57 protein-coding genes (2 of these 57 running past the window's edge) are annotated in these 56,548 nt (G+C 54.0%); 34 read left to right on the top strand and 23 right to left on the bottom strand.

Annotated elements, in window-relative coordinates; translation table 11 throughout:
• From Q0W94_RS01420 to cruF, 7 genes are all read left to right on the top strand, one after another.
• Window positions 1-715 carry the 3' portion of an aspartate aminotransferase family protein gene (locus Q0W94_RS01420; protein ID WP_297760112.1) on the top strand. Its footprint begins 611 nt before the window's first position, so 715 of the gene's 1,326 nt are visible here — the last part of the coding sequence; its start codon lies off the left edge, out of view; the stop codon is at window positions 713-715.
• 48 nt (window positions 716-763) lie between these two features.
• On the top strand, window positions 764-1,078 hold the full coding sequence (locus Q0W94_RS01425; protein WP_297760114.1) for a hypothetical protein: 315 nt from the start codon (window positions 764-766) through the stop codon (window positions 1,076-1,078).
• Between the two features lie 108 nt (window positions 1,079-1,186).
• The gene (locus Q0W94_RS01430; protein WP_297762459.1) at window positions 1,187-1,654 is read left to right on the top strand and encodes a VOC family protein; all 468 of its coding nucleotides are present in this window, start codon (window positions 1,187-1,189) and stop codon (window positions 1,652-1,654) included.
• Entirely contained in the window at window positions 1,651-1,929 is a 279-nt protein-coding gene (locus Q0W94_RS01435; protein ID WP_297760115.1) for a glutaredoxin family protein, read from the top strand. The genes Q0W94_RS01430 and Q0W94_RS01435 overlap by 4 nt, the downstream gene beginning before the upstream one ends.
• A 41-nt stretch (window positions 1,930-1,970) precedes the next feature.
• Window positions 1,971-2,684 (top strand): TrkA family potassium uptake protein, encoded by a 714-nt coding sequence (locus Q0W94_RS01440; RefSeq protein ID WP_297760117.1) that lies wholly within the window; start codon window positions 1,971-1,973, stop codon window positions 2,682-2,684.
• A 93-nt stretch (window positions 2,685-2,777) separates the two neighbouring features.
• A complete protein-coding gene (locus Q0W94_RS01445) occupies window positions 2,778-3,398 on the top strand; it encodes an energy-coupling factor transporter transmembrane protein EcfT (protein WP_297760119.1) in 621 nt (206 codons plus the stop codon).
• 73 nt (window positions 3,399-3,471) lie between these two features.
• Window positions 3,472-4,386, top strand: a complete 915-nt coding sequence (gene cruF / locus Q0W94_RS01450; RefSeq protein WP_297760120.1) for a gamma-carotene 1'-hydroxylase CruF — start codon at window positions 3,472-3,474, stop codon at window positions 4,384-4,386.
• Here cruF and priA read toward each other — a convergent pair.
• Entirely contained in the window at window positions 4,342-6,783 is a 2,442-nt protein-coding gene (gene priA, locus Q0W94_RS01455; protein ID WP_297760123.1) for a primosomal protein N', read from the bottom strand. The genes cruF and priA overlap by 45 nt on opposite strands.
• A 464-nt stretch (window positions 6,784-7,247) precedes the next feature.
• On the opposite strand from priA, the gene pruA reads away from it, so the two are divergent.
• Window positions 7,248-10,190 (top strand): L-glutamate gamma-semialdehyde dehydrogenase, encoded by a 2,943-nt coding sequence (pruA, locus tag Q0W94_RS01460; protein WP_297760125.1) that lies wholly within the window; start codon window positions 7,248-7,250, stop codon window positions 10,188-10,190.
• Window positions 10,190-11,344: a class I SAM-dependent methyltransferase gene (locus Q0W94_RS01465; RefSeq protein WP_297760127.1), complete on the top strand. Its 1,155-nt coding sequence runs from the start codon at window positions 10,190-10,192 to the stop codon at window positions 11,342-11,344. Before pruA ends, Q0W94_RS01465 begins: the two co-directional genes overlap by 1 nt.
• Here the strand turns inward: Q0W94_RS01465 and Q0W94_RS01470 are convergent.
• Complete coding sequence (locus tag Q0W94_RS01470) at window positions 11,341-12,480, bottom strand: glycosyltransferase family 1 protein (RefSeq protein WP_297760129.1); 1,140 nt, start codon at window positions 12,478-12,480, stop codon at window positions 11,341-11,343. The two genes, Q0W94_RS01465 and Q0W94_RS01470, sit on opposite strands and share 4 nt — an antisense overlap.
• 107 nt (window positions 12,481-12,587) lie before the next feature.
• Here Q0W94_RS01470 and Q0W94_RS01475 point away from each other — a divergent pair, with 107 nt between their 5' ends.
• The 3 genes from Q0W94_RS01475 (at window position 12,588) to Q0W94_RS01485 (ending at window position 14,888) form a co-directional block, all read left to right on the top strand.
• Window positions 12,588-13,169 (top strand): PAP/fibrillin family protein, encoded by a 582-nt coding sequence (locus tag Q0W94_RS01475; RefSeq protein ID WP_297760131.1) that lies wholly within the window; start codon window positions 12,588-12,590, stop codon window positions 13,167-13,169.
• A gap of 74 nt (window positions 13,170-13,243) precedes the next feature.
• Window positions 13,244-14,278: a hypothetical protein gene (locus tag Q0W94_RS01480; RefSeq protein ID WP_297760133.1), complete on the top strand. Its 1,035-nt coding sequence runs from the start codon at window positions 13,244-13,246 to the stop codon at window positions 14,276-14,278.
• A gap of 61 nt (window positions 14,279-14,339) precedes the next feature.
• Complete coding sequence (locus Q0W94_RS01485; protein WP_297760135.1) at window positions 14,340-14,888, top strand: NADPH-dependent FMN reductase; 549 nt, start codon at window positions 14,340-14,342, stop codon at window positions 14,886-14,888.
• Here the strand turns inward: Q0W94_RS01485 and hemB are convergent.
• The 5 genes from hemB to Q0W94_RS01510 form a co-directional block, all read right to left on the bottom strand.
• Window positions 14,885-15,871, bottom strand: a complete 987-nt coding sequence (gene hemB, locus Q0W94_RS01490) for a porphobilinogen synthase (RefSeq protein WP_297760137.1) — start codon at window positions 15,869-15,871, stop codon at window positions 14,885-14,887. The two genes, Q0W94_RS01485 and hemB, sit on opposite strands and share 4 nt — an antisense overlap.
• A gap of 153 nt (window positions 15,872-16,024) precedes the next feature.
• A complete protein-coding gene (locus Q0W94_RS01495) occupies window positions 16,025-16,573 on the bottom strand; it encodes an NUDIX hydrolase (RefSeq protein ID WP_297760139.1) in 549 nt (182 codons plus the stop codon).
• A 5-nt stretch (window positions 16,574-16,578) separates the two neighbouring features.
• On the bottom strand, window positions 16,579-17,403 hold the full coding sequence (map, locus tag Q0W94_RS01500; RefSeq protein WP_297760141.1) for a type I methionyl aminopeptidase: 825 nt from the start codon (window positions 17,401-17,403) through the stop codon (window positions 16,579-16,581).
• 82 nt (window positions 17,404-17,485) lie between these two features.
• On the bottom strand, window positions 17,486-18,928 hold the full coding sequence (locus Q0W94_RS01505; protein WP_297760143.1) for a deoxyribodipyrimidine photo-lyase, 8-HDF type: 1,443 nt from the start codon (window positions 18,926-18,928) through the stop codon (window positions 17,486-17,488).
• A 42-nt stretch (window positions 18,929-18,970) separates the two neighbouring features.
• A complete protein-coding gene (locus Q0W94_RS01510; RefSeq protein ID WP_297760145.1) occupies window positions 18,971-19,288 on the bottom strand; it encodes a hypothetical protein in 318 nt (105 codons plus the stop codon).
• A gap of 141 nt (window positions 19,289-19,429) precedes the next feature.
• On the opposite strand from Q0W94_RS01510, the gene Q0W94_RS01515 reads away from it, so the two are divergent.
• The 12 genes from Q0W94_RS01515 to Q0W94_RS01570 all read left to right on the top strand — a co-directional run bounded on the left by Q0W94_RS01515 (window position 19,430) and on the right by Q0W94_RS01570 (window position 31,795).
• A complete protein-coding gene (locus Q0W94_RS01515; RefSeq protein WP_297760147.1) occupies window positions 19,430-19,843 on the top strand; it encodes an STAS domain-containing protein in 414 nt (137 codons plus the stop codon).
• Between the two features lie 51 nt (window positions 19,844-19,894).
• Window positions 19,895-20,350 (top strand): Mini-ribonuclease 3, encoded by a 456-nt coding sequence (locus Q0W94_RS01520; RefSeq protein WP_297760149.1) that lies wholly within the window; start codon window positions 19,895-19,897, stop codon window positions 20,348-20,350.
• Window positions 20,351-20,488: 138 nt separating this feature from the next.
• Entirely contained in the window at window positions 20,489-20,836 is a 348-nt protein-coding gene (locus Q0W94_RS01525) for an ATP synthase subunit I (protein ID WP_297760151.1), read from the top strand.
• A 44-nt stretch (window positions 20,837-20,880) separates the two neighbouring features.
• The gene (gene atpB, locus Q0W94_RS01530; protein ID WP_297760154.1) at window positions 20,881-21,636 is read left to right on the top strand and encodes a F0F1 ATP synthase subunit A; all 756 of its coding nucleotides are present in this window, start codon (window positions 20,881-20,883) and stop codon (window positions 21,634-21,636) included.
• An 83-nt stretch (window positions 21,637-21,719) separates the two neighbouring features.
• Window positions 21,720-21,968: an ATP synthase F0 subunit C gene (gene atpE, locus Q0W94_RS01535; protein ID WP_009767951.1), complete on the top strand. Its 249-nt coding sequence runs from the start codon at window positions 21,720-21,722 to the stop codon at window positions 21,966-21,968.
• Between the two features lie 60 nt (window positions 21,969-22,028).
• Window positions 22,029-22,445 carry a F0F1 ATP synthase subunit B' gene (locus Q0W94_RS01540; RefSeq protein WP_297760161.1) on the top strand — a complete coding sequence of 139 codons (417 nt, stop codon included), beginning with the start codon at window positions 22,029-22,031 and terminating at the stop codon, window positions 22,443-22,445.
• An 11-nt stretch (window positions 22,446-22,456) separates the two neighbouring features.
• Window positions 22,457-22,987, top strand: coding sequence for a F0F1 ATP synthase subunit B (locus tag Q0W94_RS01545; RefSeq protein WP_297760164.1), 531 nt, complete (start codon window positions 22,457-22,459; stop codon window positions 22,985-22,987).
• The gene (atpH, locus tag Q0W94_RS01550; protein ID WP_297760167.1) at window positions 22,984-23,541 is read left to right on the top strand and encodes an ATP synthase F1 subunit delta; all 558 of its coding nucleotides are present in this window, start codon (window positions 22,984-22,986) and stop codon (window positions 23,539-23,541) included. The genes Q0W94_RS01545 and atpH overlap by 4 nt, the downstream gene beginning before the upstream one ends.
• Window positions 23,542-23,582: 41 nt before the next feature.
• The gene (atpA, locus tag Q0W94_RS01555) at window positions 23,583-25,094 is read left to right on the top strand and encodes a F0F1 ATP synthase subunit alpha (protein WP_297760170.1); all 1,512 of its coding nucleotides are present in this window, start codon (window positions 23,583-23,585) and stop codon (window positions 25,092-25,094) included.
• Between the two features lie 239 nt (window positions 25,095-25,333).
• Window positions 25,334-27,865 (top strand): mannose-1-phosphate guanyltransferase, encoded by a 2,532-nt coding sequence (locus Q0W94_RS01560; RefSeq protein ID WP_297760173.1) that lies wholly within the window; start codon window positions 25,334-25,336, stop codon window positions 27,863-27,865.
• A gap of 46 nt (window positions 27,866-27,911) precedes the next feature.
• Window positions 27,912-29,870, top strand: a complete 1,959-nt coding sequence (nblS, locus tag Q0W94_RS01565) for a two-component system sensor histidine kinase NblS (protein WP_315863145.1) — start codon at window positions 27,912-27,914, stop codon at window positions 29,868-29,870.
• Between the two features lie 257 nt (window positions 29,871-30,127).
• Window positions 30,128-31,795: a ShlB/FhaC/HecB family hemolysin secretion/activation protein gene (locus tag Q0W94_RS01570; RefSeq protein WP_297760176.1), complete on the top strand. Its 1,668-nt coding sequence runs from the start codon at window positions 30,128-30,130 to the stop codon at window positions 31,793-31,795.
• Here the strand turns inward: Q0W94_RS01570 and trpA are convergent.
• Window positions 31,792-32,586 (bottom strand): tryptophan synthase subunit alpha, encoded by a 795-nt coding sequence (trpA, locus tag Q0W94_RS01575; RefSeq protein WP_315863146.1) that lies wholly within the window; start codon window positions 32,584-32,586, stop codon window positions 31,792-31,794. The two genes, Q0W94_RS01570 and trpA, sit on opposite strands and share 4 nt — an antisense overlap.
• Window positions 32,587-32,699: 113 nt before the next feature.
• On the opposite strand from trpA, the gene Q0W94_RS01580 reads away from it, so the two are divergent.
• The gene (locus Q0W94_RS01580) at window positions 32,700-33,965 is read left to right on the top strand and encodes a putative peptidoglycan glycosyltransferase FtsW (RefSeq protein WP_297760182.1); all 1,266 of its coding nucleotides are present in this window, start codon (window positions 32,700-32,702) and stop codon (window positions 33,963-33,965) included.
• Here the strand turns inward: Q0W94_RS01580 and Q0W94_RS01585 are convergent.
• From Q0W94_RS01585 to Q0W94_RS01595, 3 genes are all read right to left on the bottom strand, one after another.
• On the bottom strand, window positions 33,962-35,842 hold the full coding sequence (locus tag Q0W94_RS01585; RefSeq protein WP_297760185.1) for a PhoX family phosphatase: 1,881 nt from the start codon (window positions 35,840-35,842) through the stop codon (window positions 33,962-33,964). The two genes, Q0W94_RS01580 and Q0W94_RS01585, sit on opposite strands and share 4 nt — an antisense overlap.
• A gap of 100 nt (window positions 35,843-35,942) precedes the next feature.
• Window positions 35,943-37,538 carry an ABC transporter ATP-binding protein gene (locus Q0W94_RS01590; protein ID WP_297760188.1) on the bottom strand — a complete coding sequence of 532 codons (1,596 nt, stop codon included), beginning with the start codon at window positions 37,536-37,538 and terminating at the stop codon, window positions 35,943-35,945.
• A 13-nt stretch (window positions 37,539-37,551) separates the two neighbouring features.
• Window positions 37,552-38,370 (bottom strand): photosystem II manganese-stabilizing polypeptide, encoded by an 819-nt coding sequence (locus Q0W94_RS01595; RefSeq protein ID WP_024125094.1) that lies wholly within the window; start codon window positions 38,368-38,370, stop codon window positions 37,552-37,554.
• 247 nt (window positions 38,371-38,617) lie between these two features.
• Between Q0W94_RS01595 and Q0W94_RS01600 the strand changes: the two genes are divergently transcribed.
• The 3 genes from Q0W94_RS01600 (at window position 38,618) to Q0W94_RS01610 (ending at window position 41,028) form a co-directional block, all read left to right on the top strand.
• A complete protein-coding gene (locus Q0W94_RS01600; RefSeq protein WP_297760191.1) occupies window positions 38,618-39,115 on the top strand; it encodes a hypothetical protein in 498 nt (165 codons plus the stop codon).
• A gap of 79 nt (window positions 39,116-39,194) precedes the next feature.
• Entirely contained in the window at window positions 39,195-40,742 is a 1,548-nt protein-coding gene (locus Q0W94_RS01605) for a serine/threonine-protein kinase (protein WP_297760194.1), read from the top strand.
• A gap of 115 nt (window positions 40,743-40,857) precedes the next feature.
• On the top strand, window positions 40,858-41,028 hold the full coding sequence (locus tag Q0W94_RS01610) for a chlorophyll a/b-binding protein (protein ID WP_011056299.1): 171 nt from the start codon (window positions 40,858-40,860) through the stop codon (window positions 41,026-41,028).
• A gap of 227 nt (window positions 41,029-41,255) precedes the next feature.
• Here the strand turns inward: Q0W94_RS01610 and ndhM are convergent, their stop codons facing one another.
• From ndhM to Q0W94_RS12250, 3 genes are all read right to left on the bottom strand, one after another.
• Complete coding sequence (gene ndhM / locus Q0W94_RS01615) at window positions 41,256-41,591, bottom strand: photosynthetic/respiratory NAD(P)H-quinone oxidoreductase subunit M (protein ID WP_297760197.1); 336 nt, start codon at window positions 41,589-41,591, stop codon at window positions 41,256-41,258.
• A gap of 373 nt (window positions 41,592-41,964) precedes the next feature.
• Window positions 41,965-42,132, bottom strand: a complete 168-nt coding sequence (locus tag Q0W94_RS01620) for a hypothetical protein (protein ID WP_297760200.1) — start codon at window positions 42,130-42,132, stop codon at window positions 41,965-41,967.
• Window positions 42,133-42,324: 192 nt separating this feature from the next.
• Window positions 42,325-42,519 carry an ATP-binding protein gene (locus tag Q0W94_RS12250; RefSeq protein WP_315863148.1) on the bottom strand — a complete coding sequence of 65 codons (195 nt, stop codon included), beginning with the start codon at window positions 42,517-42,519 and terminating at the stop codon, window positions 42,325-42,327.
• 409 nt (window positions 42,520-42,928) lie between these two features.
• Here Q0W94_RS12250 and Q0W94_RS01625 point away from each other — a divergent pair, with 409 nt between their 5' ends.
• Window positions 42,929-44,326 (top strand): cation:proton antiporter, encoded by a 1,398-nt coding sequence (locus Q0W94_RS01625; RefSeq protein ID WP_297760203.1) that lies wholly within the window; start codon window positions 42,929-42,931, stop codon window positions 44,324-44,326.
• Window positions 44,327-44,328: 2 nt separating this feature from the next.
• Window positions 44,329-45,702 carry an FADH(2)-oxidizing methylenetetrahydrofolate--tRNA-(uracil(54)-C(5))-methyltransferase TrmFO gene (gene trmFO / locus Q0W94_RS01630; RefSeq protein ID WP_297760206.1) on the top strand — a complete coding sequence of 458 codons (1,374 nt, stop codon included), beginning with the start codon at window positions 44,329-44,331 and terminating at the stop codon, window positions 45,700-45,702.
• Here trmFO and tsaE read toward each other — a convergent pair.
• From tsaE to Q0W94_RS01655, 5 genes are read right to left on the bottom strand one after another with little or no spacing between them, the layout of a single operon-like run.
• Entirely contained in the window at window positions 45,605-46,063 is a 459-nt protein-coding gene (gene tsaE, locus Q0W94_RS01635; protein WP_297760209.1) for a tRNA (adenosine(37)-N6)-threonylcarbamoyltransferase complex ATPase subunit type 1 TsaE, read from the bottom strand. The two genes, trmFO and tsaE, sit on opposite strands and share 98 nt — an antisense overlap.
• Window positions 46,064-46,756, bottom strand: a complete 693-nt coding sequence (bchM, locus tag Q0W94_RS01640; RefSeq protein WP_297760213.1) for a magnesium protoporphyrin IX methyltransferase — start codon at window positions 46,754-46,756, stop codon at window positions 46,064-46,066. It abuts the gene before it with no gap.
• Between the two features lie 29 nt (window positions 46,757-46,785).
• Complete coding sequence (locus tag Q0W94_RS01645; RefSeq protein ID WP_297760216.1) at window positions 46,786-47,700, bottom strand: ABC transporter permease; 915 nt, start codon at window positions 47,698-47,700, stop codon at window positions 46,786-46,788.
• Entirely contained in the window at window positions 47,669-48,391 is a 723-nt protein-coding gene (ftsE, locus tag Q0W94_RS01650) for a cell division ATP-binding protein FtsE (RefSeq protein ID WP_297760219.1), read from the bottom strand. Before ftsE ends, Q0W94_RS01645 begins: the two co-directional genes overlap by 32 nt.
• The gene (locus Q0W94_RS01655; RefSeq protein ID WP_297760222.1) at window positions 48,388-49,164 is read right to left on the bottom strand and encodes a WecB/TagA/CpsF family glycosyltransferase; all 777 of its coding nucleotides are present in this window, start codon (window positions 49,162-49,164) and stop codon (window positions 48,388-48,390) included. The genes ftsE and Q0W94_RS01655 overlap by 4 nt, the downstream gene beginning before the upstream one ends.
• Window positions 49,165-49,459: 295 nt before the next feature.
• Here Q0W94_RS01655 and psbD point away from each other — a divergent pair, with 295 nt between their 5' ends.
• A complete protein-coding gene (psbD, locus tag Q0W94_RS01660; protein WP_024124638.1) occupies window positions 49,460-50,518 on the top strand; it encodes a photosystem II D2 protein (photosystem q(a) protein) in 1,059 nt (352 codons plus the stop codon).
• Between the two features lie 61 nt (window positions 50,519-50,579).
• Here the strand turns inward: psbD and rfbC are convergent, their stop codons facing one another.
• Genes rfbC through rfbB form a run of 3 tightly spaced genes read right to left on the bottom strand, consistent with a single transcriptional unit; the run spans window position 50,580 to window position 53,084 of the window.
• A complete protein-coding gene (gene rfbC, locus Q0W94_RS01665) occupies window positions 50,580-51,128 on the bottom strand; it encodes a dTDP-4-dehydrorhamnose 3,5-epimerase (RefSeq protein WP_297760225.1) in 549 nt (182 codons plus the stop codon).
• Window positions 51,097-52,008, bottom strand: a complete 912-nt coding sequence (rfbA, locus tag Q0W94_RS01670; RefSeq protein ID WP_297760228.1) for a glucose-1-phosphate thymidylyltransferase RfbA — start codon at window positions 52,006-52,008, stop codon at window positions 51,097-51,099. The genes rfbC and rfbA overlap by 32 nt, the downstream gene beginning before the upstream one ends.
• Window positions 52,005-53,084, bottom strand: a complete 1,080-nt coding sequence (gene rfbB, locus Q0W94_RS01675) for a dTDP-glucose 4,6-dehydratase (RefSeq protein ID WP_297760231.1) — start codon at window positions 53,082-53,084, stop codon at window positions 52,005-52,007. The genes rfbA and rfbB overlap by 4 nt, the downstream gene beginning before the upstream one ends.
• A 131-nt stretch (window positions 53,085-53,215) precedes the next feature.
• On the opposite strand from rfbB, the gene Q0W94_RS01680 reads away from it, so the two are divergent.
• Window positions 53,216-53,665, top strand: coding sequence for a nucleoside deaminase (locus Q0W94_RS01680; protein WP_315863149.1), 450 nt, complete (start codon window positions 53,216-53,218; stop codon window positions 53,663-53,665).
• A 6-nt stretch (window positions 53,666-53,671) separates the two neighbouring features.
• Here the strand turns inward: Q0W94_RS01680 and alr are convergent, their stop codons facing one another.
• Window positions 53,672-54,823, bottom strand: a complete 1,152-nt coding sequence (gene alr / locus Q0W94_RS01685; RefSeq protein WP_297760236.1) for an alanine racemase — start codon at window positions 54,821-54,823, stop codon at window positions 53,672-53,674.
• 317 nt (window positions 54,824-55,140) lie between these two features.
• Here alr and murI point away from each other — a divergent pair, with 317 nt between their 5' ends.
• Window positions 55,141-56,034 (top strand): glutamate racemase, encoded by an 894-nt coding sequence (murI, locus tag Q0W94_RS01690; protein WP_297760239.1) that lies wholly within the window; start codon window positions 55,141-55,143, stop codon window positions 56,032-56,034.
• Window positions 56,035-56,110: 76 nt separating this feature from the next.
• On the top strand, window positions 56,111-56,548 hold the 5' portion of the coding sequence (locus Q0W94_RS01695) for a Bax inhibitor-1 family protein (protein ID WP_315863150.1). The gene runs 285 nt beyond the window's last position; only the first 438 of its 723 coding nucleotides appear in the window; its start codon is at window positions 56,111-56,113; its stop codon lies off the right edge, out of view.

Below are 56,548 nucleotides of genomic sequence, written 5' to 3' on the forward strand. Positions count from 1 at the left end.
ACGCCTAGTGGCGCTCCATGATCCCTCAACCATTGCAGCCGTCATTGTCGAACCCCTCGCTGGCTCTACGGGGGTCTTGATTCCACCTCAGGGATATTTGGAACGCCTCCGTGCCATTTGCGATCGCTACGGCATCTTGCTGATCTTCGATGAAGTGATCACGGGCTTTGGCCGTCTCGGTGCCCCCTTTGCCAGCCAATACTTTGGCGTCACTCCAGATCTCATCACAGTTGCTAAGGGTCTCACCAATGCCGCTGTACCCATGGGAGCGGTCATTGTCCGCGATGAGATTTACGATACCTTTATGCAGGGGCCGGTAGGGCAGATTGAGTTTTTCCATGGCTACACCTATTCGGGACATCCCCTGGCCTGTGCCGCTGCCTTAGCAACCCTAGAGATTTACGAGAAAGACGCCTTATTTGAGCGGGCGGCTTCCCTTGCGCCCTATTGGCAGGAGGCCATCCACAGTCTACGGGGTCTTCCCCATGTGATTGATATTCGCAACTTGGGTTTGGTGGCTGGCATTGAATTGGCGCCACGGGAGAGTCAAGCAGGAACACGGGGCTATGATGCCCTCTGTCGGGCCTTTGAAGCGGGACTATTGATTCGTGTCACGGGAGATATTATTGCCCTCTCGCCACCGTTGATTGTGGAGCGATCGCACATTGATCAAATGGTGGACATTTTGAGTCGAGTTCTGCAGGAACTTCCCTAGGCACCACAGGGTCAAAATCAGCGGGTCACTTTCTCCTTGGAGGCTTCTATGGTACGCTTTCTGCCACTGGCCATCGGTAGCTTTGTGACACTGTTGGCGATCGCTTCTCCTAGTCCTGCTGCCTATCCCCTCTTTCCCAATCAGCCGGGGGTTGATGTCTTTTTCCCGGGGCTAGAGTCCTTTGGGCGGCCGCGCACACCGCAGTATGATCCCTACAACCCTATCATTTACCGTCCGCCGGGGCAATCACAAACCTACATTATTGTGCCAGTGCCCTATCCCCCTCGCCCCGTGATTTACCACCCCCCCTATGCACCGGTTTACTACCCCTATTACCCCTGTTATCCATTCCGTTGCCGCTAAGCAACAATCCAGGAAATTTATACTTGCCTCGACTTGGGAAGCAGACCGAGGGTCTGTGCTGCTGCTACAATGGCAGCAAATTTAGCTACTTTCATTGCAGAGAAATCTATGGCTCAGTTGGCGATCGCTCCTGTGCTATTTCACCTGGCCTTTCCCGTCAATAATCTCGCCGACACCAAGGCCTACTACATTGATGGGTTGGGCTGCGAACCGGGGCGGGAAAATTCCCACTGCCTGATCATGAAGCTCTACGGTCATCAACTGGTGGCCCATGTCACCGATGAACCCTTGCTGCCCCCTCAAGGAATCTATCCGCGCCACTTTGGCCTAATTTTCTTGGGGCAGGCAGACTGGCAAAACCTCTGCAATCGCGTGATTGACAAGGGGCTGAACTTTTACCAACCACCCCGTACCCGCTTTGCCAATACCCCCTTAGAGCACCAAACCTTTTTTCTTGCAGACCCCTTCCACAACCTGATTGAAATTAAACACTACCGCCACCCAGACGCCATTTTTGGTCTGCGGGATTACCGTAAGATTGGGGATACCCCCCTCGTTTCTACACCGCAACCGTGAGTCATCTGATTCTCTACAGCAAGCCGGGCTGTCACCTCTGTGAGGGACTCCAAGAAAAGCTGGCCACCTTGAGGGAATTCACCCTTGAGGTCCGCGACATCACCAGCCGTGAAGATTGGTGGCAGGCCTACCAGTACGAGATTCCTGTCCTCTACCTAGTGATTGGGACCCAAGTGATTTCTGTGCCGCGACTTTCCCCCCGTGCCTCGGTGACCCACATTCGTCAACGCCTCCAGGAATTGGCCAAGGGGACTGGATCAGCAGCGGCCAATTAAGGTGCATAATCGGCATAGCAAAACCAAGAAGGAACTCACGCATGGTGGATTTGGGAGCGATGCTCTTTCGTGGCCGTGGCGTCAAGCTCTCGCAGCAGTTTGCGGTCATTGGCCTAGGACGGTTTGGCCGCGGGGTGTGTGAAACCTTGCACGGGATGGGCTATGAGGTGCTTGGCACTGACCATCAGGAGCGGCTAGTGAATCAAGTCCTCCAAGATCACATTGTGGCTCACGCGATTCAATTGGATGCCACGGACCCCCAAGCCCTGAAGGAGGCAGGCATTTTTGAGTTTGAAACGGTCATTGTGGCCATTGGCAATCACCTGGATGCCAGTATTATTGCCACACTCAACCTCAAGGAAGCCGGTGTTCCCAAGGTTATTGCTAAGGCTTCATCGGAAGTTCACAAGAAATTGTTAGAGCGGGTAGGAGCCGACCGGGTTGTCTTTCCAGAATATGAGGCAGGTTGTGAACTGGCGCGATCGCTCACTCGACCCGCGATTTTAGACTGTCTTGACCTCGATCCGCAAAAGAGTATTGTGGAAGTGAAAGTACCCGCAGCATTTCACGGCCGTACAGTTGCCGAAGTCGAACTCCGCAGTCGCTATGGCTTGAACTTGATTGCCCTGCGCTTTGATGATAAGTTTGAAATTAATCCCAGTCCCAGCCAGAAGCTGCATCAAGGAGACATCATGGTGGTGATTGGTGACAATAACGATATTGAACGCTTTTTGCGTAGTCAGCACATTCAGTGAGGCAAACCCAGGTCTAGGCTGTTGAGCTTCCATCACTGGTCACCCCCTGCACGGGTGTTGGCTATTTTGCTATGGATTCTTTGTATTAGCAACTTGCAGCGAGGGCCCAGCCTGGCGATCGCCACCCTGCTGGTGGTGCTGCTCTACACCCTGAGCCACCTCCCCTGGGAGCGCTTGGGCAAACGTCTACGGCAGATGTGGCTCTTTTTGCTAGGCCTGTGGGGACTTTTGGCACTAACCCCGTGGCCGATGCCATTACTGCTCCCTTGGCGCTTGCTGCTGTGTCTGGCTCTAGGAGTGGTCTTGCTCGACACCCTCACCTTTAGCGAGTGGGTGCGCGTCTGTCGCTGGTGGGGGCTACCGCCGCTGTTGGTGGATACCCTGGCATTGACCTATCGCTACCTTTTTGAGCTGGAGAGACAGTTGGCGCAAATGCAGCAGGCTCTGTTTCTGCGAGGATTTCAGCTGAGTTGGGGCCGTCTTCGCCCTTGGGGGCAAGTGATTGGCAGCTTTCTAATTCGCACCGAAGAACGATCCCAGCAGATTTACCTAGCAATGCGGCTACGGGGTTATGGGCAAATCCTCTACCGTCGTCCTCAATTTTCTGAGGGAGCACCGTGGAGTTGGGGGCTAACGCTCATTGCCAGCATAGCGGCAGGGTTGTTGGCAACCTATGACACCCTTGGGGAAATCAAACTGCCTTTTTGGGGTTAATAGCCAATGGTGGGAACAGTGATACATTAACATATTAACATTTGTAAACGATTGCCCCTTTGAGATTGCCCCTATGAAACCCAAGAACATGCTTTTGGTTGCGGAGCAGGTGTGCCTAGTTGGCCATATTGTGGCGATGGCCTTTGGCTTAGCGGGGTTGCTCCTCGTCGTGCCCCATCCCGAGTTTATTCTGGCATTGCCCGCATGGGGTCAGCAACTTTTTCAATGGAGTATGGGGAGTGGGGGCGTAGTTTATATTGTCCTGGGTGCGCTGGCGATCGCCCTTCATACCTATCGCAACTTTGGCCTTGGCAAACTCCTGAGTTTTTTGCTGCCAGCGGTGGGCATTTCCCTCACCAGTGAACTGTTGGGAACGAGTACTGGCTTTCCCTTTGGCCATTACGGTTACCTCAGTGGCTTGGGCTACAAAATTGCTGGGTTGGTGCCCTTCACGATTCCCCTTTCTTGGTTTTATATGGGGCTAGTCACGTTTCTTTTGGCCTACAGTGGCTTCATTAGTCGCCCCCGGCGGGAAGGCAAAGGCGTGGGGTTGGGGGCAGCTTTGATGACGGTAGGCTTGGGAGCCATCTTTTTAACGGCCTGGGATTTTGTCCTTGATCCGGCCATGAGTCAAACCACCATTCCTTTTTGGCAATTTCAGGAGGTTGGTGAGTTCTTTGGTATGCCCTACCGCAATATTCTGGGCTGGACGGGCACAGCAGCCGTGTTTATGGGACTGGCGATGATCGCTTGGTGGCCAAAGCCAATGGTCGTCAACCGTGGACAACTGATTACTCCCCTGGTGGTGTATTTGGTGAATTTTGCCTTTGGGGCAATGATTACGCTCACGTCCTTGGATCAACGCTTTTGGATTCCGGCAACGTTGGGATTTGTTTTGGGAGTGGTGCCGGTCACAGCCCTGTGGTGGTTTGCTGAAGCGCCCTTAGAGAAAGTTCAGGGGGTCAACGTCAATACTGAGGCGGGTTGAGCGGGGACATTGCACCTTGAGATGCAGCAGGGCTTGGCCGAGTTCAGAACTTTGCGGTGATTTGCCCTTGAGTAAAATTTGCCAGCGGTAGCGGTCAGCAATTTTGGCGATCGCGGCGGGGGCGGGGCCAAGGAGTTCCCAGTCTCCCTGAGAAATCGGGGCCAACATCTGGAGTTGTTGGGCGATCGCCTGTGCCGTTGTGGCTACTTCCTCCGGATCGGGACTACTCAAGCGCAGCAGGATCAGTTGAGCATAGGGGGGATAGCCCAAGGGGGCGCGGCTACTTAGCTCCTGTGTAGCAAAGCTGTCCCAGTCATAGGCTTGGACTGCTGTAATCACTGGATGATCCGGCACATAGGTTTGGAGAATAACCTTACCGGGATGCGCCCCTCGGCCCGATCGCCCCGCCACCTGGGTGAGAATTTGAAACGTGCGTTCTGCCGCCTGATAATCGGGCAAGTGCAGGAGACTATCGGCAGCCAAAATGCCCACAAGGGCGACCTGCGGCAGATCAATGCCCTTCGTCAGCATTTGCGTCCCCACCATCACATCGGCTTCGCCGGCGGCAAATTGAGTCAGTAACTGGCGATGGGCACCCTTGCGTTGGGTGGTATCACTGTCAAAGCGCAGTACTCGCAACTGGGGAAAGCGGCGATTCAGTTCCCTCATCACCCGCTGCGTTCCCCCACCGAAGGGCTTGAGATAGGGAGAGTCACAGCAGGGACACCGCTGCGGTAGGGCCTGCTGGTAACCGCAGTAATGACAGCGCAGCACTGCCATCTCTTCGCCAAAGAGGTGCCCAGTAAGAGACACGCTGCAATGGGGACAGTAGATCACTGTGCCACAACTGCGACAGGAGACAAACGTGCTGTGACCCCGCCGCGGCACAAAGAGAATCGCCTGCTGTCCCTGAAGATTCTCCAGCGCTTCTTGCAGCGGCCGACTGAGCATCGAACGGTTGCCACGGTGCAATTCTTGGCGCATATCCACGATTGTGATGGGGGGTAAGGGGGTGGCATGAATGCGCTGAGGTAGGGAAAGGAGGTGAATCTGTCCCTCCTGGGCAGCCTGCCAAGTGCTGAGGGCAGGGGTGGCGGTTCCTAAAATCAGGGGACACTGTTGCTGGCGCGATCGCCATTGGGCAACAGTGCGGGCATGGTAGCAGGGCTGAGGTTGATCCTGTTTGTAGCCGCTGTCGTGCTCTTCATCGAGAATGATCAAACCCAAGCCCACCAAAGGCAGCAGTACCGCCGAGCGCGTGCCAATGATCACCCGGGGCTCCGGCAGCAGGGTCAATCGCCAAGTATCGTAGCGCTCTCCCTCACTGAGACCACTGTGATAAACCAACAGGCGCTCACCAAAGCGGGCTCGCACTCGATCGGTCAGTTGGGGTGTCAAGCCAATCTCGGGCACTAGCAACAGGGCCGATCGCCCTCGCCCTAGACACTCAGCAATGACTTGCAGATAAACTTCCGTTTTACCCGACCCGGTGACCCCGTGTAGGAGAAACGTTTGGGCAGCGTCTAGGTGTTTTGAAATGACTTGCAGGGCAGTGGCTTGGGCCGCCGTCAGCGTTTTTGGGCGATCGGGTGTCACCGCTATGCCCTGTTCAGTGCGGCAGTGCTGCTGCTCCACAATGGCAATGTATCCCTTGGCAGCGAGGCGGTGGAGGGTTTGGGGGGTCGTGCCCGTGGCCTTGAGCACCTCCTGTAGCCAGCAATCGCGACTCTGTTGCCGCAAGTAGCGGAGGATTTGGCGCTGCCGCTGCGTTAAGGTCTCCCCTTCACTATTGAGGAGTATCACTGCCTGTTGCTGTTTTGGCTGTTGACTGGCGGGTGCCGCTAAGTAGGTTTCCACTAGGCCAAGGCGTTCGAGTTCTTTGAGGGCCCGCTGAACCTTGGGAAGCTGTTGCTGAAGGTAGCGTACACTGTAGTCCCCCCTGCCTTTGGTCTGGAGAAAGCGCAGTAGATGTTGCCCTTGTTCCGAAAGGGGGGGAATCCCCTGTTGTGGCCGCAGGCGCACCCGCCGTTGCGATCGCCCCAAAACCCCCGGCGGCAAAGCAGTGCGTACCACTTGGATCAAAGGCGTGCAGTAGTAGGTGGCAATCTGCTCTAACAGGGCCCAATAGTCCTTGGGAAAAAGCTGTTGGTCAACTACGTCAAGGAGCGATCGCAACCGCTGCGGAGCGACTGATGGGGGCAATGCCGCCAACACCTCTAGAACAATCCCCCGCGCCACCTGAGAGCCAAAGGGCACTTCCACCACGTCTCCCCCCTGCACCCGCCAACGCCCAGGAATTTGGTAGGTATAGGCCGCGGTCGCCCCCGGACAGTCCACAAGCACACTGGCGTAGGCAGGGCCTTCATCAGAGGGAAATGTTAAATGGGCACTCGTCATCTTGCGGGGACAGCCATTAGTGGCAGCCTTGGGAGAACTTTGCTGCTACTTCCTACCTTGGCCTAAAACGGCAATTTACCCCAACCCAACCGCCATGGCAACTATATCACCTCCTCGGGTCGTGGTTGATCCCGAGAGGCATAGTCTCAACTGTTGCTGCTTGGATCAGGTGCCGCAGGCCTAGTACACCCCAGGGCTTGCTGGCCAAATAGGGAGATTCCGCCCTAGCCAGTGGTGCACTGCTTTCCCAAGGGGACAGTCTTAACAACCAATATCACACCCGCTGGTTTTTGGCCACGATCACGGATCATCAGGGTTGCCTTGGCTAAGGTGGCGGAGCCCATTTGCTTGGTGCGGGCAAGCCATCAATTGAGTCAATTGCTTCGTCTGCACTGAAGAATGGGGTTGTTTGCCTGAGAGGACATGGGAAAATAGGAAAAACTGCTCCTCACCTAAAACTCTCCATGACCGGTCTATACGAAGCAGAAACAATCGCGATCGCCCGTCAGCTGTGGGCAGCCAGCCAAGGGTCAGGCAACTTTTTTAGCCAACTGCGGGAGCAAATGCGCCTTGAAGATAAGCTCCTCAGCTGGGCCATGGAACATCCGGGTCTGCGGGTACAACTCTTTCGCCTCATTGACTGTCTGCCGAGTCTGCGCAGTAAAACCGAGGTGGCACGCCACTTGCAGGAGTACCTCAGTGACCCCAGTGTGGAGTTGCCGCCCAGCCTGAAAAAACTCTTGAACTTTGCCCAGCCGGATTCCCTGCCCGCCCAAGCGGCGGCAACCACCTTCACAACAGCAGTTCAAGCCCTTGCCCACAAGTACATTGCCGGTGAAACCACTGAGCAGGTGCTGAAAACCATTGGCCGGCTGCGTAAGCAGGGCATGCTGGTGACGATGGATATTCTTGGGGAAGCTGTGATTACGGAGGCAGAGGCACAGCAGTATTGCGATCGCTACCTTGATTTGGTGGAGCACCTCAGTCCCTTGGGCCAACGGGAGGGCGTGAATCCAGTCCAGGTCTCCGTAAAGCTGACGGCCTTTTACTCCCAGTTTGATCCTTTGGATGTTTCTGGCTGCCGTGCCAAGGTGGGAGAGCCGATTCGGCGGCTGTTGCATCGTGCCCAAGAATTGGGGGTGGCGGTGCACTTTGATATGGAACAGTATGCCTACAAAGACATTACCTTGGCGATCCTTAAGGATATTTTGCTAGAGCCAGAGTTTCGCGATCGCGCCGATATTGGGCTAACACTGCAGGCCTATTTGCGGGATAGCTACCAAGATGCCCAAGACCTAATTAGTTGGGTGCAACAGCGGGGCACACCAATCACCGTGCGGGTGGTCAAGGGCGCCTACTGGGATCAGGAACTGATTAGGGCAGTACAACATCATTGGCCATTGCCCGTGTATCAACACAAACAGGACACTGATGCCAACTTTGAGCGCATCATTGAACTGCTCCTGAGTCACCATACGGTTTTGCGTACGGCGATCGCTAGCCATAATGTGCGTTCCCAAGCGCGGGCGATCGCCATCGCTCAACAGCAGCACCTTCCGCCCACAGCCATGGAATGCCAAGTTCTCTACGGCATGGCCGATAAACTGGCCAAGGCACTGGTGGACGCAGGGCAAACGGTGCGGGTCTATTGTCCCTATGGCGATCTCATTCCGGGGATGGCCTACCTGATTCGACGGCTTTTGGAAAATACCGCCAATAGTTCCTTTTTGCGCCAACAGTTGGGGGCTGTGGCCGTTGAGGAATTACTGGCACCACCAAACCCAACGGCAGACTTTGCAGCGGTGAACGTTCATCTGACCACGGGCAAGACTTCAACTTTTGTCAACGCTGCCAATAGTGACTATGCCCGAGCCAGCCAGCGGGAAGCCATGCAAGCGGCCTTAATTCATGTCCATCGCCAACTGGGGCACACCTATACCCCCATCATTAATGGCGATCGCGTCAATCCCCGCGAATACAGTGACTCCCTGAACCCCTCGCAGCCGCAGGAAATAGTCGGTCGTGTCGGCTTGGCCACCATTGAGGATGCCGAGCATGCGATCCGGGCGGCCAAAGCCGCCCAAGCCCAATGGCAACAGACCCCTGTGGCCGAACGGGCAACCCTGCTACGGCGGGCAGCAGATCTCCTAGAGGCACAGCGCCATGAACTGGTGGCTTGGATGTGCTACGAAGTGGGCAAGGTGGTGGCAGAAGGGGATGCCGAAGTTTCCGAAGCCGTTGATTTTTGCCGCTACTACGCCGATGAAATGGAGCGCCTCAGCGGCGGCTATGAGCGCAACGTTCCCGGTGAAACAAACCATTACCACTACCAAGGGCGGGGCATTGCGGTCGTGATTTCCCCTTGGAACTTTCCCTTGGCAATTCCCACAGGTATGACCGTGGCCGCCCTAGTGACAGGTAACTGCACGATTCTCAAGCCTGCGGATCCCGCCGCCGTCGTTGCCGCCAAACTAGCGGAGATCCTGATTGCCGCCGGTTTGCCACCGGGGGTGTTTCAGTTTCTCCCCGGACGGGGTTCCGTGATTGGCCCCTACTTAACCAAGCATCCCGATGTGCATCTCATTGCCTTTACTGGCTCCCAAGAGGTGGGTTGCCGCCTAATTGCTGAGGCAGCAGTGTTGCAGCGAGGACAAACCCACATCAAGCGAGTGATTGCCGAGATGGGGGGCAAAAACGCCATCATCATTGACGAAAGTGCCGACTTAGATCAGGCAGTGGCGGGGGTTGTGCAGTCGGCCTTTGGCTACAGTGGCCAAAAATGCTCCGCCTGTTCGCGGGTGATTGTCCTTGAGTCCATCTACGACCCCTTTGTGCAGCGCTTAGTGGCGGCCACCCAGTCCCTGAATATTGGGCCAGCCCACTTGCCCAGTACCCGTGTCGGACCGGTGGTGACGGCCGCCGCCCGCGATCGCATTCGGCAATATATTGCTAAGGGGCAGCGAGAAGCAGAACTAGCCTTGAGTGTACCGGTACCAGAGGTGGGTTATTTTGTCTCGCCCACGATCTTTACCAATGTCCCCCCCACGGCCACGATCGCCCAAGCGGAAATTTTTGGGCCGGTGCTGGCCGTCCTGCGGGCAGCAACCTTCAGCCAAGCCCTTGAAATTGCCAATGCCACCGCCTATGCCCTGACAGGGGGGCTGTATTCGCGGACGCCCTCCCATATTCAGCAGGCCAAAGCCCAATTTGCTGTAGGGAACCTGTACATCAATCGTGGGATTACAGGGGCGATCGTGGATCGGCAGCCCTTTGGTGGCTTTAAGCTGTCAGGGATTGGGTCCAAAGCCGGTGGACGCGATTACCTGCTGCAATTCCTTGAACCGCGCGTCATTACCGAGAATGTCCAGCGTCAAGGGTTTGCTCCCATTGCCGGGGTCGATGATTGATGCCAAAAGGCACGCCGTTATTGGCCGAGATTCAGGAGCGCATCAGGGCAGCGGGCGCCATTTCCTTCTGTGAGTTTATGGCCTTGGCTCTCTATGCACCCCAGTGGGGTTATTACAATCGTCCCCAAATGCAGATTGGTCAGCGCGGCGACTTTATCACCTCCAGTAGTCTCACGCGGGATTTTGCGGAACTGCTCACTGAGGCTTTTGTGCAGATGTGGCACGCCTTGGAGCGACCGCAGCGATTTACCCTCCTGGAGATGGGTGCCGGTGAAGGCCACTTTGCCGAGGGGGTCTTAAGCTACAGTCAAGGGACCTATCCCGATTTCTTTGCTGCCCTGGAGTACCAGATTCAAGAGCAATCCCCCAGTTTAGAGGCACGTCAACGGCAACGCTTGGCACCTTGGGGCGATCGCCTGCATTGGCGGAGCGTTAAGAGTTCTCCTGAACCGATGGTTGGCTGCATCTTTAGCAATGAGCTGGTGGATGCGTTCCCCGTCCATCGGCTGCAATGGCAAGGGGGCAATTGGCAGGAAATTTATGTCAGCCTCAATGCCCAGGGAGCGTTTCAAGAGGTCTTGGGTCCCCTCAGCGACGATCGCATTCACGAGTACTTTGCCACCGTTGGCATTGATCCGCAGCAGCAGGGCTACAGCGACGGCTACCGTACTGAGGTGAATTTGAACCTGATCCCATGGCTCAAGGATCTAAGTGAGTACCTAGAGCGGGGCTTTGTTCTCACCATTGACTATGGTTATCCCGCCCGGCAATACTATCATCCCGCCCGCTCTCAGGGCACGTTGCAGTGCTACTACCAACACCGCTGCCACGATAATCCTTACTGCTTTGTTGGCGAGCAGGACATTACAGCCCATATGGATGTAACCGCTTTAACATGCTATGGTGAGCAATTTGGTCTTGAAGCCCTCTATGTCACCCGCCAGAGTTTATTTCTCATGGCCTTGGGGTTGGGCGATCGCCTAGTGGCACAGCAACAGAGGAATGGCAATCTCCTGCAAGCCCTCAACCGCCATCAATCACTTCACCAACTCATTGATCCCCTTGGCCTCGGGGGCTTTTACGTCGTTCTCCAAGGAAAGCAAGCCAGCCTCGATCTACCGCAACTCAGGGAAGCAATTCAGGGATTCGGTTAATGACTAAGAGCCACATCCCGCTGGGGAACTGACAAAACCGACTGGTAGTACTGCTCTAGTTGCTGCGTGGCGGCCGCCCAGCTCCAGCGTTCGGCTTCTTGGCGGGCATTTTGGCGTAGGGTCTCGCGATCGCCCGGAGAGTCAAAGAGGCGCTGACAGGCAGTAATGGCTCCTGTAGGATCTGCTGGATCAAACAAAAACCCATTCACGCCATCGGTGACAATATCGGGAATTCCCCCACTATTGGCAGCCACCACCGGACAGCCCGCCGCCATTGCTTCTAAAAGAACCAAGCCAAGGGTTTCCGTGCGCGAGGGAAAGACAAAGACATCCGCCGAGGCAAAGGCCGCCGCCAAGCGTTCCCCGCGCAGATAGCCGACAAAATGGGTGGGCGTCCCCGCAAAGTGTTTTTCCAGGGCCTCGCGATGGGGGCCATTGCCCACCAGAGCCAGCCGTGCCTGGGGAATTTGCTCAAGAATTGGCTTAATTTGCTCAATTTCCTTTTCAGCAGAGAGACGACCGACGTAGAGCAGCAAGGGTGCTTCTGGATGCCCTTGGCTGAGAAAGTGGCGCATTTCCTGACTTTGGCGTTGGGGATGAAACAATTCCACATCCACTCCCCGCTGCCAGAGATCCAGATGGCGAATCCCATGGGCTTTAAGCTCTGCCACCATGGCCGTTGAGGTACACAGGTTGAGTTGGGCGCGGTTATGGCCCCAGCGCAAGAGGAACCAGAGGAGCTCCTCCAGAAAACCCAAGCCATAATACTTCAGGTATTGGGGCAAGTGGGTGTGGTAAGAGGCCACCAAGGGCAATTGGAATTTCTGGGCATAGTACAGACCGGCCAAGCCCAAGACAGCTGGGTTGGCCACATGGATCAGATCGGGCTCAAAGGCCTCTAGGGCTTTGCCAATAGCGGGTCGCGGCAGGGCTAATTTGAGTTCAGGATACAATGGGAGGGGAAAACCGGAGACACCATAGATGCGCGCGCCTTCGTAATGGTCTAACCCGCCCTCGGGAGCCACCACTAGCACCTGATGGCCATTCCGTTGCAGATGTCGCACAGTTTGACACAAACGGGTAACAATGCCGTCAATTTTGGGTAGAAATGTCTCAGTAAATAGCGCGATCCGCATTTCGCTAACCTGAATGGGGAGGGGGATTTCTCCCATTCTCGAATTAGGGGGGGCTTGACGCAACCCATGGGGGCGAAAAAATTCCTTAGGGTAAGGAGGGGTAAACTGTGGCAAAAGCTGAGTTATTGATGGCGATCGCTGGCCTGAATCGAGGTATTCTAGCCACACCGCGCGATCGCAAACAGGTAGCTGCCCTTGCCGCTTCCCTTGAAGGCATGAATCCCACTTCGGATCCCCTCAATACCCCTGAAAAATTAGCTGGGGATTGGCGATTGATCTACACCAGTAGTCAGGCCCTTCTCGCTTTAGATCGCTCTCCCCTCGTGAAGCTGGGGCAAATTTATCAGTGCATTCGTCCGCAGCAGCAGCGCATCTACAACATTGCCGAACTCTATGGATTGCCCTTCCTTGAAGGAATTATCAGTGTGTTGGCCCGATTTGAACCCTTGACCCAACAGCGGGTACAGGTGTACTTTGAACGTTCCATTGTTGGCCTGCGCCAGTGGTTGAATTACTACTCCCCCGCCCAATTCATTCCCCAACTCCACAGTCGCCAGCCGCTGATAGCCCTCGATGTGCCCCTCAACAGGAATGATCAACAGGGCTGGCTTGACATTACCTACCTCGATGAAGATTTGCGAATTAGCCGCGGCAATGAAGGCAGCCTCTTTATCTTAACCCGGGTTTAGTCCCGATTCCCTGTACCCTTAGACTCTGTACCCTTAGACTAAGGAAGAGTGGCACCATTCTCACATCCCCTGCAATGGAAACACAGCCCCCCAAGCAACTTAGTTTTCCATGGAATCCAACTATCTCTGAGCCTCTGACGGAAAGCTCACTGGCAACTGATGCAGAGGGCGAGAATAGCCAACGGCGCATCCAGCACTTAGAGCAAGCCATTGATCAGTGTCAACACTACATCGATGAATTAAAGCAACAACTGCGCAATCAGGCGTTTCTCGAGGATTTGCTGGCCCGTACTGAGGAAATGGCTCAGATTCAACAGCAGGCGATCGTTGCCCTTCAAGAACAATTGCGCTCCCAAGCCACCTGTGCCCAGGACCTGGCAGAAATGAGCCACCATCGCCAATCCTTGGAAACCATTCTTCAGCAATCGCAAATGGAAATTGAGCACCTGCATCAGGAGGTGGAGCGGCTACTCAAGGCTCAAGATGCCCTTGAAGCTAAATTGGTGAATAGCCATCGTCTCCTGCGGCAACGGGAACAGGAGTGCCAATTCCTGGAATCGCAACTGCGCCAAGTCCAAGAGGAAAAAGCGCTGCTGCAAACTCGCCTTGAACAAGCCCGCTCAGAGTTGAGCGATCGCCAAACCCAAATAGATGATCTCAATCGTCGCCTCACCCAAGCCAATCATTTAATTGAAACCCAGGGACGGGTCATTAGTGCGCTGCAAGAGGCCCAAGGACCACAGACCGGCAAAAACAGTGTTATTCAGGGACTCAGTAAAACCCTACTCAAAACTCAAACCAAGCTACAGCAATTGGAACGGGACTATCAGCAGCAGCGCTTGCAATATATGAGCACCCAACACTACAACCAAGAATTGGCAGCCCGCACTCGCCAACAACAGGAACGGCTGCAACACCTAGAAGCCCAAATTGCTGAACTGCAAGAGCAAATTCTCCATCAGGCGCAGCAGGCACGGGAGCAGGAAACCGCTGTGCAACACTGGAAAGATCGCTACACCGAGGCGGAGCGATCGCTGGCGCAGTTACAACGAGTCATTGCGCAAATGGCCACAGGTGGCTCCATTTCCCGCAGTGAAGTTGCTTCCTAGGGAGGATGTCCTCACAAATCTAAATTTCGTATAATAAGCCATAGTCATTACGAGTTTGTTTATGGTCAAATTCATTGGTTGGGCAGGGAGTCTGCGGGATAGCTCCTACTCCCAAAGGGCATTAGATGCTGCTATTGCCAAAGCAGCCACCCGAGGGGTTACCGTTGAGCGTCTTGATCTACGGCAGATGAGGCTTCCCTTTTGCACAGGTGCTGAGAGCTACCCCGACTATCCCGATGTGGCCGCCTTTCAAGCTAAGGTCAAGGAAGCCGATGGCATTTTGCTGGTGACACCGGAGTACCATGGCAGTGTGAGCGGTGTGCTAAAAAACTCCCTCGATCTCCTGAGCTTTGAACATCTCAGCGGCAAAGTAGTCGCCATGATGAGTGTCCTCGGTGGCCAAACCAACAGCAATGCCCTCAACGATCTACGGGTGATTCTGCGCTGGGTGCATGCTTGGGTGATTCCGGAACAGGTGGCCATTGGTCAGGCTTGGCAAGCCTTCACACCCGAGGGGCAATTGAGGGATGCCAAGCTCGATGAGCGCGTGGACAAACTGATTGCCAGTTGGATTCAAACCACCCGTCAACTCCGAGAAGCAAGGGCCTAGTTCAATCCCTCCTGCAGCCACTGCGCCACCTGCTTGGCGTGGTAGGTGAGAATGATATCGGCACCTGCCCGCTTAAAGCCCAGTAGGGTTTCTAGCACCACTTTTTTCTCATCAATCCAGCCATTGCGGGCGGCGGCTTTCACCATTGCGTATTCGCCAGAAACATTGTAGGCGGCCACGGGAACATTGCTCACCTGCTTTAGCTGCGCAATGACATCCATGTAGGCCAGGGCAGGTTTCACCATGACAATATCTGCCCCCTCCTCAATGTCGAAGCTTACTTCCCGCACTGCTTCGCGGACATTGGCGGGATCCATTTGGTAGGTTTTTTTATCGCCAAACTTGGGGGCGGAATCTAAGGCATCACGGAAAGGGCCATAGTAGGCGGAAGCGTATTTCGCAGAGTAAGCAAGAATCCCCACATGAGTGTAACCGGCGGCATCCAGACCCGCCCGAATAGCACCGACACGGCCATCCATCATATCTGAGGGGGCAACAAAATCAGCCCCCGCGGCCGCTTGACTCACTGCCTGTTTGACCAGCACCTCTACAGTTTCGTCATTGAGAATTTCGCCATCTTTGACAATGCCATCGTGGCCTTCGCTGCTGTAGGGATCCAGGGCCACATCTGTAAAGATGAGCAAATCAGGCAAGACTTCCTTAATCCCTCGTAGCGATCGCTGGACCAGGCCATCGGGATTGTAGCTTTCGGTGCCGGCATTATCCTTGAGATGCTCAGGCACCAGGGGAAATAGGGCGATCGCCCCAATTCCCAAGGCATAGGCCTCCTTCAGCTCTAAAATTAGGCGATCCAGGGTATAGCGATAGCAGTTGGGCATCGAGGGGACTTCCTGCACCTGATCTTCCCCCTCCATGACAAAGACCGGATAGATCAAATCCGCCGTCGTGAGGGTATGCTCGCGCACCAGGCGACGAATTTGAGCCGTGCGGCGTAAACGGCGAGGCCGATGGGTTAGCTCCATAATTCAACAATCAAAAACTCACTCATGTCCCAGTTCAAACAGCTGTGGATCAGCACGTAGAACCTTTGGATTATTTCCGCATTATCTCACCTTAAGGGATCAAGACGGTGGGCGCTTCAGGATGCTTACGAACCTTTACAAAAACCTCAGTGCTCAAGCGGGTTGAAGATAGGGCAAAGCCAGATAGAAACTAGTGACGGTCTTGGCATCTTTTACGTGACCACTATGAATGGCGGCTGCCAACTCAGATAGAGAAAACTCGACAATTTCAATGTGCTCATCGCTATCCTGAGGTGGGGGCACCTCTAGTTTCTCCAGTTGGGTAGCTAAATAGGCATAGATCACTTCATCGGAATAGCCGGGGGCAATGTAAAACTCCCCCAGTTTTTGCCAGTGGTGGGCGCGGTAGCCCGTTTCCTCTTCAATTTCCCGCTCAATCGTGGCAAAAGGGTTTTCATGGTCCTCAACGGTGCCTGCTGGAAACTCCAGTAGATACTCCGCAGTGGCAAAGCGATATTGTTTGACAAGGATTAGGTTTCCCTCTGGGTTGACAGGGACAGCGAGTGCCCCCCCTGGATGCCGCACAGTTCCCAAGATCGAGACAGACCCATGGGGCAGGCGGTATTGATTGACCTCGAAGGTAAACTTGCGGCTGCGGCAAAAGCAGTGGCGCTCGAGGACTTCGGGGGGAATTTTACTCATAGGGGTTAGACGAGGGAGCGATCGGTGAGGATTTCGTAGCCCGTTTTGGTCACCAAAACGGTGTGCTCAAATTGAGCAGAGAGAGAATTATCAACCGTAACTGCTGTCCAGCGATCGCGCAAAATACGCACCTGTTTTGACCCTGCATTCACAATGGGTTCAATAGCCAAGGTCATCCCCGCCCGCAAGCGTACATTCTTGAGTTCATTGGTGCGGAAGTTAAATACCGAAGGTTCTTCATGGAGATTGCGCCCTACGCCATGGCCAGTAAAATCCTCGACTACAACGAAGCCATTAGCTTCCACATAATCTTGAATGGCACCCGCCAGATCCATGAGGTAGTTGCCTTCTTTGACTTGCTCAATGCCGCGGTAGAGGGCTTCTTCGGCTACTTTCACCAGCTTGGCAGCCTCTTCGGAAATTTCCCCCACCGGAATCGTAATGCAAGAGTCGCCATGAAAGCCGTTGTAATAGGCACCGGTGTCAATTTTCACAATGTCGCCATTGCGAATCACTTTGCGGGGGCTAGGAATGCCATGAACCACTTCATTGTTGATGCAGGCGCAAATGGATGCGGGAAAGCCCTGATAGCCCTTGAAGCTGGGGGTTGCCCCCATTTCCCGAATACGTTTCTCAGCATAGACATCGAGATCCGCTGTGGTCATCCCTGGCTCAATCATCTGGGAGATTTCCTTGAGCACCGTCGCCACAACGCGCGAAGCCTGCCGCATAATCTCAATTTCGCGCTTGGACTTAATTTCAATACCACGGCGGGGACGGGTTTGGACAGGGGTGGGGGAGGGAGTGAGCAGACTACCAAGGATATTCATGGGCGCGATGCAACCGCAAAAATCTTTCTTTTTCAGGATAACGCTGTTGCGCTGATTAGGGGAATGTCAATTTTATTCTTGTTTATTCTTGAGGCATTGGTGAACGAAAATGCTCTTGATAGAGCTGCTTAAATCGCCGCTGTTGCTGCCTGTGATCCACAATCGGCAAAGGATAACCACAGCGATGTCGCTCTAAGGGGGAAATATTGCCCGTCACTAAATCTGTAGTGTCGAGCGATCGCACTTCTGGAAGCCAACGCCGAATATATTCTGCTTCCGGGTCAAATTTTTGCGCCTGACTGGCGGGGTTAAAAATCCGCAGGGGTTTTGGGTCCATGCCACTGGAAGCACTCCACTGCCAACCGCCATTATTGGCTGCCAAGTCCCCATCAATGAGTTTCTGCATAAAGTAGCGCTCACCCCACTGGGGATTGATGATCAAATCCTTGGTGAGGAAACTGGCCACAATCATACGGCAGCGGTTGTGCATCCAGCCTGTTTCATTGAGTTGCCGCATGGCAGCATCCACAATTGGGTAACCCGTGGAACCTTCACACCAAGCCGCAAAGTGTGCTTCGTTATTCAGCCAAGGGAAGGTGGCAAATCCTTCGCGATGGGGACGCTCCGCCAACTGGGGAAACCAGTAGAGGGCGTGCTGATAAAACTCCCGCCAAGCCAATTCCTGCTGCCACGTGCGAATACTCCTTTGTGCCTCTTCACTGCGGGCTGCGGCCATAGCAGCCTGAGTGGCTGCCCAAACACGGCGAATCCCAATGACACCGAACTTGAGGGCAGGGCTTAAGAGGGAGGTTCCGGGCTGCGCCGGATAGTGGCGCTGCTCCCCATAGTCTTGAATGTGCTGGTCAATAAATGTCTCCAGTTGTGCTTGGGCAGCGGCTTCACCGGGAGCAAGGATCAGTTCCCCTGACCAATGAAATCCCAAGTCCTTAGCGGTGGGCAGACAAATTGCCCCCAAGGTGCGCGCCGTTGCCTGTTCTATTTCAGTGAGGGGTTCGAGGGAGTTGGGGGTAGAGACAGGCTCTGGTTTAGCTAGGCTTGACCAGTTGCGCCAAAAGGGGGAATAGACGGTGTAGGGCTGTCCCTGTTTAGTTTGTATGGCCTCTGGGGGATGCAGGAGTTGATCCCAAGCGGTTTCCACGGCGATACCTTTTTCTTTGAGGGCAGCAGCCACTGCGCGATCGCGCCCCCGTCCATAGGGTTCCACATCCTCATGCCAGTGCACCGCCACTGCCCCTAAACCACTGGCCACTTGGGGCAAAATTTGACGCGGGTCACCACGAAAAATCAAAAAGCTCCCCCCAAGTCGCTGATAGGCCTCCTGCAGAGCCTGTAGGCAACCAACAAGGTAGGCTACCCGCACTGCGGCAATGTCTGAGGCACTGAGAATCGCGGGGTCAAAACAGAAAAGACCAACCACTTTGGGGGTACGGGTGTAGGCAGCAGCCAAACCCAGGTTGTCAGTGAGGCGCAGATCGCGACGATGCCAAAACAGGCGTAGGCTCATGGTCAGTGAATCCTAAAAACAGGATTAAACATCCTAGAAAATCTAGAAAATAGCGCCGATGCAGGCGTTGGTTGCGGCCTTAAGTTCTGGAGGTTCATTATCGGCGGTCATTTGCTGAAATTGCCCATAGGTCATTTTTTCTTGGAGGCGGTTAATGAGGCAAGTGCAGTAGCGATCGCCGCGATCGCGAAAACCGGGAGGAGCTTGCGCCGCAAATTTGGCTTGACACTCCTGCATAAAGACTGCGATCGCCTCTGGGGGATAAGTCGTCGCTGGTGTTTGTTGGGCAAGGAGCGGCAAACACAGCGCACCAAGGGCGTTAATGCTCACAAAAGCAACTAATAGTTTGGCAAGAGCCATGGCGGCAACCCCTGCAAGTAATCACTAAGCCAATTCTGGCAAACCGCTTCCTGTTGTCGCTGCTCCTTCAAAGTTTTGTTGAGTTGCGGATCAAGCCATAGACAAGAATGCTACCTTTTCCTATACTTGTGTTCTATCGTTTTGCGTGTCCAGTCATCGGCAAAGGAGGCTCTCATTTCTGAACCACTTGCCCTCACCCAAAGCCTAAGGGGAACCCGTGAGATTCGCGATAACTATCAAGTGTTTCGCCTGACGGGTCTCATTGATGCGTTTTCTGAGTCGGCCTTTCGCAAGGTGATTAGTAAGTGTTTTGACGATGGGCCTGCCAACATTATCTTAGATCTTTCAAAAATTGAATTTATTGACAGCTCTGGCCTTGGCATCCTAGTCCAACTGGCCAAAAAAGCCCAGGAGCGGCAGGGGCAACTACAAATTGTCACCAACCCTCGCGTCACCCAAACCGTTAAACTGGTTCGCCTAGAAAATTTCTTGTCTCTTCAGCCAGATCTGGCGACGGCGATCGCCAAAATCAGTGGCGAATCCCCCTCCCAATAAAGCTGTGCTGGGCGTGGTAAAACCAAGGAGGGGTGCCCATATTGAACAATCATGCTTGACTTTGGTGAACTGTTACCCCTGCAACCACCCAAGATTCCCGCCCATCAACTGCCTCCAGCGGCTTTGGCCTACTTTGGCGATGCCGTTTATGAGCTTTTTATCCGCTGGCTCTTTTTAACCCCTCCCCAACGCATCAATACCTACCACCGCCAGGTGGTGGCCCATGTTCGTGCCGAAAGTCAAGCCCGCTATATGGACTTCCTTTGGCAGCATTGCACCGAAACCGAACGCGCTATTTTTCGTCAGGGTCGCAATGCGGCTACCGATGGCCCAAAACGAGTCGCTGCAAAAATTTACCGCCAGGCCACTGGCTTTGAAGCCTTACTGGGATACCTCTACCTCAGCAATCCGCAACGCCTACAGGAGATTTTTCAACTGCTTGAGGGACATATTCGCAATCAAATGAACGGCAGCATAGAGATAACCGAATCCCGTAATGAAATGTAACCCCTGCGTGATAGGATGCTTAGTGGCCAGTTCAAGGCATCCTCAAACGCTCCCGATTCCGCTGTGACCGTTCCCGATTCTGCTTCAGCATCCTCTGCGCCATCAACTGTTGCCAGCTCCCCAAAGAAGGGCGGCTCGATGGCGGAGTTTTATCAACTCTGTCGTGAATTATTCGCGACAAGCCTAGTGCTGATGGCAATCGCCTTTGGAGCGGTTTGGCTGATTTACGGCCTCAACACAGCACTCAATTATCTCCTGGGAGCAAGTGCTAGCCTAATTTATCTGCGGCTCCTTGCGCGTAATGTGGAGCGCTTGGGGAAAGACCAAAAAAAGCTGGGGAAAACACAGCTCCTTGTCGCCGTGGTTGTGATCATTCTCGCCGCCCGTTGGCAAGAGCTACACATTATTCCGGTGTTTTTGGGGTTCTTAACCTACAAAGCGGCAATTCTAGTCTACATGTTGCGTACGGTCTTGCCGTCGCCTTGACGCTGGCTCACTGTAGTGCTTAAACAATCGAGCGCGGAGGCCTGATGCCTTTGATACACCTTTGGACAGCTCTTCCCCTTGCCAAGCTGGAAGTGGGACATCACTTCTACTGGTACATTGGCAATCTAAAAGTCCACGGCCAAGTCTTCATTACCACTTGGTTTGTGATGGGAATTCTCATTGCGGTAGCCTTTGCGGCCTCGCGGAACATTCAACGGGTGCCCAGTGGTATTCAAAATCTGATGGAATATGCCCTGGAATTTATCCGCGACTTGACCAAAAGCCAAATGGGTGAGCACGAGTACCGAGCTTGGGTTCCCTTTGTGGGAACACTGTTCCTGTTTATTTTTGTGTGTAACTGGTCAGGCGCACTGGTACCGTGGAAGCTCATTGAATTGCCGGAAGGGGAGCTAGCAGCACCCACCAATGACATCAATACCACCGTGGCCTTGGCGCTGCTGGTCTCCTTGGCCTATTTCTATGCCGGGCTTCGCAAGCGGGGGCTGAAGTATTTCACCAAGTACATCGAGCCAACGCCGGTATTACTGCCCATTGCCATCTTGGAAGACTTCACAAAACCCCTTTCCCTGAGCTTCCGTCTGTTTGGCAACATCTTGGCAGACGAACTGGTGGTGAGTGTCTTGGTGTTGCTGGTACCCTTGTTTGTCCCCTTGCCGGTGATGGTTTTGGGCCTGTTTACCAGTGCCATTCAGGCTCTTGTGTTTGCGACCCTTGCCGCCACCTACATTGGGGAAGCAATGGAGGGTCATGGGGGTGATCACGAAGCGGCCCACTCCTAAAAACTCCTAAAGAGGGTACATACCCTGCTATTGTTATCTCTGGAAATTTTGTTTCTTCTTACTACGTTTCGAGGAAATTAACTATGGATCCCTTAGTCGCTTCTGCTTCTGTTTTGGCTGCTGCTCTGGCAATTGGTTTAGCATCGCTCGGGCCCGGAATTGGTCAAGGAAATGCCTCTGGTCAAGCCGTGGAGGGGATTGCGCGGCAACCGGAAGCAGAAGGTAAAATTCGCGGTACCTTGCTGCTGACACTGGCATTCATGGAGTCTTTGACCATCTACGGTCTAGTGATTGCGCTAGTGCTCCTGTTTGCTAATCCCTTTGCATCCTAATTAATTTTGGGGGGAAGGCTGGCATGAGCTTTCCCCTAATCCCCCATTCTGGAGAGGCCAATGTTTGATTTTGATGCCACCCTACCCCTGATGGCTGTGCAATTCTTGATCTTGACCGTCATTTTGAATGCGCTGCTGTACAAGCCCTTGGGTCAGGCGTTGGACAACCGGGACGAGTATATTCGCACCAATCTTCAACAGGCCAAGGAGCAGTTGCAACAGGCCACTGAGCTGGCTCAACAATATGAGCAGGAGTTGGCCAGTACCCGTCGCCAAGCCCAAGCCCTGATTGAAGAGGCGAGAGCTGAGGCCCAAAAAATAGCCACCGCCGAAATTGCCGCCGCCCAGCGGGCCGTGCAAGCAGAGTTACTCAAGATGCAAGCAGAGCTAGACCAGCAAAAGCAGGCAACACTACAGGCGCTGGCGGGCCAAGTTGCCAGTTTGAGTGAGCAGTTATTAGCGAAGTTACTGGCCTAGGAGTGTGGGTCATGGACGCAGTATTTTTATTGGCAACGGAAGAGGTGGGGCATTTTGGCATTAACACCAATTTGCTCGAAACTAATGTGATCAACCTTGCCATCGTGATTGGGGTATTGGTGTATTTTGGTCGAGGCGTACTTGGCAAAACCTTGGGCGATCGCCAGAAACAAATTGCCACAGCCATTGCTGAGGCAGAAGAACGCCAGAAAGTGGCGGCAGCCCGCCTCGCCGAAGCCCAGCAAAAACTGACTCAGGCTAAACAGGAGGCACAACGGATTCGCGAGGATGCTCTTGCCCGTGCAAAGGCTGCCAAGGAAGAAATCATTGCCCAAGCCAAGCGGGAAATTGAGCGCTTGAAGGAAACTGCTTCCCAAGATACCAGTGCTGCCACTGAGCGGGCGATCGCCGAAATTCGTGAGCGGATTGCTGCTATGGCGCTGGCAGAGGCAGAAAACCAACTGAAAGCACGGTTGAGCCAAAATCCAGACCTTCAGCGCACCCTTGTTGATCGCAGTATTGCCCTACTAGGAGGCAAATGATGCAGACCACCGTTCGTGGTGAAGTTGTTGAACCCTATGCCGAGGCACTGCTGTCGTTGGCGCAAACCCACAACCTCATTGATCAGTTTCAGCAGGACACGCAATTGATTTTGGAACTGCTTGCCAGTTCCAGTGAACTGCAACAGTTTCTCGCAAATCCCCTGATTAAGCCTGAGGCCAAAAAGAATGTGCTGCGGCAGTTGACAGTGGATAAGGTGCACGGCTATTTCCTCAACTTCCTAATGTTGCTCGTGGATCGGCGGCGAATTAACTTTCTCGGTTCCATTTGTGAGCAGTACCGTGCCCTTGTGCGCAAACTCCGCAATGTGACCTTGGCGGAAGTGACCAGTGCCGTCGAACTCAATGACGATCAACGCCGTGCAGTGGTCGAAAAGGTCAAAACCATGACCGGTGCTGCCGATGTAGAGCTTGTCACTGCCTGTGATCCTGAACTGATTGGTGGCGTGGTCATTAAAGTTGGCTCCCAAATCTTTGATGCCAGCCTGCGGGGTCAACTCCGCCGCCTCAGTGTCACCTTGGCGCAAGCCGCCTAACATCTTCTTTGTAAACTGTTCAACCCTTGAGAGCGACTTCTATGGTAAGTATCCGACCCGACGAAATCAGTAGCATTATTCGCCAGCAAATCGAGCAGTACGAACAGTCGATCAAAGTCGATAATGTCGGTACTGTCTTGCAGGTGGGCGATGGGATTGCCCGTGTCTATGGCCTCGACAAGGTGATGGCCTCCGAATTGGTGGAATTTGAAGATGGCACCGTGGGGATTGCCCTCAACCTCGAAGAGGATAATGTGGGGGTGGTGCTGATGGGCGATGGCCTTGGTATCGAAGAAGGCAGTACTGTGCGTGCTACTGGGAAAATTGCCTCGATTCCCGTGGGTGAAGCGGCCATTGGTCGGGTTGTGGATGCGCTGATGCGCCCCATTGATGGCAAAGGGGAGATCCACACAACGCAAACCCGCCTGATTGAATCCCCCGCACCCGGTATTGTCCAGCGCAAATCTGTGTGTGAGCCGTTGCAAACGGGCATTACCGCCATTGACGCCATGATTCCCATTGGTCGCGGTCAGCGGGAACTGATCATTGGCGATCGCCAGACAGGGAAAACGGCTGTTGCCATTGACACGATCTTGAACCAAAAGGGCCAAGACGTGATTTGCGTCTATGTGGCCATTGGTCAAAAAGCCTCCAGTGTTGCCCAAGTGGTGAACGTGCTGCGGGAGCGGGGGGCGCTGGAGTACACGATTGTAATTGCCGCCAACGCCAGTGATCCAGCGGCTTTGCAATATCTTGCCCCCTACACCGGGGCCACGATTGCTGAGTACTTCATGTACCAAGGTAAGCACACCCTCGTTGTCTATGACGACCTCTCCAAACAGGCTCAAGCCTATCGGCAAATGTCGCTACTCCTGCGCCGTCCTCCCGGCCGCGAAGCCTATCCTGGGGATGTGTTCTACTTGCACTCCCGCTTGCTAGAGCGGGCGGCCAAGCTCAACGATGCCCTTGGTGGTGGCAGCATGACAGCACTGCCGGTGGTTGAAACCCAAGCCGGTGACGTGTCTGCCTACATTCCCACCAACGTCATCTCCATTACCGACGGTCAAATCTTCCTTTCCTCTGACCTCTTCAACGCTGGCTTGCGTCCTGCCATCAACGCGGGGATTTCCGTGTCGCGGGTGGGTTCCGCTGCTCAAATCAAAGCCATGAAGCAGGTGGCCGGGAAACTGAAGCTGGAGTTGGCGCAATTTGATGAACTGCAGGCCTTTGCCCAGTTTGCCTCCGACTTGGATAAAGCCACCCAAAACCAACTGGCCCGGGGTCAGCGCCTGCGGGAAATCCTCAAGCAGCCTCAATATTCGCCCATTCCTGTGGAGTACCAAGTGGCAACCATCTATGCGGGTACCAATGGCTACCTTGACGATATTCCGGTTGAGGCAGTGGCCAAGTTTGTTGCCGGTCTGCGCGATTACCTGCACACCAATAAGCCAGAATACGGTGAGATTATCCGCACCACCCAAAAACTGGATGAAAAGGCTGAAGCTCTGCTGAAGGAGGCGATCGCTGAGTACAAAGCTGCCTTTAGTGCCTAAGCATTACCTTACTTAGATCAAGATCAACAGATCAAGATCAACAAATCAACAATGACTTGAACCTGCCCTCCACCAAGGGTAGGTTTTTTTGTCAATAGCCAATGTGGCGCTAGCTGGTAGCGGGTTAGAGAAAAAGGAGTATCAAAAATCATTGCAGTTTCGTTAATGAGGACCCCTTAGCTTTGTATTCTCTCTTACACTGAGGATCCGCGGACAAACCTTTATCAAGGAGTTCTGTAGTGCGTGTCGTTGTCATGGCCGGTGGGAGTGGCACTCGCCTACGCCCCCTCACCTGCGATCTACCCAAACCCATGGTGCCGGTGGTCAATCGTCCCATTGCCGAGCATATTCTCAATCTCCTGCGCCGCCATAGCCTTGATGATGTGGTCATGACATTGCACTATCTCCCCGATATCGTGCGGGACTATTTTGGCGATGGGAATGAGTTTGGGGTGCACCTGAGCTACGTCGTTGAAGAAGAGCAGCCCCTGGGCACGGCAGGGTCAGTGAAAAACATTGTCAATTTGCTCACAGATCCATTTTTGGTGGTCAGTGGCGATAGCATTACCGATGTTGATTTAACCGATGCCCTGCGTTTTCACCAGCAGCACGATGCTCCTGTCACCCTGATCCTTGCCCGTGTGCCTCAGCCAAAGGAGTTTGGGATTGTCTTTACCGATAGCGATGGCCGCGTGCGGCGGTTTCTCGAGAAGCCCTCAGCGGGGGAAGTCTTTACGGATACAGTCAATACGGGCATCTACATCCTCAGCCCCACAGTTATGGATTACCTCAATGGCGGCATTGAGCGGGATTTTTCGCGGGATTTGTTCCCATTGCTGTTGCAGGCGGATGTGCCGATGTATGGCTATACCACCGATGCCTACTGGTGCGATGTCGGCAGTCTCCAAACCTATCAACAGGTGCAACAGGATGCCCTCTATGGCCGAGTGCACTTGGAAATTCAGGGGCACGAAGTTCAGCCGCAAATTTGGGTAGGCCACAATACCCCCTTGCCGCAAACGGTTCAGCTACAGGCGCCGCTCGTCTTGGGCAATAACTGCCGCTTTGGTGCGGGGGTCACCCTTGGGGCGGGCACGGTCTTGGGGGATAACGTGATTATTGGCAATGGCAGTCGGTTGCGTTCAGTGGTGGCTTGGAATGGCTGCTTTATTGGGGATGACAGTGAATTGGAGCATTGCATCTTAGCTCGCTATGTCCATGTTGATCGCCATGTGAGACTACAGGAAGGGGTGATTATTGGCAGTCGCTGTGTGGTGGGGGAGGAAGCCAGTCTGAGTCAGGGAGTGCGGCTCTGGCCAGGAAAACGTATTGAAGCGGGTGCAATTGTCAATGAAAGTCTGATCTGGGGCACAACAGGGCAGCGCTATCTCTTTGGGCAGCGAGGAGTGGCCGGCGTGGCTAATGTGGACATTACACCGGAGTTTGCCGTGCGGCTGGCGGCAGCCTATGCCTCAATTCTTGAGCCCGGAACCAGTGTGCTCGTGTCGCGGGATCAGCGCAATGTATCGCGGATGGTGTCCCATGCCCTGATGTCGGGTTTGATGTCGGTGGGGATTCAGGTTCTCAATTTGGAGGCGATCGCCCTGCCGATTGCCCGCTTCGCTGCCCAAACCCTTTCAGTCAGCGGCGGGATCCATGTGCGCGCCCATCCCGATCGCGCCGATCAGCTTTTGATTGAGTTTTTTGACCACAAAGGCATCAACCTCAGTAGAGCCAAAGAGCGGCAAATCGAAACCGCCTACTTCCGCGAAGAGATTCGCCGTGCCCTACTGATGGATGTCGGTGTCATGACCCACCCCAACAACTGCGTGGCCGCCTATGCCCAAGGCTTTGAAAAGTGGCTGAATACGCAACTGTTTTATGGTAGCCCCGCCAAAATTGTTATTGACTATGCCTATGCCGTTTCTGGGGTTGTCTTGCCCCAGATCCTCAGTAAGTTTGGCTGCGATGCCGTTGTTCTCAATGCCACCCTCCACCCAACTCCCCTAAATATTCTGGAGCGACAGCGACTCCTGCGGGAACTGGGACAGGTGGTGACAGCCCTTTCTGCAAGTTTAGGAGTGCAAGTCTCCGCCAATGGCGAACGGTTGACCTTGGTGGACAATGCCGGTCAGGTTTTCAGTGATCAAGAACTCACGGCCTTGATGACCTACTTGACCCTCTTGACTCATCCGGGGGGCACCATCGTGGTGCCGGTCACAACCTCTAGCGCCGTGGAGGCGATCGCCCGCCAGCAGGGAGGACACATTATCCGCAGTCGTACCAAGCCGACTGATCTCATGGAAGCCTGCCAACACCACAGTGGCGTTGTCCTAGGGGGGTCCGCAGAAACCGGTTTCATCTTCCCGCAACTGCATCCGGGATTTGATGCCATGTTTACGATCGCCACACTGCTCGAACTGCTGGCACTGATTGGCAAGCCCCTCACAGTCATACGCCAAGAACTGCCCCGCGTCCACTACTATCACCGCCCGATTCGCTGTCCTTGGCTTGCCAAAGGGTCATTGATGCGCCACTTAGTGGAAACCCATCCCCGCAACCATTTAAGTCTCATTGACGGCGTCAAAATTGGTGAACCCAACACTGACCATTGGGTACTGATTCTGCCCGATGCCAGTGAGCCATTGGTACACCTCTACGTGAATAGTCCTGACGCCCCTTGGAGTGAGCAGATGCTGCAACGCTATAGCCGCCGCATTGAAGAGTTTGCCCGCTTGGAACCTCTCTCAGATGCCACAATAAAGATGTAACCCAAATCCCGTAGAATCAGGGAAAATTTTTGGTACGTTAGGCACAATCGTGATTTTAAAAACGGAGAAAACCCAAGGGAGCTGGAGCGATAAATTGCGGGGAATTGCCCGTTGGTGGTCAGAATTCAAGATTCAAACCCGCCTCATGGCCACAGCAACCCTCGTGGTCTCCATCATCATGAGTGGCCTCACCTTCTGGGCGGTGAACACGATTCAAACCAATGCCCACCTCAATGACACCCGCTATGGTCGCGATTTAGGGTTACTCCTAGCCGCTGATGTGGCGCCCCTGGTGGCCAAAGGGGATACCGCCGCTGTTGCTGAATTTTCCCGTAAATTCTATGAGCGCAGTGCCAGTATTCGCTACATCCTCTATGCGGATCCCGACGGGGAAATTTACTATGGCCTGCCCTACTCTGCCCCCCAAGTGGAAAGTGCCCTGACATTGCGCCGCCGTATTCAACTGCCAGAGACCTACCGTGCTAGCCAAGAACCCCTCGTGCGCCAACACCAAACCCCCAATGGTCTAGTTGCCGATGTCTTTGTTCCCCTAACCTTTAATGGCGAAAACTTAGGGGTTGTTGCCCTGGGGATTAACCCGAACCCAACATTTATTGCCTCTGCCAATCTCACGCGGGATCTCACGATCGCTGTCTTTGTCTCCCTCTGGATCATGGTGATCTTGGGGGGGGTCTTCAACGCCCTCACCATTACCCAACCCATTAAAGAATTGGTGCAGGGGGTGAAAAACATTGCAGCGGGGAATTTTAAGCAACGCATTAACCTGCCCTTTGGCGGTGAACTGGGGGAGTTGATCACCAGCTTTAATGACATGGCTGAGCGCCTCGCCTCCTACGAGGCCCAAAACATTGAAGAACTCCAAGCCGAGAAAGCCAAACTAGACACCTTGGTGTCCACCATTGCTGATGGAGCAATTCTCTTAGATACCGACATGCGGATTATTCTTGTCAACCCCACAGCGCAGCGTCTTTTCAATTGGGAGGGGATGAACGTCATTGGCCAAAATGCCCTGGACTGCTTTCCAGCACCGGTGTGCGAAAAACTCACCTGTCCCCTTTACAAAGCCTCCCGCGGAGAGTCAGAAGGGGGAGAATTTCGGGTAACGCTGCAAGAACCTAGCTCGCGCTCAGTACGGATTCTGCTGACAACGGTTATGGATGTGCAGCGGGAAAAGCCCAAAGGCATTGCGATTACAATTCAGGACATTACCCGGGAAGTGGAACTCAACGAAGCCAAAGCACAATTGATTAGCAATGTTTCCCATGAGTTGCGTACACCTCTATTCAATATCAAATCAATCATCGAAACGATTCAAGAGTACGGCAGCAGCCTCAGTGAAAAAGAGCAACAGGAATTCCTAGAAACCGCTAACCACGAGACCGATCGCCTGACGCGCCTTGTCAATGATTTTCTCGATATTTCCCGCCTCGAATCGGGTCGCCCCTATCAGTTTGGCTCCGTACAGATGGCGCAGGTGATTGATCAGATCATGCGCACCTACCAACTCAATGCGGCCAATAAGTCCATTACCCTAACTGCCGAGGTGGAAACCCCCCTGCCACCGGTTTGGGGCAACTATGATCTGCTCATTGGTGCCCTCACTAACTTGGTGGGCAATGCCTTGAAGTTTACACCCGAAAATGGACGGGTAACAATTCGTGCCTATGTCTGGCATCCCCCTAGCGATCCAGAGCAGGAACGCGTGCGCATTGAAGTGGCCGACACGGGTATGGGGATTGCCCCAGAGGATCAACCCCGTGTTTTTGAGCGCTTTTTCCGCGTCGAGAATCGCGTGCATACCCTAGAGGGGACGGGGCTGGGGCTGGCCATTGTCCAAGATATTATCCACAAGCACAATACGCAAATTCATTTAATTAGTGAATTGGGGGTCGGTAGTACCTTTTGGTTTGATTTGGCCATTGATGAATCTGCCCTCGTTGATAACCCCGACAGCACTGCTGAAACGGCGCTTCCGCCCGCTTGAAACAGGTTGATAGGGGGATGGGGAGCGGATCGCTCCGAGTTGCCAACAACAACAAATCATCCGCTAAAATCTGAAGGCAGAAATCAATAACTCCTCACGCCGGTGGCTGTTTGGGCTTGGCCCTGAGGAAAAACATACAGGTTTTTGCATTTATTTTCATCTAAATCTAAAGCTCACTATTAAATATTGGAGTTGAGGAAGTGAAAACAAACTTCTTGAGAGCCGTTGCTATTCTCTCTATTTTCAGCAGCGCGTCAGTGGCGTTACCAGCGTTAGGGATTCCGATTACCACCCCCACCCAACAGGATATTCAGCCAGCCCTACCGGAGGCATCCCCTCTGCCAGCCACCCCGCCGCCAGTTCTTGAACCACCCCCCTCACTCCCTAGTCCACCCCCGGCGTCAGAAACTGTTTTAATACCTGTACAAAAAATTATTGTTGAAGGCAGTACTATCTTTGGTGCAGCGGAATTTGATCCAATTATCAAGCCCCTCGAAGGGCGACAGGTAACGCTTGCGGAGCTACAGAGAGCCACCGATGCCATTACAAAACTCTATCTAGACAGGGGCTATTTGACCTCACGCGCCGTTTTGAACGAGCAGATAGCACGGGATGGGGTAATCAGGATTCAAGTTCTTGAAGGCCGCCTACAGGATATTCGTATTGAAGGGAATAAAGGGATTATCCAGCGCTATATTCGCAGCCGGATTGCCCTTGGTGCAGGTGTGCCCCTCAACTCCAATCGCCTTGAAGAGCAGTTGCGTCTGTTGCGAACGGATCCCCTTTTTGCCAATCTCTCTGCGAGTTTGCGACCCGGCACGACACCCCAGGAGAGTATTTTGGTGGTGCGGGTGGTACCTGCCCGTTGGTTGAATGCGGCTTTTGGTTTGGATAACAATACACCGCCAGCGATCGCCCCCCATCGGGCCACGGCCTTTTTGGGATACAACAACCTCAGTGGTCGCGGCGATAGCGTCTATGGCTCCTACGCCATCGGTAACAATCTCGGCACCTTTGATTGGGGAGCATCCAACACTGTGGAGTTTGGCTACAGCCTCCCCCTCAATGCCATGAATGGTACCCTCACCATTCGCACGCTGCAAGCGGATAGCGAAATTACCCGCCCCCCCGCCCTTGCGGCCTTGAATATTCGCAGTGAGTCTTCTATTTACCAAGCCAGTTTTCGCCAACCCGTGATTCGCAATATCCGCGAGGAACTGGCCTTTGGCATTGGCTTCCTGATGCAGTCCGGGCAAACGTTTGTGGCGGGAGTGCCAGCCCCCATTTCCGCCGGGGCTGATGCTTCCGGCTACAGTGCTTCCCGTGTGCTAGAGTTCACCCAAGAATATATTCGCCGCGACACCCAAGGGGCATGGGTCTTGCGCTCGCAGTTTAACGTTGGCCTGCCTATTTTGGGGGCCACAGCAAATCCCAGTCCGATACCGGATGGCACCTTTTTTAGCTGGCTAGGACAAGGGCAGCGGCAGCAACGCCTTTGGGCAGACAATTTTTTGATTTTACGCACCGATGTTCAACTCAGTCCCAGCAATCTCCTGCCCTTCCACCAATTTGTGATTGGGGGGCCGCTGTCGGTGCGCGGCTACTCAACCAACGCGCTCGCTGGGGATAATGGCCTGCGGTTTTCGGGGGAAGCCCGCTTCCCAGTGCTGCGGACTACCAATCGTCGCCCGATTATTTCCCTTGGGCCGCTGTTTGATCTGGGGGTAGTCTGGAACAATAGCAGCAATCCAGCGGGTCCCGTTGCCAACAATGTCATTGCCGGTCTCGGCTTGGGACTCTTGGTACAGCCCACCCGAAACCTAGATCTGCAGTTTCAATATGCAGCACCATTAATTGATCTGCCGGGGCAAACCCGTAGTTTGCAGTCCGATGGCATTTACTTTTCCTTGACGGTGCGTCCCTAGGGCGTATCGAGGGCGGTGCGGAGTGACTGACAAAACTCAGCAACAGCGGCAACCCCCTGACCCGGTTCTGCCAGACGTTTAACAAAGGCACTGCCGACAATGGCGGCATCGGCGCCCCAATCCCGTACCTGGCGGGCATGCTCTGGACTGGCAATGCCAAACCCGACACCAATGGGCTTGGGGGTGATCTGCCGTAGGGTGCGCAAGAGTTCCTGAACGCGGCTGGCCATTTCTTGACGCATGCCAGTGACGCCAGTGGTGCTGACAAGGTAAATAAATCCCTGGGAAGCGGTGGCGATCGCCTGCATCCGTTCGGGCGAGGTGGTGGGCGCAATCAACAGGGTCAATTCCAAGCCCAAATTGGCGGTCTCTGCAAGAACCGGTTCCGCCTCCTCAAGGGGCAAATCAGGAATCACTAACCCCTTGATCCCGGCTTGGGCAACTGCTTTGAGAAATGAAGAGACCCCCCGATGGTAGACGGGATTGTAGTAGGTAAAGAGAATGAGCGGCGCCTTCAGTTGCCGGTGCCAGTCCGTTGTCATTTCTAAGACTGCCTCAAGGCGGGTTCCCCGTTGCAGAGCGCGGGTGGCGGCTGCCTGAATTATCGGGCCATCGGCCAAGGGATCCGAATAGGGCATCCCCAGTTCAATGACATCGGCCCCATGGTCATCGAGGGCCTTGAGGGCAGCACCTGTAGTTTCTAAATCCGGGTCGCCGGCAGTCAAAAAGGGGATGAGGGCGCAGCGATGGCGAGCACGACATTGCTCAAAGCGTTCAGAAATAGTGGGCACAGTCACGGGCAGTGGCTCTCAAAGATGCATCATAATTGTGCCAGATTAGATACAGCCCTTTTCTAGAATATGAGATACCTATAGTGGCAGGTGCCAGTGAGGGTCATCCAAGCGTGAGTTGGTGGCGTTTTCTCCCCTTTGGCGATTGCCGACGGGCCAGCGAAGCAGTTGGCGACCTGCGGCAGTGGAGGCTGGAAGCACGATTGCTCCACTGGTTGACCCTTGTATGGATTGGTCTTGGTTTAGTCGTTCTCTTTTCCGCCAGTTTTCCCGTGGGCTTGGCTGAAACAGGGGATGGGCTGTACTACTTTACGCGCCAGTTACTGTGGCTTGCCCTTGGCTGGGCAGGGTTTCAACTGTTTTTACGGTTACCCTTGCGGCGATCGCTCCAGATGGCCATTCCGGGCTTCTTTTTGTTTTTGCTACTCATCTGGGCAACGCGACTCCCGGGGGTCGGGACAACGGTGATGGGCGCCACCCGCTGGATTAGTATTGGCCCCTTTCAACTCCAGCCCTCGGAGATGATGAAGCCTTTTTTAGTCCTGCAAGCTGCTTGGGTGTTTAGCGCTTGGCGGCGGCTACACCTGAAGGCGCGCTGGTTTTGGTTAACGGCCTTTGCCCTGACACTCTTGGGGATTTTAATTCAACCGAACCTCAGTACCACCGCCCTCTGTGGCATTACGTTGTGGCTAATTGCCCTCGGGGCAGGTTTGCCTTTGGCACCCCTGCTGTTGACGGCCATGAGTGGCTTGGGCTTAGCGGTTCTCAGCATCAGCATTAATGATTACCAACGGCGGCGGGTCATGTCCTTCCTGAACCCTTGGGCGGATGCGATGGGGGATGGCTACCAGCTAGTACAGAGTCTATTGGCAGTGGCCTCAGGGGGCGTTTTGGGTGCCGGGTATGGCTTTTCCCAGCAAAAGCTCTCCTACTTACCGATTCAGCACACCGACTTTATTTTTGCGGTTTATGCCGAAGAAACAGGGTTGGTGGGCTGTCTGCTGCTGTTGGCACTGTTGGTGGCCTATGGTTGGCTGGGAATGCGAGTGGTAAATCGGGCGCGGGATTCCCTGATCCAGCTCACTGCCTTGGGGGCAACGGTGATGATGCTCCTCCAAGCCCTGATTAATATCGGTGTAGCGATTGGTCTGTTGCCAACAACGGGATTACCCTTTCCCTTCTTTAGCTATGGGGGGAGCTCAATGATGGCCAGTATGGCGATCGCTGGCCTGTTGATTCGCTGTGCCCGTGAAGGGCAGCAGGCAGAGGTGATGGCCTTCCCCGGTGCGACAAACGCTCACTCCAGAACCTCCAGAAGCACCCGCCGCCGTGCGGTTGCCGTGGTCCCCCTGCGTCCCAAAGGAATCAATAAACCCTAGGCTGACACTTCACGGCCATCTTGACGCCACACGGCAATGACCGAAGGGCGCGGCACGACGACTTGGTCACCATAGGGCCAGCGCGTTGGTAGATCCGCTGTGGACTTTGCCCCTTCCCCTGGATGTTGAATAGCACAGAAGAAGGTTTTGTAGTCACTGCTAAACTCCGGCCCACAAACTTCACAGCCAGGCACAGCAGAGAGAAACATCTTCAGTTCGCGGCGCCCTGGGCTGAGGACATAAACGCCATCATTTTTGCCGAGGCGACTTGATGCCCCGTTGCCATCCGTAGCAATCCAGACATTGCCAGCGCGGTCAAAAGTAAAATTGTCGGGTGCGGAGATGGCAGGCACCTTAGTGTTGGTGGGTCGGCCATAAAGCACTAACTGACGGCTTGTCTCTGGGGCGGTGGGGTCGCCGCAGAGCAAGGGCAACGCCCACCGGAACTGCAAGGCAGCCGGATTATTTCCCTGCTCCACAATCTCAATCACATGGCCCATTGCGTTTTCGGGGCGAGGATTGGCGCGATCGCTGTCCTTACGCTTTTCGTTGTATGTCAAGGCAAGCCAGACACTTTTAGTGACAGGATTCCATTCAAAATCTTCTGGCCGATCCATTTTTGTTGCCCCAAGGGCATCGGCTGCCCCCCGTGTATTGATAAAGCACAGCGCCGGCTCCTTTTGAAAGATATCAGGCAAACTGGGATTTGGCATAATTTTGTTATCGCTGACACGGGCAATTAGGCGCCATTCACCCGTCAGATCGTCGTTAAACCGCGCAACGTAGAGATCGCCTTGATCCAACAGGTTCAAGTTGGCGGCACGGTTGTTGGCTCGGTACTTGCCCTTGGTAATGAATTTATAGGCATACTCAAAGCGTTCATCATCCCCCATGTAGACGACGACTCGTCCATCGGGGGCAATGACAGTTGTTGCAGCCTCATGGCGAAAGCGCCCTAGAGCGGTGCGTTTGATGGGCAAGCGAGTAGGATTGAGGGGATCCACTTCCACAACCCAGCCAAAGCGAAAGGCCTCATTGGGTTCCTTTTCAAGGTTGAAACGGTCTTCGTAGAAGTAAAAACCATAGCGATCGGCCCGCGGGCTGGGAAGGCCATAGCGCCGATGCAAGGTCTTCACCAGCTCTGTGAGGTTGCGATCGCTCCCCCCAAAATAGCTATGAAAATTTTCCTCACAGGTCAAGACTGTCCCCCAAGGGGTTTTGCCCGCTGCGCAGTTATTGAGGGTGCCGTTGACGCGCCGGCCGGTCGGATCAGCGGCCGTTTTCAGGAGGGGGTGCCCTTTGGCAGGGCCAGAAATTTCACAGGGGGTTGACCCCGTAATCCGATAGTTATAGGGAGAGGCGTTGACATACCGCCAGCCACCATTGGCGTTTTTGCTAATCTCAACAATTGAAAGGCCATGGGCTTCCCGCTGGAGGGCCGCTTGCCATTGACTCGGGCGATCGCCCACCCTTTCAAACATCAGTTCAGGGTTCGTGTACTCATGGTTAACCACTAGCAGATGTTTGCCGTTGGGTGTCCTCTGATACCCCACAAAATCACAGTTGTAGCCAAAGCAGTACCGTTGCCGCTGCACATCTGCTGCCCTAACTGTTTGATGAATGCGGTTCCAGTCTAGGTTTTCACCCCCATCGAGGGCATCCCCCCAGCGAATGACCACGCCATGCTCAAAGCCCGCCGGCAAGGTGATTTTGTCGTCTGCATTAGGGTAAATCGTTGAAAATCCTAGGGAGGTTGCAGCCACACCGACTTTAGGTAAGCTTGCAAGGGTCAAACCCGCAGCGCCAAAGAGGGCTGTTTTCAAAACAGCGCGGCGGCTCAAGGCACGGGATAACAGATCACCAAAATACTCGCCCATGGTTCGCTGAGAATTCCCTTACTTTAGGTCACATTTCATAGGTTAGGGAAACCTCAAAGAAATTAAGTTAGGTTGAGCCTAAGAAACGGCAAAAAAAGTGTTAAGACAAGGCAGCGGCTAGGAGTTTTTGCGTATAGGGATGCTGCGGGCAAGCAAAGAGTTGTGCCGTGGGGGCAAGCTCGACAATTTTGCCACGATACATTACCGCAACGCGATCGCAAAAGCGCCGGGCGATCGCCAGATCGTGGGTGATAAAGAGGTAGGTCAGTTGCAACTGTTCCTTTAACTCTTGCATCAGCGCCAGCACCTGGGCTTGAATATGGGCATCGAGCATACTCACCGGTTCATCACAGATCACCAGTTGCGGCTGGGTAATTAGGGCGCGGGCGATCGCCACCCGCTGGCGTTGTCCCCCCGATAGGGCATGGGGATAGCGATGAAGGTAGGCGGCCGCGGGGGTCAATTCCACCTGCACCAGCATCTCGCGCACCCGTTCCTGGGCAGCCCGTTTCCCCATCAGCCGATGAATGAGCAGTGGCTCCAGCAAATTTTGCTCCACGGTCATTTTGGGGTTCAGGCAGGCATGGGGGTCTTGGAAAATCATTTGCAGATCACGGCGGGTTCGGCGCAGTTGGGCCGCTGACAATTGAGTTAAATTGCGCCCCCAAAAGACCACTTCACCGGCATTGGCAGGAATCAGTTGCAGAATTAAGCGCGAAAGTGTACTTTTGCCACAGCCAGACTCACCAACAAGGCCAAGGGTTTCCCCGCGCCGCAGCGTTAGGTCAACGCCATCCACCGCCCGAATCGTGGTTTGCGGTTGTAACCATCCCCCCAAGCGGTAGTGCCGCTGTAAATTCTCAACCCGCAGCAGTTCCGGAGCAGTGTCCAAGGGTGGAGGCTGTGGAAAGGTGAGTTGGGTAGCTGCAAGTAAGGATTGGGTATAGGGGTGCTGTGGCCGTTGCAGCACTTGCTGAGCCGCTCCCAGTTCCACAATCTTGCCTTGGTGCATTACCGCCAGGCGATCGCAATATTTGGCCATGAGTGCCAGATCATGGGAAATGAGTAACAGCCCCCGCTGCTCCTGTTGGCACAGGCGTGTGAGTTCATCTAGAATTTCTGCGGCAACGGTTACATCCAGGGCCGTTGTTGGTTCATCGGCAATGAGGAGGGGTGGGTTCAATAGCAAGGCAAGGGCGATCGCCACCCGTTGACGCATCCCCCCACTCAACTCATGGGGATACTGATGGAGGCGATTGGCAGGAATTTTTACTCGATCCAACACCTCAATAACGCGCTGCCGCCGTTGGCGACGGCTCCAAGCAGACCAATGACTCCGCAATAGCTCATCGCAGTGGTCATAGACGCGCATGAGCGGATTGAGGCGCGTCATCGGATCCTGAAAGACCAAGCCAATTTGCTCACCTCGCAGCCGCCGCAATTGGGAAGCAGTCAGGCCCAAAAGGGATTGCCCCTGAAGTGCGATCTCGCCAAAAACCTGTGACCGCGGTGGCAATAACTGCAAAATGGCTTTAGCAATTGTGGATTTGCCGCAACCCGACTCCCCGACTAAGCCAAACCGCTCCCCTGCGGCTACACAAAAAGAAACACCATCCACCACGAGTGTTGCAGCAGATGATGTCTCTATTCCAGGGTAGGCGACCCGCAGTTCCCTGAGTTCTAAAAGAGTCGCCATGGACTTGTCGATCCTAGACAGGTTCGATGCGGGCGTAAAAGACCCCTTGAATTTTTACTTCATGGGGTTCGTGGGCACCCATATCATCATCGGAGAGTTGCTCACTTTCAAAGGTGCCAGCAATCTCACCGGTGCGGCCATCCACTTTCGCCACATTCAGAGAAATTTGACCCTTGGTGAGGGAGAAGCGTTTAACGTTGGCGCGAGCCAGTTCTTCTTCCTTTGCTTGGGGAAGGGCGATCGCCGAGTCATAACCAGAGGCCAAGCCCCGTCCTTTAGGATCGAGGAAGTTGGCGGTGCGGTAGGAAGGAACGTTGAATTCCCCCTTGAAATCCGTTGAAGTGGTGATACTGGTAACGTTGGGCTGAGTGCTCGCCACCAAGTTTTTCACCGTAAACAGCAGTGGGATGCGCTCACCACCGGGCATTTGCACTGTCACTGGTTGGAAATCAATCCCATCCTCTTCCACAAACGTCAGACTGCCATCGCTGTTGACCTTGAGTTCCCCCTGAATTTGATCCAAGCTCGTGGTTTCGCGGGTCACCAGTTTTGTGGGCACAAATTCGGCCTCTTGGCGTTTGTTCTTGGGCTCTTCCTTGACCAAAAATGTTGTCGGCTGCAGGCACAGTTGGGCAATGCGATAGGTTTGGGAGCTATCAATGGGATAGGCACCACGCGCCGTATCATCCAGGGTGGGGCACTTGTTGGCCAGACCTGTACCGACAATATCGTCATAGGTTAAAGTCTGTTTTGCAGCAAAAGCGGGGGCGCTCAAGGAAAAAATCCCTAGACATACCGCCAGCAGAGTCGCCATTAAAATGCGATATTTCATGGTTAACCTCAGAAGTCAAAGCATCTCAAAGCAATCAAAGTGTGGGAGATAACCCTGCGTAAGAGTCCAGTGAAGGCAGCCATGCAGCTACCTTATCAATCCATGATTATACGGAGGTTTGCGATCGCCTCAGAAAGGAAATTTTTGCAGATATTTTAATTTTACAAGAGCAAAAACTAATGAGCCACTCCTCTGCCACCGCAGCCGCAAAGTAAACTGGTGAAAAGTCAGGATCAGGAGTAAATTCATGGATGACAACGAGTTGTTTGCTGTTTTGGTTGCCGATGTTGTCAATGGTACTGAGAGCCTTGCCTCCAACCCCAACTATCGCATTGAGTCTGTCCTAGGGACTTTGCAACTGGTGGACAACCGAGCTGGCGTCATTGCCACAGGCAAAAGTGAAGGGGGTCAACCACAGATCATCGTCAAGCACTACTGCGACGCGTGGGAATCTTTGCGACAAGCATTGATCCAGGGTTCATTTTTTCCGGACCTTGCCTACAACAAAGCACAACTGGTGCCCCTTACCCGTGCCCCCATTCCCAAAGACTACCAGCTCTATGATTGTGCTGCCGGTGAGATGTGGCGCAGTTGGCGACGGAGGACAGTTGCTCATGTGCATATCTATACCGCGAGTCACTGGCGATCGGTGACGGAGATTTCCTGTAGTGGCGGTGTGGTCTTTATCCTTCTTCCTGATCTAGAGAAAGAGACAGAACCCAAAAATTCCAGAGATAATATTTAAGTAACCTAGGAGTAACAACCAAGCAACGTCAGCCTTACCTGCTTGCGATCTCGCCAGCCGCTTTCCCTCCGAAGCAACTATGTCAGAACCCCACCGCGACACCAACATCAGCCAAGTCCTCATGAACCGGTATCGGCTCACGGAGTTAATTGGTAAAGGCTCAATGGGGCGGGTCTATCGCGCAGAAGATATTCTGCTTGGGGGTGTTCCCGTTGCCGTTAAATTCCTGTCGCAAACCCTGCTCAACGATCGCATGAAAACCCGCTTTGCCCAAGAAGCGCGGGCGGGTGCTCTCCTTGGCCAGAAAACTATGCACGTGGTGCGGGTGCTCGACTACGGCATGAACAATGAGGAAATTCCCTTCTACGTCATGGAATTTTTAGAGGGGGAAAACCTCAGTGATTTGCTCCTAGAAGAACCCCTGCCTTTAAGCCGCTTTCTGCGCATTGCACGGCACATGTGCCTTGCTCTTCAGGTAGCCCATGAGGGAATTATCATCGAAGGTCAAAAATGCCCGATTATTCACCGTGACATCAAACCCAGTAATGTCCTTGTGATTCAGGATGGCACGATGGGGGAACTCGCCAAGCTATTAGATTTTGGAATTGCCAAATTTTTGGGGGATGTCTCTGAAAAGGGCCAAACCTCGTCGTTTATGGGCACTTTGGCCTACTGTTCGCCAGAACAAATTGAAGGGCGGGAATTGGATCACCGCTCTGATATCTACAGTCTGGGCATCACCATGTATGAGTTACTCACAGGCAAGATGCCCATTCAGGCGGAAAGCCACTCTATCGGTAGTTGGTTTAAGGCGCACCACTTTCAAAAGCCCATTCCCTTCAATGTGGCGAGTCCGGGGCTGCATCTTCCCCCTGCCCTGGAGGAACTGATCATGGCCTGTATGGCCAAATCCCCCAGTGATCGCCCCCAAGATGTTGCGGAAATTATCAAAGTTCTCACAGCCCTTGAGGAACAGTTTGGCAGTACTCGAGTCACCCAGCCGGGGGTAGAGGTTGCCGCCAAGGTATCTCAACCCTCAGAACGCCAATCTCAACCGCCTGTTGCCCTTGCAACGGTTGAGGAAGTCTGCTGGCAAAGTGTTTGGCCTGCGGATAAACCCGTAGCGGAAATTGTCTTTCCCATGCCCTTGTATGCGCAACGGGAATCAGCGGCGTCGCTGTGGGTGATGTTGCCTCGGTCCGAGATTGATCGGCGCATGCTTAATCTTCGCTACAACCAGTTTCTCTTCACCACCAGTCCCCACCCGATGATCCTCTGGATTACCGCTATTTATGATCCCAAGCAAGGTCCCCGCTGGTTGCCCTGCTATTTGGATATGAAACTGCCACGCAACCAAGAACTCTGCCTTTTGCTTTCAGAAACGGGTTATTACCCGCTGCTGTTTTTCTCCCTTGAGGATCCGCAACACTGCCTCAATGTCCGCATGTTTACGATCGCAACCTTCCAGCGGCAACTCCTACGGGACTGGCTGCAAACCAGTAAAAACTTACCCAGTTCAGCCCCAGCGGTTGTGAGCCGGAATCTCCTTAAGGCAGAATTTGAAAACTACAAGCCCCAAATCCTCGCCAAGCTAGAGAACGTGAAAATGGCGACAGTCATTGATTAGGGGTACCGCGATCGCTCTCTAGGGCAGCAATAGAGAAAAATATATTAAGAGTTGTTGCGGAATTGGTAAAGAATTGTTACAGTGAGGGTACAGGGTTCGATCAGGAGTCAAAACCATGGAAGATACCAAAACCATTAAAGCTGAAGACCGGAATGCATGGGTGTTTGGATTTACCCCCCAAGCTGAAATTTGGAACGGTCGCCTTGCCATGATTGGCTTTGTGGCGGCACTGCTCACAGAACTGATCACCAAACAAGGGGTGCTTCACTTCTGGGGTCTCCTCTAGACCTTAACTTTCTCCCAATTTTCAGCGGTCAAAGTGTCATTTTGAGGTCAGTAATGGCCTCTTTTTTTTGGCCAATTACGGTTTAACACCGCTTTTCCCCAAAGAGATCACACCGCCGAAACACAAGTACAGGATCGCTCCCCCTTTATGCATCCCAATGTTGAGAACAGTAGCGGGAAGCGCCGCTGTCAAAGCTTCAATGATTTCGCAATCGAGAGTTTGTGAATCTAGCCGTGATTTACGCGGGGAATCCCCAGACTATAGTTGCGCACACGACTATTGAGGTTGTAGCCAATTTCCCCCTGCATCAGTAAGGAGCGAATAAAGTGCTCCAAGTCTGAGCCAATGCGCCGCAAATTGTATTCCGTCAAGTCTTCCCCTGCAGCATTGGCCACCAATTCCTGAAACTTGGCTTCCACTTTCGCAAGGGCGGCTTCGTTCCACTCCAATTCGTTATCGGGATCCACATTCAGCGTCAGCGTTTCGGTATCAGGATGAACTTCACCATCTACCACATGGCCGGCATAGATGTGAACGTGGCGTGTTGTGGACTTCAGTAGCATGGCTAACCCAATGATGAGTGGACAGTAGTTCGTAAACGCCTTTACTATACCAAGAATCCTTTCAAGGAAAGTTTAGAAAAACTCATGCCTGAGCCCAAGAATCAGTAATGCAACTGAGCTGGTTTCTATGCTGCTTTTGGCTAGCGATCGCTAAACATAAAAGGGGCAATCGCCCCCGCTATCAATCCAGAGTTTCGGTGCCTGGCAAAATTTCCCATTTGCGGCTGGGGTGGGCTGGCTGATTCTTGCATCCCTGTCGTTGCTACAGGCGCCGCCGGCCACCCGCCCAAGGGGGAGGGCCACTGTGGCAATGAATGTTAATCACCTCACCATTGGCGCGAGTAATACTGAAGGCATCAAAATCACGTTTACCCTATTTGGCCACAACTGTAACGGTTTCGGTCGGCTGGGGATTGATTTGGTAAAACCAACGCGACTCCGCCTCCACAATCACTTGGCCAGTGCTGTTATCGAGGATGAATTGATTACCAACGACGCTGCGAACTGTGCCGCGAATGGTCATCCCCTGAAAGTTCGTCAAGTTGCGAATCGGTGTTGCCGACTAGGCAAGGCTCTCAGTTGTTGGCGGAAGAGCGACCTCCGTAATACCGACAAAGAGAGGAAAACCAAAGCTCCATAAACGTTTCATCACTATTTTTTCTAAATATCTTAGCTGATAACTCAGGGGACAAAAAATGACAGAAATATCATCAGAAATTATTCTTAAGAGAAGTCAATAAACACACTCGTTCCTTGACCCACACAACTTTGAATTTCTATGTTGTCCTTGATGGGCATCGAGAATTTGCTGGAGGATCCCTAGCCCCAAACCAAATCCCCGCGGTTGTTCCTGATCTCGGTAAATACCATAAAAGCGCTCGTATCCATGGGGAAGCGCCGCTTCTGGAATACCGCTCCCCCTATCCACGACAGCAATTTGAACATCGCGATCCGTCAATGTAGAGCAGAAGGCTGACAATTGGCCAGTTGTCCTTAGAGCCAAAAATAAAAGGTCACTTAATTTAATTAATTTAATAGATCCGCAATTTGTTTAGCCATTTGAGAAATGTTGGTTAGATTTTGCTCCCCTGTTATCAGAGATTCAAGAGCAGTTTCTGCATCTGAAGTCCCATGTGAATGGGCTATCGCTGATGGGGATCATGAATACGCATTCCTAAAGGCGGGGGCGATCGCCGGTATAAAAAACTATGGTAACCATATGAAATCCCCTTGCAATTAGACAACAAAGAGCCAAGTTGAGTTCAGTGTAAGTTTAAGGTTGAGCAGAAGGGGAAGGCGTGCTTAACTTAGTTAAAGAGTTTTTAACATTTGCTGCTATGCCCTTGATAACGTTACTTTTGCAACCTTTGCTTGCCGATGTTGGAGCAGAATCAGTGAATCTGGCGGAAGTGGGTCCATTGATCTCGGCAGCTGTGCTGCTGAGTCTAGTGGTGATCTACTTTGCCAGCAAAGTCGGCGGTGAAATTTGTGCCCGCATTAACTTTCCACCTGTCCTGGGAGAACTGGTAGGGGGTGTGGTCGTTGGTACTTCCGTCTTGCACTTACTGGTCTTTTCTGAAGGGGGGGCAACCGAGCCCGCCGTCCTGACGACCTTTATCCAACAGACGGCAAGCATCGATGGCACTGTCGCTTCAGTAGTTGCCAATACCGCCAGCGAAGTTATTTCCGTCCTCTCGGAAATTGGCGTCATGATCCTGCTTTTTGAGATTGGCCTAGAATCGGATTTAGAGGGACTGTTGAAGGTGGGGCCTCAGGCTGCCGTTGTTGCTGTGGTGGGGGTGGTGGCTCCCTTTGCCGCTGGCACCCTTGGTCTGGTGAGCCTGTTTCATGTGGACTTGGTCCCCGCCATCTTTGCCGGTGCCGCCCTCACGGCAACCAGTATCGGGATCACGGCCAAAGTGCTTGCAGAGATTCAACGGCTGACTTCCCCGGAAGGTCAAATCATTATTGGGGCAGCGGTTCTGGATGACATTCTTGGCATTATTGTGCTGGCAGTGGTGGCGAGTCTAGCCAAAACTGGCACAGTCGAGATCAGCAATGTGATCTATCTGATTATTAGCTCCGTCGTGTTTTTGGTGGGTTCTGTTGTCGTGGGGCGGCTGCTGAGTCCTTTGTTTTTGGGGATGGTCGATCGCCTGAGCACACGCGGTAACTTGCTGGTTCCCTCCTTGATCTTCGCCTTTGTCCTGGGTTATGTCGCTGTAATTCTGCAACTGGAAGCGATTCTCGGTGCATTTACCGCTGGCTTAGTTCTTGGGGAAACGGAAAAACGGCGGGAGCTAGAGGAGCAAATTTTGCCCATTGCCGATATGTTGGTGCCGGTGTTCTTTGTCTGTGTCGGCGCACGCACCGATATTAGTGTTCTGAATCCCCTAGAACCAGCCAATCGTGCCGGTCTGATCATTGCCTCCTTCCTCGTACTGGTGGCCATTGTGGGTAAAGTGGTAACAGGAGCAACGGTCTTTGGTCAGCCGGGCATTAACCGTTGGGCGATTGGCATTGGCATGGTGCCGCGGGGTGAGGTGGGGTTAATTTTTGCTGCTGTCGGGTCTGCCAGTGGTGTGCTCTCAAAGGCTCTAGATGCCAGCATTATCGTGATGGTGATTGTGACCACCTTCATTGCGCCACCTCTGTTGCGTTTGGTCTTTAAGCCAGAGGCCACAGAGGCGTTGCCGACCTCGGATATTGCAGTAGAGTCTCCCCCAGAAGGATAGCAATGGAACGGATTACGGTCATTGGTGGTGGTTTAGCCGGTACAGAAGCGGCTTGGCAAATTGCCCGTGCCGGTCTGCCGGTGGTCCTCTATGAAATGCGCCCGCACGTGGCTAGTCCAGCCCACCATACGGCGGAGTTGGCAGAGTTGGTGTGCAGTAATTCCTTTGGTGCCAAGGCGAGCGATCGCGCCACAGGGCTATTACACCATGAACTGCGTGCCCTCGGGTCACTGATTATTGCTACTGCCGATCGCCATCAAGTGCCTGCCGGGGGCGCCCTAGCGGTGGATCGCGCCCAGTTTAGTCGTGAGTTGACTGAAACCCTCGAAAGCCATCCCCTTGTGACAGTGCGGCGCGAAGAACTGCGCCGCCTCCCAGAAAGCGGGATTGTGGTCTTGGCCACCGGCCCCCTGACCAGTGAAGCCCTGAGTGCCGATCTTCAATGCCTTACCGGACTGGACTACCTGAGTTTTTTTGATGCCGCCAGCCCAATTGTGGTCGGGGAGTCCATTAACCGTGAGGTGGCCTTTTTGGCTTCCCGCTATGACCGCGGCGAAGCGGCTTATCTCAACTGTCCCTTCAGGGCTGAAGAATACCAGCGGTTTTGGCAGGCGCTTTGTGAAGCCGAACAGGCGCCCCTAAAGGACTTTGAGCGCGAGAATGCCCAATTTTTTGAGGCTTGCCTACCCGTAGAGGAATTGGCGCGGCGAGGGGTGGATACCCTGCGCTTTGGCCCTTTGAAACCTGTGGGCTTGCGGGATCCACGTACGGGGGAGCGTCCCTATGCGGTGGCACAACTGCGCCAGGAGGATCGCCATGGCCAACTGTGGAACTTAGTGGGTTTTCAAACCAATCTGCGCTGGGGGGAGCAGCAGCGGGTCTTTCGCATGATCCCCGGCTTAGAGCAGGCGGAGTTTGTGCGCATGGGGGTGATGCACCGCAATACCTTCTTGAATGCACCGAAGTTGTTGAGGGCCAGTCTTCAGTTTCGCGATCGCCCCACCCTCTTGGCAGCGGGTCAAATTACCGGCACCGAAGGTTATACGGCAGCGGCAGCAGGGGGCTGGCTAGCGGGAACGAACGCCGCTCGCTTGGCACGGGGACTTGCACCCTTGGTATTGCCCCCAACAACAATGGCGGGTGCCCTCTTTCACTACATCAGTACGACTGAGAGCAAAGGGTTCCAGCCGATGCCCCCCAACTTTGGCATTTTGCCACCCCTAGAGCAACCAGTGCGGCAAAAGGCGTTGCGCTATGCCGCCTATCGCGATCGCGCCCTCAAAGATTTAAGCACCTGGGCAACAGCCCTGTCGCTGCCCCTACAGCCTCTAGCGTTAGATGGGTGCGCTCCCGCCACCGTTGAAGCTGGAGCCTAAGATAAGCTGGGGGCAAGGTCGGCAGGCGATCGGGCCACTCAATGGCAACAATCCCCGGATCAATTTCTTCGCCAAGCCAATAGCGTTCTGGCGCCAAGGCCGCCACTTCAGCAGGCGCCAGGCGATAGAGATCAAAGTGATAGAGGGGCACACGCCCTTCAGGGTATTCCTGAATTAGCGTGAAGGTGGGGCTTTGAATGACATCTTCAATGTTCAATCCCTCCCCCAAGGCTTGCACAAACGTGGTTTTTCCTGCCCCTAGCTCCCCCGCCAACAGGAGCACTGTCCCCGCCGGCAGCCATGTCCCCCACTGGCGCCCTAAGGCTTGCAGTTCTGCCAAACTCAGGCTGAGGTTCGTCATTTAGGCGGGCACTGCTTCTAGGAGTCGCGAAAAGTAAAAGCGAGTTTTGGTCATGGCATTGCGCTCAATCCGCCAACCCAAGTTGCGCAAAATCTCCACAATAAATTCCTCACTGTGGAGATAGGCACGGGTGGCCTTGCTGGCGCCGGGGAAGAATTCACCAATCTTCTTCAGCAGCGTATATTTTGGTGTTTTGGGGGCAAAGCTGAGGATCAGCCGCTCCATGGCCAAAGAACTCAAGTGGGCTAGCATCCCTGCCATTTGGTTGTCGGGATAGTGGATGAGGACGTCGAGGCAGATGACGGTATGGTATTTTCCCCGCAGGGCTTCAAGATCACTGACACTGAGGATGAGTTCATGGTGGCCATTTAACTGAACAGCGGCGCGATCGCGGGCTTCGGCCACCATCTTTTCGGAAATGTCACTGGCATAGACCCGTGCCCCTAGCTTGGCAAGGGGAATACTTAAACTGCCGACACCGCAGCCAGCATCACAAATGAGTTTACCTTTGAGGGAGCCATCAGCTTTGAGCCATGCCAGGACGGTATCAATTGTTTGTTGGTGTCCCATGCGGATATCCGCCTGCACCTTGCTGACTGGGTCCGTGCCATAGATGCGTCGCCAGCGATCGAAGCCAGTCGTGTTGAAGTAGTTTTGAACGATTGCCTTTTCGTCGGCCGTAGATTGCGTCATAAGTTCCCAATGAATCGTCATTGCCCCAATTATTGTGGCATAGGGGCTGTGGTTTGCAGTGCCAATCGGGTACTCACCAGCCCCAAAATGACACCAATGATGATCAGGAATACACCTAAGTCCGCTGACCATTCCAGGGAAACTTTGCTGGCAAGGGCGCGAAAGCTGGCCTGTTGGGCTAACCACTGCTGAAGCTGTTGACTACTTACCCAGCCAGCCATCCACGCCAAGGCACCGCCACCACCACCTAGACTGGCCGCTTGAATAAATAGGGGCGTATAAATCCAAGTTTGGGTGGCACCCACGAGTGTCATGATCTCAATTTCGGGTTGGCGCACAAGGATAATCAACCGCAAAATAGCGCTCACCAGAGCAACTACCGTTAAACTCAGTAGCAGCACCAAAATGAACGTGACGCCCCGCACCACTCGCTGCATACTTTGCAGACCCGTTAGGGCGCGCTCAAGGTACTGCACGGACTCAATGCCTTCTTTTTGGGCAATTTGGTTAGCTAAGGGAGCCACCTGTTCGAGGCTCTGGGCGCGGATCTTGATTTCATCGCTGAGGGGATTGGTGTCAAAGAGGTCTAAGCCGCCCTCTTCACTTTTGAGGCCCAAATCAGCTTGCAATTCTGCCCACGCGCGATCGCGATCAATCCAAGTGAAATCGGCTACCGCCGGTAATGCCGCCAACTGTTCCTTGAGGCTGGCTACCTTGGCAGCAGAAAGCTGAGGCGACACATAGGCAGTAATTTCTAAGCGATTGCCAAGGGACTCAACACTGGCGCCAAGGAGGTGGGACACTTGCCAGCCCCAACCAAAAATAAACAGCGTCACGGCCACGGCGATCACAGCGGCGCCGTTGAGCCATCCCCCGCGCCAGAGACTGCGGCGCACTTCCGGAAGCAAAAAGTCAAGGGTGGGTAAGGGACTCAAGTTTGCCATGGTGCAAATGGAGAATCCGATGGGGGACTAGGCGGGTCAGGGCTAAATCATGGGTCGTAAAGAGGACTGTTAACCCATGTTGATGCAGACGATCGAGCAGAGCAAGGATTTGCCGGCTCGTTTGCGGATCTAGATTGCCCGTGGGTTCATCCGCCAATAATAGCTCAGGGCCACCGACGATCGCCCGCGCAATGCTCACCCGCTGCTGCTCTCCCCCCGAAAGAGATTGGGGGTTGGCATTGGCTTTGTGGCTCAGTCCCACCAGTTTGAGCGCCGTTTGCACCCGCTGCTGAATCTCTGCTTTGGGAATACCGCGCACCAGTAGCGCAAAAGCCACATTTTCTGCCACCGAGCGATCGCCCAACAGCTTAAAGTCCTGAAAAATGACCCCCAAGCGCCGCCGCAACTGTGCCATCCGCTGATTCTGCTGGGGATTGACTTCCTCACCAAACAGGCGAACGATGCCCTGATCGGGTCGGAGTTGACCGCAGAGGAGTTTTAAGAGGGTGGATTTACCCGACCCCGAGGCACCCGTGAGAAAATAAAAGTCTCCCCGTCGCAGTTGCAAACTGACACGATGTAAGCAGGGCAACGCACCACCAAAGGACTTCGTGACTTGATACAGTTCTGCAACGATGGCCCCCTTAGAGGTTGGTTCACAGGGGGGTACCACGGGGGTCACTGCTGTCATCGGGATGAAAAACGCTGTCGCCCATGCAAACGACTCAGGAGTGCTTTCCATGCAAATTGGGGTAGCGCCAGCATGCGCCGCCAACGCCAGGGTTCTTGGTAAAGACGGTAGAGCCACTCCAAATGGAGTTTTTGCATCAGTTTGGGTGCCCGCTTTTTAACCCCTGCCCAGACATCAAAGCTACCGCCAACGCCGACCCAAATCGCTTGGGGACAAATATGGCGGTGGCAATCGATCCAATATTCCTGACGCGGTACCCCCAAAGCCACAAGGATAATATGGGGTTGGGTTTCTTTGAGCTTTTCAATGAGGGCGGCTTCCATATCCGCATCGTGGTAACCCGACTGCACGCCAACAATCTTTAAGTTCGGCAGCTCTCGCTGCCAGCGCGCAGCCACTTTTTCTGCTACCCCGGGTGCTGCCCCATAAAAGAAGATCCGTTTGGGCTGCGGAGAGTCATTGGCGAGTCGCAATAGAGCTTCGGCAAATTCAATCCCCGGCAGACGGCGCACAGAGAGGCCATGTAACCTCAAGTAGAGAATGACCCCCGACCCATCGGGAATCACCAAATCAGCACGGTGTAAAACGTCAGCAAACTCTGGTGTGCGCTCCGCCAGCATCACCATCTCTGAATTGAGCGTGATCACGTGTTGGCCATGACCATCTCGCTGTTGCATCAGCAACCACTCAGGGGCATTGTCCACCAAATGGAGGGGAAATCCCAAAACTGAGACTTTTGCCGGAATGGTGGGCATTACAAGGGGGTAACCCATAGGAAAGTTGCGCACAAGAGACACCCAGTATCTTACAGCCCCTTTCACAGCAAGTGAACACCCTGAGCAAAAGAGCGTGATAGACAGGAGAAGGCTTCCGTTGTCTACCCCTATCCTTTGGAAAAGGGCTATATCGCATATACAGGGTCACCGCCACCGGATATGCTTTGTTGAAATCCACAAAACGTGTTTGCTAGATTAGAGTCGTTATTAAGATTCGTAAACTTGGCTCTTATCGTGCCATTGAGCTAGCTCACGAATCTGCCTTTATCACTTCCCTTCGGAGTTGAGTTTTATGACGATCGCGATTGGACGAGCGCCAGCGGAACGGGGATGGTTTGACATCCTCGACGACTGGCTCAAACGGGACAGATTTGTCTTTGTCGGCTGGTCAGGCATCCTGCTTTTCCCCTGCGCCTACCTAGCGCTGGGTGGCTGGCTGACCGGGACCACCTTTGTGACCTCCTGGTACACCCATGGCCTGGCCTCCAGCTACCTGGAAGGGTGCAACTTCCTCACCGTTGCCGTTTCCACCCCCGCCAACAGCATGGGGCACTCCCTGCTCCTGCTGTGGGGCCCCGAAGCCCAAGGGGACTTCACCCGCTGGTGTCAACTGGGCGGTCTGTGGACCTTTATTGCCCTGCACGGCGCCTTTGGTCTGATTGGGTTCATGCTGCGGCAGTTTGAAATTGCTCGCTTGGTGGGCATCCGTCCCTACAACGCCATTGCCTTCAGCGCCCCCATTGCCGTCTTTGTCAGCGTCTTTTTGATCTATCCCCTGGGGCAATCCAGCTGGTTTTTTGCCCCCAGCTTTGGGGTTGCCGCCATCTTCCGTTTCCTGCTATTTTTCCAAGGGTTCCACAACTGGACCTTGAACCCCTTCCACATGATGGGGGTAGCCGGTGTGCTGGGGGGTGCCCTGTTGTGTGCCATCCACGGCGCCACGGTGGAAAATACCCTCTTCCAAGATGGAGAGAGTGCCAGCACCTTCCGAGCCTTTAGCCCGACCCAGGCGGAAGAGACCTACTCGATGGTGACGGCAAACCGGTTCTGGAGCCAAATTTTTGGCATTGCCTTCTCGAACAAGCGCTGGTTGCACTTTTTCATGTTGTTTGTGCCGGTGACGGGGCTGTGGATGAGTGCGATTGGCGTGGTGGGTCTAGCGTTGAACCTGCGGTCCTATGACTTCATTTCGCAGGAGATTCGGGCTGCGGAGGACCCTGAGTTTGAGACGTTCTACACGAAGAACCTGCTGTTGAATGAGGGCATCCGTGCTTGGATGGCCCCCCAAGACCAACCCCATGAAAACTTTGTCTTCCCAGAAGAGGTACTCCCCCGTGGTAACGCTCTGTAGGGCGTAAGCAATCCTATCCTCGTCTGAGGGTCCCTCTCCAAGTGGGGAGGGATTTTTTATGTCAAGGGAATAGGGGAACTTCGCTAAAAGATTTGCCCTGTTGATCTTTGGCAGAAAGGAGAGGTTCGTTATCAATGGGCCATTGAATGCCAACGGTTGGGTCATTCCACAGTAGGGTATGTTCATCCCCTGGATTGTAGTAGTCTGTTGTTTTGTAGAGGACTTGGGCGGTGGCGGATTGCACCCAGAAGCCGTGGGCGAAGCCAGGGGGGATCCACAATTGCTGGAAGTTTTCGGCACTCAGCCAAGTTCCCACCCATTGACCACAGGTGGGTGAAGAGCGCCGTAAATCAACGGCGACATCAAAAATTTTTCCTTCGATAACGCGAATCAGTTTGCCTTGGGGGTGTTGGTGCTGGTAGTGGAGTCCTCGCAAAACCCCCTGCTGGGAGGCGGAGTGATTGTCTTGGACAAAGGTCACTGCCAAACCTGTGGCCGCCATAAAGGCTCGTTGATTAAAGCTTTCCAAGAAAAAGCCGCGTTGATCGCGAAAGACACGGGGTTCTAGAAGGAGAACGTCAGCGATCGCCAGCGGTTGTACCTTGACCATGCATTCCTCCTGTTACTTCTGCCCAAACTTGCAAGAGATATTGGCCGTAGCTACTTTTGCGCAGGGGCTGTGCCAGTTCATAGAGTTGCTGCGGTGTGATGTAACCCCGGTGCAGGGCAATTTCCTCTAAACAGGCAATTTTAAGCCCTTGCCGTTCCTCTAGGGTGCGAATAAAGCTACTGGCCTGTTGCAGCAGATCATGGGTACCCGTATCCAGCCACGCATAGCCCCGTCCGAGCAATTCCACCCGCAGTTGTCCCTTTTCCAGGTAAAGGCGGTTGAGGTCAGTAATTTCCAGTTCTCCCCGCGCTGAAGGTTGCAGCTGAGCGGCCAAATCGCACACCTGATGGTCGTAAAAATATATCCCCGGCACGGCATAGTTGGACTTGGGCACTGCTGGCTTTTCCTCGATACCGAGAACGCGACCGCTGGCATCGAATTCGATAACACCGTACTGCTGCGGATTAGCCACCCGGTAGCCAAAGATCATTGCCCCTGCTGTCAGTTGAGCTGCCCGCTGCAACTTCTCCGAGAGATCATGGCCGTAGAGAAGATTATCCCCAAGGGTCAGGCACACGGGTTCCCCCTGCAAAAATTCGCGCCCTAAAATAAAGGCTTCCGCTAAGCCATTGGGCTGCGGCTGGACACAATAGCTGAGGGATAAGCCCCACTGATGACCATTCCCCAGAAGTTTCTCAAAAAGATAGAGGTGCTCTGGGGTGGAAATAATGAGAATCTCCCGAATCCCCGCTAGCATCAAGATGGAGAGGGGATAGTAAATCATTGGTTTGTCATAGATGGGCATCAGTTGCTTGCTGAGTACCTGTGTTAGGGGATAGAGACGTGTACCTGAGCCGCCAGCGAGAATAATTCCTTTCATGGGCGATGACTGAGAACGCTGCCGTAGTGGGTGACCAGCCAAGCACTGTAGTCGGCGGTACGCGCTGCTTCCACCCAGTCTTGATGGGCAAGATACCACCGCACCGTTTTTTCTAAGCCACTACTAAAGGTTTCTTGGGGCTGCCACCCCAGTTCCCGCTGAATTTTAGTGGCATCAATGGCGTAGCGGCGATCGTGACCGGGGCGATCGCTCACAAAGGTAATCAAACTGCGGTAATTTAAGCCAGACCGGGGTACCAGGGTTTGCAGCAGATCACAGAGGGTTTGCACAACCTCAAGGTTAGGCTTTTCACAATTGCCGCCAATGTTGTAGGTTTCGCCCACCTGTCCCTTTTGCCAAACGGTATAGACCGCACGGCAGTGATCCTCAACATAGAGCCAATCGCGCACATTTTGGCCGTCGCCGTAGATGGGCAGGGGGTGCCCCCCTAAGGCTTGGCAGATCACTAGGGGAATTAGTTTTTCTGGAAACTGGTAGGGACCGTAGTTGTTGGAGCAGTTAGTGGTGAGGGTGGGTAGCCCGTAGGTGTGGTGGTAGGCACGCACCAGGTGATCAGAGGCGGCCTTTGAAGCAGCATAGGGGCTGTTGGGGGCATAGGGGGTGTCTTCTCGGAAAGGCGGATCTTCGGGGCCAAGACTGCCATAGACTTCATCGGTGGAAATGTGGATGAAGCGAAAGGCCTCCTGGGCTCCGGAGGGCAGCTGTTGCCAGTAGGTTTTAACTTCTTCTAAGAGATTAGCGGTGCCCACAATATTGGTTTGGATAAAGTCGCGCGGACTATTGATGGAGCGATCGACATGGCTCTCAGCCGCAAAGTGAATGACAGCGTCGGGCCGGCAGGTTTGCAACAAGTCCCGGACAAGGGGGCGATCGCCCACATCACCTTTCACAAATTGGTAATTGGGCAGTTGCTCCAGCATGGCCAAGGTACCGGGATGACAGGCATAGGTCACCTTATCAAGGTTGAGCACCGCCCCCCAGCCTTCCGTAAGGGCTAAGCGCACAAAGTTGGCGCCAATAAAGCCCCCGCCACCCGTTACCAAAAACTTGATCATGGGCATTGACACCACCAGATTTTGGCTTGCATCATAGCAAAACAAGACAGCTGCTCAAAAAAATAGACTTACTAGGAATTAATCACCATAATCAATATTTGCTCAGGTGGATAACTATGGACGAATTTATGATGGACGAATTTATGGCGGCGGCGATCGCTGAAGCAGAACAAGGACTCAAAGAAGGTGGCATTCCCATTGGTTCCGTCTTGGTGCGCAATGGCCAAATCATTGGTCGTGGTCACAACCAGCGGGTCCAGCGGGGCAGCCCAATTCTGCATGCGGAGATTGATTGTCTGGCCAATGCGGGTCGCATCAGTCGCTACGATGATACAGTGCTCTACTCAACCCTGATGCCCTGCTATCTGTGTGCTGGTGCGGTGGTACAGTTTGGCATCAAAAAGGTGGTTGCTGGTGAATCCCAGACCTTTGCGGGGGCACGGGAGTTTATGGAAGCCCACGGCGTTGAGGTGATTGACCTGAACTTGGAGCAATGCCAGCGGCTAATGCGCGACTTTATTGCCCAGTATCCCCAGCTCTGGTTTGAGGACATTGGTAAACTCACTTCCAAAGAAGTCTAGCAAAACTTAGGAGACAGGAATACGCGGCAAGCGGTTCTTGAAGCCACAGAGAATTTCCCAAGTAATTGTGCCGAGGGCTTCCGCCCAAGTCTCCACCGTCAGGCAGTCGCCGCCATCTTCCCCAAGGAGGGTTACCACATCCCCCTCCTGTAAGCCATCCATATCACTGACATCAATCATCAGTTGATCCATCGTAATTGCCCCCACCTGGCGCACCCGTTTTCCCTGGACTAGGACTTCGAGCTTGTTGGAAAGAAGACGCGGCACTCCATCGGCATAGCCAATGCCCACAACGGCAATTTTCATCGGCCGCGGGGCAATGAATTGATGACCGTAGCTAATGCCGGTGCCAGCGGGAATCTCTTTCAAGAGGGTAATGCGCGATCGCACCTGCATCACTGGTTTTAAAGGAACAACTTCGCGTAGATGGGGGGCAGGATACACCCCGTAGAGGCCCAAGCCAATGCGCACCATGTCGTAGTGGCTACTGCGGTTCGCCAATGTTGCTGCCGAATTGGCCATGTGACGGCGCACAGGGCCTAAACCCAGGGCGGCAATTTGTGCCCATACCTGTTCAAAGTAGGCCTGCTGCTGCCGCATCAAACTGGGATCCGGATCATCGGCACTGGCAAAGTGGGAGTAAATCCCCTGAATGCGCAGGTGAGGTAGCCGCTGCACAAACTGCACAAACCCCACTGCATCCTGCCAGGGACAGCCCAAGCGAGACATACCCGTATCAATCATCAAATGGACATCAAGGGGTTCGCGCCGGCGATCGGCGTAGTCGGAGAAAATCAGGGCTTGCTTGGGTGTAGAGAGGGTAGGTTGAAGCTGCCACTCAGCCATCATCTGCACCTGGACGGGCAAATTGACGGATCCCAAGACCAAAATCGGCGCTGTAATCCCTGCCTGCCGTAGGGCAATCCCTTCCGGAATCGTTGCCACCCCTAGCCAAGTCGCACCATGGGCTAAAACCGTCTGTGCCACAGTGGGCGCACCATGACCATAGGCATCTGCCTTCACCACGGCTAAAAGTTCCGTTGGCGGTGCCAGCCACTGGCGCAAGCTGCGCGTATTAGCCGCCAAGGCTGTCAAATCAATTTCAATCCATGCGCGCTCACACTCATGGGAACTGGTGAGCTGTTCCTGACTGAGCATCGTTGTTCCTATCCTCACACCATCATTCCCCAGTAGGGGGTGACTAACCCTACAGCCACTGACAGTCTGTGATTCAATGTATATCACTCTATGTTCAGTCCTAGGGTCAACATTCGGTTCTTGGCAAAACCTGCTAGAGTGGCACTACAGCCCTTGCCAAGATATACAGTCCATCCAGGGGAGGCCTTCCTTCCCCAGAAGGGCGCTGGCGGTTTTGAGCGGGTTTCATTGCCGTAAAAAGGGCGGTAGATTGACTGTGGTTGCCCTTTTGCTGCAGGGGGCAACGCCATGTTTGTTGGTGTGAGGTCGAGGTTCGCGTGGACAACTGGCACAAGATATCCCTAAGGCTCAATCCCCTGGGAGCGATTGGCGTGTTTGACAGTGGGGTGGGGGGCCTAACGGTTTTACAGGCACTCCAAAGCCTTTTACCCCAAGAATCGTTTCTCTACTTTGGTGATACAGCACGGTTGCCCTATGGGACTCGCCGTCGCAGTGAAATCCTCCAATATGTGCGGGAGATTCTCAGGTGGATGCATTCCCAGGGGGTCAAGATGGCAGTGATGGCCTGCAACACCAGTTCAGCCCTTGCCTTGACACAAGTGCGCAGTGAGTTTTCCTTTCCGATCCTGGGTTTGATTGTCCCCGCTGCTAAAATGGCGGTCACGCTAGGAAAGCGCATTGGGGTCATTGCCACTCCCGCAACCGTTAAAAGTGGTGCCTATGCCCGGGCACTTCAGGAACTCTCCCCCAGGGTGGCGATCGCCCAAGTGGCTTGTCCTGAGTTTGTCCCCCTTGTGGAAAGCAATTGCCTAGAGGGCGATCGCGTCCATCGCATTGTTCGGCAGACCCTAAGCCCCCTAGTGGAATTTGACCCCGATACCCTCATTTATGGTTGCACCCATTACCCCCACCTGCGTCATGTGATTGAGCAATATTTGCCCACAACGGTTCATCACCTTGATCCTGCCCATGCAGTTGCCCGCGCCGCCGTGCGCAAACTAGAGGCCATGAATTTGGCGACTCCCTGCCCCCAAGGCCAAGTGCAATTTTATGTCAGTGGGATACCCGAACAATTTGCCCAATTAGCGAGTCAGTGGCTGGGATACTACCCAAGGGTGGAACATCTGCCCTTAAGTGTCTTAACCCAATGCCACTGGCCATTAGAGATAACCGTACCGCCACCAGCGCCCTCCGCAGTTGTTGCCAGCTAGGTGCCCTTGGGAATTTTGGCAGAATAGAACTATGCCATCTGGCCGTGTTGTCTATTCACCCCCTTGGAGGATTGCCGTGAGTAGTACCAGTAATTTTCAAGAGGCAATTCGCGAAGCGCGCAGTAGTGCAATTGTCGGCCCTAATGTGATTCGCAATGCCCTACCCTTTTTGGGTGGGGGTCTCATTCTCACCGCCATCGGCAGCTGGGGCGGTCTTGGGGTTCTAAGTGCTGCCCCCCAACTGTTCATGCCTACGTTCATTGGGGCAATCATTGCTGAGCTGGTGCTCTTTTTTGTGGCGCAGGGAGCAGCTCGCAAAGGGAATAATGGGCTGGCACTGCCCCTGTTGGCCACCTACAGCCTGCTGTCGGGCTATACCCTTTCTGGTTTGATTGCGGTTGCCCTCAGTACAGTGGGCATTATGGGCATCATCATTGCCGCCGCCGGCTGCGGCATCACGTTTCTGGCCGCTAGCCCTATTGGCTCGAATCTGTCGGAGCGCGATGGCTTTGCC

The organism is Thermosynechococcus sp., assembly GCF_025999095.1.
Classification (GTDB): domain Bacteria; phylum Cyanobacteriota; class Cyanobacteriia; order Thermosynechococcales; family Thermosynechococcaceae; genus Thermosynechococcus.

Bases quoted from the DNA above. Each gene is read 5' to 3' on its own strand.
- bchM (WP_297760213.1), bottom strand. From the start codon at position 46,756: ATGACGCAATCTACGGCCGACGAAAAGGCAATCGTTCAAAACTACTTC.
- Q0W94_RS01525 (WP_297760151.1), top strand. From the start codon at position 20,489: ATGGCGGAGTTTTATCAACTCTGTCGTGAATTATTCGCGACAAGCCTA.
- Q0W94_RS01545 (WP_297760164.1), top strand. From the start codon at position 22,457: ATGGACGCAGTATTTTTATTGGCAACGGAAGAGGTGGGGCATTTTGGC.
- Q0W94_RS01430 (WP_297762459.1), top strand. From the start codon at position 1,187: ATGGCTCAGTTGGCGATCGCTCCTGTGCTATTTCACCTGGCCTTTCCC.
- Q0W94_RS01540 (WP_297760161.1), top strand. From the start codon at position 22,029: ATGTTTGATTTTGATGCCACCCTACCCCTGATGGCTGTGCAATTCTTG.
- Q0W94_RS01485 (WP_297760135.1), top strand. From the start codon at position 14,340: ATGGTCAAATTCATTGGTTGGGCAGGGAGTCTGCGGGATAGCTCCTAC.
- Q0W94_RS01470 (WP_297760129.1), bottom strand. From the start codon at position 12,480: ATGCGGATCGCGCTATTTACTGAGACATTTCTACCCAAAATTGACGGC.
- Q0W94_RS01610 (WP_011056299.1), top strand. From the start codon at position 40,858: ATGGAAGATACCAAAACCATTAAAGCTGAAGACCGGAATGCATGGGTG.
- Q0W94_RS01425 (WP_297760114.1), top strand. From the start codon at position 764: ATGGTACGCTTTCTGCCACTGGCCATCGGTAGCTTTGTGACACTGTTG.
- Q0W94_RS01590 (WP_297760188.1), bottom strand. From the start codon at position 37,538: ATGGCGACTCTTTTAGAACTCAGGGAACTGCGGGTCGCCTACCCTGGA.
- Q0W94_RS01680 (WP_315863149.1), top strand. From the start codon at position 53,216: ATGGACGAATTTATGGCGGCGGCGATCGCTGAAGCAGAACAAGGACTC.
- rfbC (WP_297760225.1), bottom strand. From the start codon at position 51,128: ATGGTCAAGGTACAACCGCTGGCGATCGCTGACGTTCTCCTTCTAGAA.
- Q0W94_RS01595 (WP_024125094.1), bottom strand. From the start codon at position 38,370: ATGAAATATCGCATTTTAATGGCGACTCTGCTGGCGGTATGTCTAGGG.
- Q0W94_RS01600 (WP_297760191.1), top strand. From the start codon at position 38,618: ATGGATGACAACGAGTTGTTTGCTGTTTTGGTTGCCGATGTTGTCAAT.
- Q0W94_RS01495 (WP_297760139.1), bottom strand. From the start codon at position 16,573: ATGAGTAAAATTCCCCCCGAAGTCCTCGAGCGCCACTGCTTTTGCCGC.
- cruF (WP_297760120.1), top strand. From the start codon at position 3,472: ATGAAACCCAAGAACATGCTTTTGGTTGCGGAGCAGGTGTGCCTAGTT.
- atpB (WP_297760154.1), top strand. From the start codon at position 20,881: ATGCCTTTGATACACCTTTGGACAGCTCTTCCCCTTGCCAAGCTGGAA.
- priA (WP_297760123.1), bottom strand. From the start codon at position 6,783: ATGACGAGTGCCCATTTAACATTTCCCTCTGATGAAGGCCCTGCCTAC.
- Q0W94_RS01510 (WP_297760145.1), bottom strand. From the start codon at position 19,288: ATGGCTCTTGCCAAACTATTAGTTGCTTTTGTGAGCATTAACGCCCTT.
- tsaE (WP_297760209.1), bottom strand. From the start codon at position 46,063: ATGACGAACCTCAGCCTGAGTTTGGCAGAACTGCAAGCCTTAGGGCGC.
- map (WP_297760141.1), bottom strand. From the start codon at position 17,403: ATGAATATCCTTGGTAGTCTGCTCACTCCCTCCCCCACCCCTGTCCAA.
- ndhM (WP_297760197.1), bottom strand. From the start codon at position 41,591: ATGCTACTGAAGTCCACAACACGCCACGTTCACATCTATGCCGGCCAT.
- atpH (WP_297760167.1), top strand. From the start codon at position 22,984: ATGATGCAGACCACCGTTCGTGGTGAAGTTGTTGAACCCTATGCCGAG.
- trmFO (WP_297760206.1), top strand. From the start codon at position 44,329: ATGGAACGGATTACGGTCATTGGTGGTGGTTTAGCCGGTACAGAAGCG.
- Q0W94_RS01585 (WP_297760185.1), bottom strand. From the start codon at position 35,842: ATGGGCGAGTATTTTGGTGATCTGTTATCCCGTGCCTTGAGCCGCCGC.
- ftsE (WP_297760219.1), bottom strand. From the start codon at position 48,391: ATGACAGCAGTGACCCCCGTGGTACCCCCCTGTGAACCAACCTCTAAG.
- psbD (WP_024124638.1), top strand. From the start codon at position 49,460: ATGACGATCGCGATTGGACGAGCGCCAGCGGAACGGGGATGGTTTGAC.
- Q0W94_RS01655 (WP_297760222.1), bottom strand. From the start codon at position 49,164: ATGGGTTACCCCCTTGTAATGCCCACCATTCCGGCAAAAGTCTCAGTT.
- atpE (WP_009767951.1), top strand. From the start codon at position 21,720: ATGGATCCCTTAGTCGCTTCTGCTTCTGTTTTGGCTGCTGCTCTGGCA.
- rfbA (WP_297760228.1), bottom strand. From the start codon at position 52,008: ATGAAAGGAATTATTCTCGCTGGCGGCTCAGGTACACGTCTCTATCCC.
- Q0W94_RS01440 (WP_297760117.1), top strand. From the start codon at position 1,971: ATGGTGGATTTGGGAGCGATGCTCTTTCGTGGCCGTGGCGTCAAGCTC.
- rfbB (WP_297760231.1), bottom strand. From the start codon at position 53,084: ATGATCAAGTTTTTGGTAACGGGTGGCGGGGGCTTTATTGGCGCCAAC.
- Q0W94_RS01480 (WP_297760133.1), top strand. From the start codon at position 13,244: ATGGAAACACAGCCCCCCAAGCAACTTAGTTTTCCATGGAATCCAACT.
- Q0W94_RS01520 (WP_297760149.1), top strand. From the start codon at position 19,895: ATGCTTGACTTTGGTGAACTGTTACCCCTGCAACCACCCAAGATTCCC.
- pruA (WP_297760125.1), top strand. From the start codon at position 7,248: ATGACCGGTCTATACGAAGCAGAAACAATCGCGATCGCCCGTCAGCTG.
- Q0W94_RS01465 (WP_297760127.1), top strand. From the start codon at position 10,190: ATGCCAAAAGGCACGCCGTTATTGGCCGAGATTCAGGAGCGCATCAGG.
- atpA (WP_297760170.1), top strand. From the start codon at position 23,583: ATGGTAAGTATCCGACCCGACGAAATCAGTAGCATTATTCGCCAGCAA.
- Q0W94_RS01605 (WP_297760194.1), top strand. From the start codon at position 39,195: ATGTCAGAACCCCACCGCGACACCAACATCAGCCAAGTCCTCATGAAC.
- Q0W94_RS01645 (WP_297760216.1), bottom strand. From the start codon at position 47,700: ATGGCAAACTTGAGTCCCTTACCCACCCTTGACTTTTTGCTTCCGGAA.
- Q0W94_RS01625 (WP_297760203.1), top strand. From the start codon at position 42,929: ATGCCCTTGATAACGTTACTTTTGCAACCTTTGCTTGCCGATGTTGGA.
- alr (WP_297760236.1), bottom strand. From the start codon at position 54,823: ATGCTCAGTCAGGAACAGCTCACCAGTTCCCATGAGTGTGAGCGCGCA.
- hemB (WP_297760137.1), bottom strand. From the start codon at position 15,871: ATGGAGCTAACCCATCGGCCTCGCCGTTTACGCCGCACGGCTCAAATT.
- Q0W94_RS01505 (WP_297760143.1), bottom strand. From the start codon at position 18,928: ATGAGCCTACGCCTGTTTTGGCATCGTCGCGATCTGCGCCTCACTGAC.